This window comes from Onishia taeanensis (assembly GCF_900100755.1).
Classification (GTDB): domain Bacteria; phylum Pseudomonadota; class Gammaproteobacteria; order Pseudomonadales; family Halomonadaceae; genus Onishia; species Onishia taeanensis.
Genome location: NZ_FNCI01000003.1, coordinates 342,856 through 400,526 on the forward strand (window position 1 = coordinate 342,856; position 57,671 = coordinate 400,526).

50 protein-coding genes and 1 pseudogene (2 of these 51 only partly in view) are annotated in these 57,671 nt (G+C 59.0%); 10 read left to right on the plus strand and 41 right to left on the minus strand.

The window, feature by feature from the left end; all coding sequences use genetic code 11:
• Window positions 1-106, plus strand: partial view of a sulfate adenylyltransferase subunit CysN gene (gene cysN, locus BLR71_RS06230; protein ID WP_092524195.1) — the end only. Its footprint begins 1,799 nt before the window's first position; only the last 106 of its 1,905 coding nucleotides appear in the window; its start codon lies beyond the left edge, outside the window; its stop codon occupies window positions 104-106.
• A gap of 349 nt (window positions 107-455) precedes the next feature.
• Here the strand turns inward: cysN and BLR71_RS06235 are convergent, their stop codons facing one another.
• The 21 genes from BLR71_RS06235 to BLR71_RS06335 all read right to left on the minus strand — a co-directional run bounded on the left by BLR71_RS06235 (window position 456) and on the right by BLR71_RS06335 (window position 23,507).
• Window positions 456-1,460 (minus strand): NAD-dependent epimerase, encoded by a 1,005-nt coding sequence (locus tag BLR71_RS06235; RefSeq protein ID WP_092524197.1) that lies wholly within the window; start codon window positions 1,458-1,460, stop codon window positions 456-458.
• A 46-nt stretch (window positions 1,461-1,506) separates the two neighbouring features.
• Window positions 1,507-2,607 carry a glycosyltransferase family 4 protein gene (locus BLR71_RS06240; RefSeq protein ID WP_092524199.1) on the minus strand — a complete coding sequence of 367 codons (1,101 nt, stop codon included), beginning with the start codon at window positions 2,605-2,607 and terminating at the stop codon, window positions 1,507-1,509.
• Between the two features lie 186 nt (window positions 2,608-2,793).
• Window positions 2,794-3,888 carry a hypothetical protein gene (locus BLR71_RS06245; RefSeq protein ID WP_092524201.1) on the minus strand — a complete coding sequence of 365 codons (1,095 nt, stop codon included), beginning with the start codon at window positions 3,886-3,888 and terminating at the stop codon, window positions 2,794-2,796.
• Window positions 3,889-4,287: 399 nt separating this feature from the next.
• Complete coding sequence (locus BLR71_RS06250) at window positions 4,288-4,815, minus strand: CatB-related O-acetyltransferase (protein ID WP_139172548.1); 528 nt, start codon at window positions 4,813-4,815, stop codon at window positions 4,288-4,290.
• A 146-nt stretch (window positions 4,816-4,961) separates the two neighbouring features.
• Entirely contained in the window at window positions 4,962-5,822 is an 861-nt protein-coding gene (locus BLR71_RS06255) for a sulfotransferase family protein (RefSeq protein ID WP_175491621.1), read from the minus strand.
• Entirely contained in the window at window positions 5,822-7,009 is a 1,188-nt protein-coding gene (locus BLR71_RS06260) for a hypothetical protein (RefSeq protein WP_092524207.1), read from the minus strand. Before BLR71_RS06260 ends, BLR71_RS06255 begins: the two co-directional genes overlap by 1 nt.
• A complete protein-coding gene (locus BLR71_RS06265) occupies window positions 7,006-8,031 on the minus strand; it encodes a glycosyltransferase (RefSeq protein ID WP_092524209.1) in 1,026 nt (341 codons plus the stop codon). Before BLR71_RS06265 ends, BLR71_RS06260 begins: the two co-directional genes overlap by 4 nt.
• A complete protein-coding gene (locus BLR71_RS06270) occupies window positions 8,006-9,079 on the minus strand; it encodes a glycosyltransferase family 4 protein (protein ID WP_092524211.1) in 1,074 nt (357 codons plus the stop codon). The genes BLR71_RS06265 and BLR71_RS06270 overlap by 26 nt, the downstream gene beginning before the upstream one ends.
• Window positions 9,046-9,792 carry a hypothetical protein gene (locus tag BLR71_RS06275; protein WP_092524213.1) on the minus strand — a complete coding sequence of 249 codons (747 nt, stop codon included), beginning with the start codon at window positions 9,790-9,792 and terminating at the stop codon, window positions 9,046-9,048. Before BLR71_RS06275 ends, BLR71_RS06270 begins: the two co-directional genes overlap by 34 nt.
• A 277-nt stretch (window positions 9,793-10,069) precedes the next feature.
• On the minus strand, window positions 10,070-11,497 hold the full coding sequence (locus BLR71_RS06280) for a mannose-1-phosphate guanylyltransferase/mannose-6-phosphate isomerase (RefSeq protein ID WP_092524215.1): 1,428 nt from the start codon (window positions 11,495-11,497) through the stop codon (window positions 10,070-10,072).
• 336 nt (window positions 11,498-11,833) lie between these two features.
• Complete coding sequence (locus BLR71_RS06285) at window positions 11,834-12,613, minus strand: Wzz/FepE/Etk N-terminal domain-containing protein (protein WP_092524217.1); 780 nt, start codon at window positions 12,611-12,613, stop codon at window positions 11,834-11,836.
• A 273-nt stretch (window positions 12,614-12,886) separates the two neighbouring features.
• The gene (locus BLR71_RS06290) at window positions 12,887-13,321 is read right to left on the minus strand and encodes a low molecular weight protein-tyrosine-phosphatase (protein ID WP_092524219.1); all 435 of its coding nucleotides are present in this window, start codon (window positions 13,319-13,321) and stop codon (window positions 12,887-12,889) included.
• Window positions 13,322-13,570: 249 nt separating this feature from the next.
• Window positions 13,571-14,962, minus strand: a complete 1,392-nt coding sequence (gene sthA / locus BLR71_RS06295) for a Si-specific NAD(P)(+) transhydrogenase (RefSeq protein WP_092524221.1) — start codon at window positions 14,960-14,962, stop codon at window positions 13,571-13,573.
• A 64-nt stretch (window positions 14,963-15,026) separates the two neighbouring features.
• Window positions 15,027-15,281, minus strand: coding sequence for a (Na+)-NQR maturation NqrM (gene nqrM, locus BLR71_RS06300; protein ID WP_092524223.1), 255 nt, complete (start codon window positions 15,279-15,281; stop codon window positions 15,027-15,029).
• 361 nt (window positions 15,282-15,642) lie between these two features.
• A complete protein-coding gene (gene nqrF, locus BLR71_RS06305) occupies window positions 15,643-16,875 on the minus strand; it encodes an NADH:ubiquinone reductase (Na(+)-transporting) subunit F (RefSeq protein ID WP_092524225.1) in 1,233 nt (410 codons plus the stop codon).
• A 38-nt stretch (window positions 16,876-16,913) separates the two neighbouring features.
• Window positions 16,914-17,534 carry an NADH:ubiquinone reductase (Na(+)-transporting) subunit E gene (gene nqrE / locus BLR71_RS06310; RefSeq protein ID WP_092524227.1) on the minus strand — a complete coding sequence of 207 codons (621 nt, stop codon included), beginning with the start codon at window positions 17,532-17,534 and terminating at the stop codon, window positions 16,914-16,916.
• A complete protein-coding gene (locus BLR71_RS06315; protein WP_092524229.1) occupies window positions 17,535-18,203 on the minus strand; it encodes an NADH:ubiquinone reductase (Na(+)-transporting) subunit D in 669 nt (222 codons plus the stop codon).
• Between the two features lie 3 nt (window positions 18,204-18,206).
• Entirely contained in the window at window positions 18,207-18,986 is a 780-nt protein-coding gene (locus BLR71_RS06320) for a Na(+)-translocating NADH-quinone reductase subunit C (protein WP_092524231.1), read from the minus strand.
• The gene (locus BLR71_RS06325; RefSeq protein ID WP_092524233.1) at window positions 18,983-20,209 is read right to left on the minus strand and encodes an NADH:ubiquinone reductase (Na(+)-transporting) subunit B; all 1,227 of its coding nucleotides are present in this window, start codon (window positions 20,207-20,209) and stop codon (window positions 18,983-18,985) included. Before BLR71_RS06325 ends, BLR71_RS06320 begins: the two co-directional genes overlap by 4 nt.
• Window positions 20,209-21,561 carry a Na(+)-translocating NADH-quinone reductase subunit A gene (locus BLR71_RS06330; RefSeq protein WP_092524235.1) on the minus strand — a complete coding sequence of 451 codons (1,353 nt, stop codon included), beginning with the start codon at window positions 21,559-21,561 and terminating at the stop codon, window positions 20,209-20,211. The genes BLR71_RS06325 and BLR71_RS06330 overlap by 1 nt, the downstream gene beginning before the upstream one ends.
• Window positions 21,562-22,043: 482 nt before the next feature.
• Window positions 22,044-23,507: a glyceraldehyde-3-phosphate dehydrogenase gene (locus BLR71_RS06335; protein WP_092524237.1), complete on the minus strand. Its 1,464-nt coding sequence runs from the start codon at window positions 23,505-23,507 to the stop codon at window positions 22,044-22,046.
• A gap of 343 nt (window positions 23,508-23,850) precedes the next feature.
• On the opposite strand from BLR71_RS06335, the gene mfd reads away from it, so the two are divergent.
• Together mfd and BLR71_RS06345 are read left to right on the plus strand one after the other, a co-directional pair.
• On the plus strand, window positions 23,851-27,297 hold the full coding sequence (gene mfd, locus BLR71_RS06340) for a transcription-repair coupling factor (protein ID WP_092524459.1): 3,447 nt from the start codon (window positions 23,851-23,853) through the stop codon (window positions 27,295-27,297).
• A 40-nt stretch (window positions 27,298-27,337) separates the two neighbouring features.
• Window positions 27,338-28,477 carry a L,D-transpeptidase family protein gene (locus BLR71_RS06345; protein ID WP_245696359.1) on the plus strand — a complete coding sequence of 380 codons (1,140 nt, stop codon included), beginning with the start codon at window positions 27,338-27,340 and terminating at the stop codon, window positions 28,475-28,477.
• A 228-nt stretch (window positions 28,478-28,705) separates the two neighbouring features.
• On the opposite strand, the gene BLR71_RS06350 is transcribed toward BLR71_RS06345, so the two are convergent.
• From BLR71_RS06350 to BLR71_RS06360, 3 genes are all read right to left on the minus strand, one after another.
• Window positions 28,706-28,975 (minus strand): Lpp/OprI family alanine-zipper lipoprotein, encoded by a 270-nt coding sequence (locus tag BLR71_RS06350; RefSeq protein WP_092524239.1) that lies wholly within the window; start codon window positions 28,973-28,975, stop codon window positions 28,706-28,708.
• Window positions 28,976-29,173: 198 nt separating this feature from the next.
• Window positions 29,174-29,752 carry a L,D-transpeptidase family protein gene (locus BLR71_RS06355; protein WP_092524241.1) on the minus strand — a complete coding sequence of 193 codons (579 nt, stop codon included), beginning with the start codon at window positions 29,750-29,752 and terminating at the stop codon, window positions 29,174-29,176.
• Window positions 29,753-29,789: 37 nt separating this feature from the next.
• On the minus strand, window positions 29,790-31,505 hold the full coding sequence (locus BLR71_RS06360; RefSeq protein WP_092524243.1) for a putative bifunctional diguanylate cyclase/phosphodiesterase: 1,716 nt from the start codon (window positions 31,503-31,505) through the stop codon (window positions 29,790-29,792).
• A 211-nt stretch (window positions 31,506-31,716) separates the two neighbouring features.
• On the opposite strand from BLR71_RS06360, the gene BLR71_RS06365 reads away from it, so the two are divergent.
• Entirely contained in the window at window positions 31,717-32,217 is a 501-nt protein-coding gene (locus BLR71_RS06365; protein WP_245696360.1) for a potassium channel family protein, read from the plus strand.
• Between the two features lie 42 nt (window positions 32,218-32,259).
• Here the strand turns inward: BLR71_RS06365 and BLR71_RS06370 are convergent, their stop codons facing one another.
• The 4 genes from BLR71_RS06370 to topA form a co-directional block, all read right to left on the minus strand.
• Window positions 32,260-32,772 (minus strand): NYN domain-containing protein, encoded by a 513-nt coding sequence (locus tag BLR71_RS06370; protein WP_092524245.1) that lies wholly within the window; start codon window positions 32,770-32,772, stop codon window positions 32,260-32,262.
• Window positions 32,773-32,788: 16 nt separating this feature from the next.
• Complete coding sequence (locus BLR71_RS06375) at window positions 32,789-33,025, minus strand: hypothetical protein (RefSeq protein WP_092524247.1); 237 nt, start codon at window positions 33,023-33,025, stop codon at window positions 32,789-32,791.
• A 144-nt stretch (window positions 33,026-33,169) separates the two neighbouring features.
• Window positions 33,170-33,631, minus strand: coding sequence for a DUF6586 family protein (locus BLR71_RS06380; protein ID WP_092524249.1), 462 nt, complete (start codon window positions 33,629-33,631; stop codon window positions 33,170-33,172).
• The gene (gene topA, locus BLR71_RS06385; protein WP_092524251.1) at window positions 33,628-36,270 is read right to left on the minus strand and encodes a type I DNA topoisomerase; all 2,643 of its coding nucleotides are present in this window, start codon (window positions 36,268-36,270) and stop codon (window positions 33,628-33,630) included. Before topA ends, BLR71_RS06380 begins: the two co-directional genes overlap by 4 nt.
• 407 nt (window positions 36,271-36,677) lie before the next feature.
• On the opposite strand from topA, the gene pyk reads away from it, so the two are divergent.
• Together pyk and BLR71_RS06395 are read left to right on the plus strand one after the other, a co-directional pair.
• A complete protein-coding gene (gene pyk / locus BLR71_RS06390) occupies window positions 36,678-38,135 on the plus strand; it encodes a pyruvate kinase (protein ID WP_092524253.1) in 1,458 nt (485 codons plus the stop codon).
• A 116-nt stretch (window positions 38,136-38,251) separates the two neighbouring features.
• A complete protein-coding gene (locus BLR71_RS06395) occupies window positions 38,252-38,731 on the plus strand; it encodes a methylglyoxal synthase (protein WP_092524255.1) in 480 nt (159 codons plus the stop codon).
• Between the two features lie 98 nt (window positions 38,732-38,829).
• Here BLR71_RS06395 and BLR71_RS06400 read toward each other — a convergent pair.
• A pseudogene (locus BLR71_RS06400) lies at window positions 38,830-41,263 on the minus strand (DUF3141 domain-containing protein).
• 477 nt (window positions 41,264-41,740) lie between these two features.
• Between BLR71_RS06400 and BLR71_RS06405 the strand changes: the two are divergent.
• Window positions 41,741-42,925 carry an ammonium transporter gene (locus BLR71_RS06405; protein WP_092524257.1) on the plus strand — a complete coding sequence of 395 codons (1,185 nt, stop codon included), beginning with the start codon at window positions 41,741-41,743 and terminating at the stop codon, window positions 42,923-42,925.
• 128 nt (window positions 42,926-43,053) lie between these two features.
• Here BLR71_RS06405 and oadA read toward each other — a convergent pair whose 3' ends face one another.
• Together oadA and BLR71_RS06415 are read right to left on the minus strand one after the other, a co-directional pair.
• On the minus strand, window positions 43,054-44,886 hold the full coding sequence (gene oadA, locus BLR71_RS06410) for a sodium-extruding oxaloacetate decarboxylase subunit alpha (protein ID WP_092524259.1): 1,833 nt from the start codon (window positions 44,884-44,886) through the stop codon (window positions 43,054-43,056).
• Window positions 44,887-44,896: 10 nt separating this feature from the next.
• The gene (locus BLR71_RS06415) at window positions 44,897-46,312 is read right to left on the minus strand and encodes an acetyl-CoA carboxylase biotin carboxylase subunit (RefSeq protein ID WP_092524261.1); all 1,416 of its coding nucleotides are present in this window, start codon (window positions 46,310-46,312) and stop codon (window positions 44,897-44,899) included.
• Between the two features lie 235 nt (window positions 46,313-46,547).
• On the opposite strand from BLR71_RS06415, the gene BLR71_RS06420 reads away from it, so the two are divergent.
• A complete protein-coding gene (locus BLR71_RS06420) occupies window positions 46,548-47,543 on the plus strand; it encodes a LysR family transcriptional regulator (protein WP_092524263.1) in 996 nt (331 codons plus the stop codon).
• 101 nt (window positions 47,544-47,644) lie between these two features.
• Here the strand turns inward: BLR71_RS06420 and dcd are convergent, their stop codons facing one another.
• Both dcd and apbC read right to left on the minus strand, forming a co-directional pair.
• Entirely contained in the window at window positions 47,645-48,211 is a 567-nt protein-coding gene (gene dcd / locus BLR71_RS06425) for a dCTP deaminase (RefSeq protein WP_092524265.1), read from the minus strand.
• A 141-nt stretch (window positions 48,212-48,352) separates the two neighbouring features.
• On the minus strand, window positions 48,353-49,174 hold the full coding sequence (gene apbC / locus BLR71_RS06430; RefSeq protein ID WP_281241755.1) for an iron-sulfur cluster carrier protein ApbC: 822 nt from the start codon (window positions 49,172-49,174) through the stop codon (window positions 48,353-48,355).
• A gap of 173 nt (window positions 49,175-49,347) precedes the next feature.
• Here apbC and BLR71_RS06435 point away from each other — a divergent pair, with 173 nt between their 5' ends.
• Window positions 49,348-50,007: a phosphoribosyltransferase gene (locus tag BLR71_RS06435; RefSeq protein WP_092524269.1), complete on the plus strand. Its 660-nt coding sequence runs from the start codon at window positions 49,348-49,350 to the stop codon at window positions 50,005-50,007.
• A 294-nt stretch (window positions 50,008-50,301) separates the two neighbouring features.
• Here the strand turns inward: BLR71_RS06435 and BLR71_RS06440 are convergent, their stop codons facing one another.
• From BLR71_RS06440 to BLR71_RS06455, 4 genes are all read right to left on the minus strand, one after another.
• Complete coding sequence (locus BLR71_RS06440) at window positions 50,302-51,387, minus strand: hypothetical protein (protein WP_092524271.1); 1,086 nt, start codon at window positions 51,385-51,387, stop codon at window positions 50,302-50,304.
• 151 nt (window positions 51,388-51,538) lie between these two features.
• Entirely contained in the window at window positions 51,539-51,964 is a 426-nt protein-coding gene (arfB, locus tag BLR71_RS06445) for an alternative ribosome rescue aminoacyl-tRNA hydrolase ArfB (RefSeq protein WP_092524273.1), read from the minus strand.
• A 61-nt stretch (window positions 51,965-52,025) separates the two neighbouring features.
• Window positions 52,026-52,991 carry a magnesium/cobalt transporter CorA gene (gene corA, locus BLR71_RS06450; RefSeq protein ID WP_092524275.1) on the minus strand — a complete coding sequence of 322 codons (966 nt, stop codon included), beginning with the start codon at window positions 52,989-52,991 and terminating at the stop codon, window positions 52,026-52,028.
• 68 nt (window positions 52,992-53,059) lie between these two features.
• Window positions 53,060-53,488 (minus strand): thiol-disulfide oxidoreductase DCC family protein, encoded by a 429-nt coding sequence (locus BLR71_RS06455; RefSeq protein ID WP_092524277.1) that lies wholly within the window; start codon window positions 53,486-53,488, stop codon window positions 53,060-53,062.
• Between the two features lie 111 nt (window positions 53,489-53,599).
• On the opposite strand from BLR71_RS06455, the gene BLR71_RS06460 reads away from it, so the two are divergent.
• Window positions 53,600-54,532: a YihY/virulence factor BrkB family protein gene (locus BLR71_RS06460; protein WP_092524279.1), complete on the plus strand. Its 933-nt coding sequence runs from the start codon at window positions 53,600-53,602 to the stop codon at window positions 54,530-54,532.
• Here the strand turns inward: BLR71_RS06460 and BLR71_RS06465 are convergent.
• The 4 genes from BLR71_RS06465 to BLR71_RS06480 all read right to left on the minus strand — a co-directional run.
• Entirely contained in the window at window positions 54,498-54,956 is a 459-nt protein-coding gene (locus BLR71_RS06465) for a tellurite resistance TerB family protein (protein ID WP_092524281.1), read from the minus strand. The two genes, BLR71_RS06460 and BLR71_RS06465, sit on opposite strands and share 35 nt — an antisense overlap.
• Before the next feature lie 113 nt (window positions 54,957-55,069).
• Window positions 55,070-55,831 (minus strand): ABC transporter permease, encoded by a 762-nt coding sequence (locus tag BLR71_RS06470; RefSeq protein WP_092524283.1) that lies wholly within the window; start codon window positions 55,829-55,831, stop codon window positions 55,070-55,072.
• The gene (locus BLR71_RS06475; protein ID WP_092524285.1) at window positions 55,828-56,754 is read right to left on the minus strand and encodes an ABC transporter ATP-binding protein; all 927 of its coding nucleotides are present in this window, start codon (window positions 56,752-56,754) and stop codon (window positions 55,828-55,830) included. The genes BLR71_RS06470 and BLR71_RS06475 overlap by 4 nt, the downstream gene beginning before the upstream one ends.
• 110 nt (window positions 56,755-56,864) lie before the next feature.
• On the minus strand, window positions 56,865-57,671 hold the final stretch of the coding sequence (locus BLR71_RS06480; protein WP_092524287.1) for an ABC transporter ATP-binding protein. 1,137 nt of this gene lie beyond the right edge of the window; the window shows 807 of its 1,944 coding nt (coding positions 1,138-1,944); its start codon lies off the right edge, out of view — the gene reads right to left on this strand; it ends in the stop codon at window positions 56,865-56,867.

Consider the following 57,671-nt stretch of genomic DNA (forward strand, 5'->3'; position numbering starts at 1 on the left):
AGCGCCCGAGGCACCGGATATTCACATCAAGGCAGCTGAAATCAACACCGAAGAGGCTGCCGATGCCATTATTGAGCATCTGCGCAATCAGCTATTGATCAGCTAGACCTTCTTACTCTGCAAGCCTGCATCGCCACGGGGGTATAGAACTCCTAGGGCGATGCTGTAAAAGGATGGCCTATGGCGCCCTAGTATCGCCGTTCGTTAACTGACGGCCCCGTCCCACGGCATAGTACATCAGACCCGCATCATTGACGGCCTTCGGCGAGAAAAGTTATGACCATCGAGAACCACCGACTTGCCATGCTACGTCTAGAGTCAGCCGTAGGCAAAAATGGCGATTGCCTTCCTTTGGCTCTCTTTATCGCATCCAAAGACTGTTTTTATACTCAGTGTTGCTGTCAATACGTGGCGTTAGGCCAAGGATACGAATCCGTGAAGATAGGAGCATAAAATCAGATTCGATAGTACTCGCGGTACCAATCAACGAACCGGCGGGCCCCTTCTTCTACATCAATTTGTGGTTGGTAGCCGGTGGCTTCGTATAGTGCCTCAGTATCAGCAAAGGTACGCGGCACATCTCCCGGCTGCATCGGCATAAAGTTATATTCAGCTTTCCTTCCAGTAGCAGCCTCTACGGCATGCACAAAATCCATCAAACTTACCGGGCTACCGTGTCCAATATTATAGAGAGCATAGGGTGCGCTGCCAGAGGGCGTCACATCATGAGACGTTCCGCCATCAGCACGCTCAGGGATAACGTTCAAAATACGCACCACGCCCTCGACGATGTCGTCGATGTAAGTAAAGTCCCGTGACATATCACCATGGTTATAAACGTCAATAGGCCGCCCCTCAAAGATTGCCTTGGTAAACTTAAACATCGCCATGTCGGGCCGCCCCCAAGGGCCGTACACGGTAAAAAAACGCAAACCAGTAGTGGGCAAACTATAAAGATGTGAATAGGTGTGTGCCATCAGCTCGTTGGCTTTCTTAGTAGCCGCATAAAGGCTAATAGGGTGGTCCACATTATCGTCGGTAGAAAATGGCACCCTTTGATTCATGCCATACACTGAGCTAGAAGATGCATAAACTAAATGCTGAACTTCATGGTGACGGCATCCTTCCAGCACGTTAAGGTGCCCAACCAAGTTGGAGTCTGCGTAAGCATGGGGATTGTCCAGCGAGTAGCGTACCCCCGCCTGAGCTGCGAGGTGAATCACACGATCAAATTTTTCATCTCCAAACAATTGCGCCATGCGCTCCCGGTCAGACAAATCAAGCTCAACAAAACGCACATCTTTACAATCTGCTAGGCTGGCCAGCCGCGCATATTTAAGCTTAACATCGTAGTAATCATTAAGATTATCGATACCTACAATGTCATGACCTTGACAAGCGAGACGTTGAGCCACAGCGTGGCCTATAAAGCCGGCAATTCCGGTTATAAGGAGCTTCATAAAGGAGGACCGTTTTTTAAACCCACAGTGGAGAAGGTATTTTTAACTATTCACTGGCTATGCGCTCAGCGGATTCTACGTAGCTTTTAATCACAATATTTTCATCAAAGCGAGACTCAGCAAACGCCCTTGAAGCCGCCTTCATTTCAGAAAGACTCTCCGGAGACAGACTGATAATATGTTTCATTGCGTCAGAAAGCCCCTTAACGGACTCGGGTGGGATTAAGAATCCATTTCTTTCTCGGTCAACGATATCACGACACCCCGGGGTATCCGTAGTAATGATCACCTTGCCGGCAGCCGCAGCTTCAATGAGGCTACGCGGAATGCCCTCCGGATAATAAGATGGCAAAACGACACAATCAACTTGAGACAGTATAGCCGGCATATCTTCCACATGACCGCAAAATTCAATACCCGGTTGCTTTGCAAAGGCCTCGATTAATTGAGAATCAACTGCTCGACTAGAGTTATCACTAACGCCCGCCAACCAAAACTCAACTTGAAAACCTTCATCAAGCAAAGCTTGTGCCGCTTCCAGATACTCTATTACGCCTTTTTGCTTTATAAGACGAGCTGCCATCAAAAAGCGCAGTGGTCCACATTGTCGCGGTGTTGATTGGAAGCGAGAAAGGTCGACACCTGATCCAGGTATTAGTTCCGCTTTTTCCGGCAACACCCAACCTCGTTTAATGAAAGTGTTGTAGTCGTCGCGATTTTGAAAATAAACATGGGTTGCACGGCGATAAGAGAACCCAGCTAACAAATCGTATATCACTCCTAATGGGCCTCTGAGCTGTGAAGCCACCCCCACTCCTGAGACATTGGGAACACAGGGAATGCGTAACATCCAACAAACAAAAAGCGCATAAAGATTGGTTTTTGGATTAAAAGAATAAACAACGTCCGGATTATGAAGCCTAAAAGCGCGCCACAACGAATATAATGCCTGGAGCTCCCTTATAGGATTCTTCCCTGCTGCCTGCATAGTTATTCTTGAAACCGAGAACTCATCATCCAACAACCTGTCATCATTACCAACTGGAAAGACACACACCACATCCGAGCGATGCGAAAAACTCCGCAATGTACCTAGGCGAAAATTTTTCAAATACCAAGCACTATTGGCTAAAAAAACACATTTCATACTCTTGACCTAGAAAGCATTTAACACCAGAAAATGTGAATCAGCAGCTCGCAATTTATAAAAAAACTTTATAGCTAAAAAGAAGAACAAGCCGTCAAAACACACATAAAATATGAATATAAATATATTGCCTGAAGAAAGGCATCGCAACAAACCTTAAGAGGCACTTAAAATACATTTAACAACTTAAAATCTACGCATATAGCCACCATTCTTAAGAAGTAAGTCTCTTAAGCTATCAGGATGCTGCACCATCAGCATGAACAAGAAAAGAGGCACCTTATGGCGCAGCCCTATGCCAGGTGTAAAACTCGCCAGGCCAAAGACAATCACTGACAACGCAAAAATAAGCAGTAAGGTTTTATGCTTGCGAGCCAACCAAATTGTCGAAATCGTCATCACCGTACTAATCGCGCCAAGAACAAAGGTAATAGCATCTCCACCAGCAAGGATTGGCGCGAGGAACAACAACACTGAATAAATCAACGACTTAGGGGCATAGGGGAACCCCATGTTGAACAAAATATCGGCATAAGAGGTGTCGGCACCTTGGACAGAGACATTAGCCTTAGTTTCTACCGCTGCGAATGTCGCTTCTCGCGAGGCCAACGCTCCTGCCTTATTGACAATTGAGTAAATATCATTTAACTCAACCACTCCCAAAAAGGCAATTAGCACCAGCAAAAGGCCTAGGATTAACGCTAGTAATGGCCAACTGCGGGGGAATCGCAAAAGGTAAAGCACAAAAGGAGCATTGCCAAGATGAGCGAAAAAAGCTGAAAACAACCCCAGTGCACCAGAGATAAAATGCTTAGAGTGCAACGCCACAACTCCTATCAGGAGCAGCAGTACAAAGGTACCCTCTGCCATACCGTTACCAATCTGATAGGCTGAGTAAATAAACAAGATCGCTAGTATTGGTTTGTGCACTGATAGGACCCGAGTACGCGCGATCAGAGATAGTGCAGTGGCAACAGTATACCCATAAACCAGAGCCCACACTGGCCCGAGTACTGAGGAGAAAATGCTCCACAGCATCTCGTGTAGCTTAGTTCCACAAGGTGGCATCGATCCAGCGCAAGCGTTAATGGTCGAATGATATCGGCGAGCGTCACCCAATGGCCCGACGAAGATGTCAAGCCAACTCGCCAACGCCACAGCCACCACGGTGAGGATTGCAAGTAACTCCAGGATTCCGACGCGCAAACCAGCACTGCAACTTCGACGAAATAATTGGAGTATTGCGCCAATAGCAATAAAAAGAAAACTGAGGTTTTCCATGCAGCCTCTTAAAAAATCGATTATAACAAGAAAAAAACAAAGCAAGCAACGTTATTACTGGCTTAATCCACATACATCACCACGGCCATGACAGGGCTACTTGTTCACTTCACTCAAACAAAGACCCCATCAAACCAAAATAAAACAGGATTCTAAAAAGATAACGAAAGGCCGGCAATAGTGCATAAGAGGACAGCTATGCCAGCCAGATTACAAAAAGCTCAATTACAACCACCAAAATTTTGGAAAAAAATATTATAAGATCAATGTTTGACAAAGCAGCCAACTTAAAGCCAAAAAAAATACGACACTAAAACATCAAAGCTCTCACCTCAGCAGGTAATTTTAGTGGAGCTTTAACAACATAACACCAAAAACAGAGGAACCTTAGCCAGAAAACTACACATCAAAACTACCAAGGTCCTCTGCCGAAAAGAATTTACGATTTAAAGACAGCTCTTTCGGTGAAAAAATATACCACTGAGAAGACTCAATTTTTTCTATATCCACAGGAGAGAAGCGCAATTTAATAACACGAGCCGGATTACCCGCGACAACCGAATAGGGTTCAACACTTTTAGTCACAACGGATCCAGCACCGATAACAGCACCATTACCGACCGTCACATTTGGCAAAATAACAACCGACTTACCGATCCACACATTATGGCCAACAACAACTTTCCCCTGACGATCCAAGTCAAGGCCCGGAAATATCTTACGCTGAAAGTCAATTTGCAGTGCCGGCAGATCCATACGGTGGCTGTTAGCAATAACGAAGCAGTCCTGAGCTATAGCGCAGTAATTACCAATGCTAACTTTGCCATGACACGAGAAGTTCTTTCCAACTTTACTATAACACCCCACATCAACAAGTCCCGTGAACTTGGCTCCCTTTAGTATGGACGTTCCGGCTCCGATGCTCAACTTTCCTCGCAACTGCAAATGCCGAATGGATACGTCCGGCCCACGCTCAAAGCTTGACCCCGGGTAAAGGCTGAGTGTAAACAATACTTTCCCGTGTTTGCGCAGTGAATAAGCTAGGCCAAGCACTAACTTTGAAATCACCCTAATCAAATGTAAAGCCCCCTATACTCAGACATAAACTTGACATACATTTCATCAAACTCCGACTTCAATTCATCTGTATATCTGTCCTGCATATAGGGTATATCCACCTCGGAGATATTTTTATTATGAACATATTTCTTTATTGACCTACGCAGCTTGAATGGAATCGCAGATTTAGCAACCTGCTTCCATCCTTTATCGACTCTGATGATATCATTAATCAATGGGAACTTCGGTTTTTTGCTCACGTTGACGACCTTATGTAGCATCTCATCAAGCGGAACATCGACTTCTAGGTATTCGGCGATCCTTCCAACAACTCCCTCTGGGTCTTCGCGATAGTCTCTGTAGTCAATCATACGGACTTGTGTAGATGACTCTACTGAGTTAAGTAGCCTTTTGACTTGAGGGTCATAGTCACTCATCTCGTAATAGTCGTATAGCCACTGCTGTTTGAACCCATCCAAGTTTCGCACAGCATCTGGGAAGCTTCGCTTTTCAACTCCATTTCGGACATTAAACTTATAATGTGAAACCATTCGATCAAAAGGATGCCGAACCAAAATAAGGAAACAAGGTGCATCACATGCCGAGACGATATTCTCGAAAGCACGATGTGAATACATATAACTAACTGAGCCATCGAGCCGGTACCGTGACATCGCTTTGTGATAGAAGCTCAAATAAGTGGACTCATTAGTCCTATAACTATCAGGCACCAAGTCATCCGAAAAATAATGAGGTTCTTTCTCATGTGGCAAGAAGATATCATCGCTGCGGCTAAGCACGGAGCACAGATGTGACGTACCAGATTTCGCGAACCCAGGCACAAAAAGATTTGGCATGACCGCACGCTCATTCATCATAATCCCTCAGCACATGTACGAGAATATTTATTCTTGGCCCGGAGCATAATTGAGTTATGCGTCACGGTGCCAATTCCAAAAACTATGATCATAGATACGGGAGAAACAGCACCCGCTAATGAGAGCGCAATAAAAAGAAGCACTTTCGTGACAAGCATAATAAATAACGACAACATAATAATACGGAGTCGCCCTGCTGCATAAAGCCAGTTGCCAACCGGACCAAAAGCTGCAGATACTGCGAAAATGAAAGCCGCTCCAGCAGCTAGTAACCATGTCTCACGCGCCCAAACCACCGGATATATAAATCCTATACTGGAAAAACCGAGCATAAAAACAGCGCTGACACTTAACGTTTGTAGCTGAACTTTACGAAAAATCCTTTTATAAGCAAAACTCAGTATATTGGTGGCATAGAGCTCACGCAGGTTGTTCATAAGGATAAAGTTCGTAGCTATCCCGCAGACCGATGCGAGTTGGAGAGAAACCTTATAGGTGGCAAGCACTTCGTCACTGGCCAGCCGGTCGAGTGCAAAAACTTCGAATTGGGTCGCCAGCACCATCAACATACCTAAGAGTAAAAAACTCCAGGGAGAGGACTGCGCCGTAACTTCCGAGCGGCTGTCCAGCGCCTCAGAATTGGTCTGAGCAGCGCTGACGAAAACGAATACCACGACAGCTACTGCTATGGTCGCCCCCCCCGTAAGGCTGAAGGCCCAATTGAGTACGGTCGTACTTGGCCCTAATAATAAGAACAGGAACACAGTTAGGATCAATAGTGTGACCGGACGCAGCGAAAACTCGAGTGCGATAGCTAATCCATTGCATCGATTCGCTCGGATACGCGCGGCAAGAATCTTGAGCATAAGGTGCCCTAGTCCAAGCAGCGGCACTACGGCTAAGATCGCCGCGGGTTGACTCAACATCAACACTAGTAACGCCGAGGCGACCCAGAGAAGTGCAAACCCAGCGAGGCCGACCCCGAATCCACTCTTTCTCCCGCTCATAAGCTCGCGCAGGTGGAAATGTTCCGTATAGGGGTTCAGCGGTGCTGTCGCAAGCTGCATATAGGCGGCGAGAACGGCGTATTGCGCCGTGTACGCAGGAGGAAAACCTGCTAAAAAGGCGAGAAGCACGAGGGTGGCCGCCGGACCAGCAACCCGCCCTGCAAAAGACAGCATCATCGATAGAGCTCCGTCATCCGTGCCAAGAAAGCGTCCGGATCGAAGCTTTGCCGCAGGGCTGACGAATCGGCGGGAGCCAAAGTGCCAGCAATAAGAGCTTCGGCGATCTCGTCCGCGGCGGCGGCTGGAGCATCCGGGTCAATAAACTGCACCCCGCCACCTATCGCCGAGACCTCGCGGTACGGTGGGATCGAAGCAGCAAAAGCGGGCAGCCCCGCCGCCAACGCTTCTATAAGACTGAGTCCGAGGCCTTCCGCCGCCGAGGTGGCTAAAAAAACGTCATAGCTTTGATATAGTTCAAGAACATCCTTGTGATCGCGGCCACCGAGAAAGTGCACAGCCTCGCCCAAACACAGCGCCTCAACTTTGGCTGCCAGCAACTCGTGCTCCGCTCCTTCCCCGACAATATCCAGCGTCACATTCAATCCGTGCCTATCGCGCAGGGCAGCAATAATTTCGATCTGAGCGGCTACACGTTTCACCTTTACCAACCGGTTGACAGAGAGAAGTCGTAGCCTACGCCCAGCGCTTATCTCACCGCCACTCCTCACCGGAGGGAAAACCACAGGGTTTGGAACCACAATGCCACGCGCAATGCCATAGGAAGCTTTGCCCGCCTCAGACACGAATACTAAGTAATCGCAGGGATTCCACCCTGCGCAGAACACCCTTCGTGCGAGTGGGTTAGCGCTTTCGGCGGCCCCATGGACATGGCAGATAACTCGCCGTCTCACCATCAGAGGCCATAGCATCAGCGCTTTTACATATACATTGATGTTGTAGAGATGCAACGATGTCGCTGACCTAAGCACATTCCACGCAGCCAACGGATCTGTCGGTAGCACCACGTGTGCCCCTGCGGATTCCATCTCACGCTGAATATCCATCGAGATCGCCGCGCGCTTGCCAAGAAAAAGGATCGTGGCTGTCCCACCCGCAGCGCTCACTCCTTCGATCAGCCGAACCAGTACTCGCTCGCCACCGCCATTGACGAGCTTATTGGTGAGGAAGACTACGTTCATTGACTTCCTCCAACAGTTGCGTCGCAATTGAATCCCATGAAAATTCGGCTAGGTGCCGACGTTTGATTTCAGCACGATCAAACTCAATCGATGCTAGTTTCCCTAGCGTCTTTTCAAGTGCACTGTGATTAAAACCATGCAGGAATAATCCATTCTCGCCTTCGCGAATTCGTTCACGAAAACCAGGAATATCGCTTACGATTACTGGCGTTCCAACCGAGAGCGCCTGGTGCAATATGCCACTCTCGCTAACTTTTTCGTAGGGAAGCACCACGGCTGCAGCATGACGAATTAGGTGTGCGAGGTCAGCATCGGGCAGAAAGCCGTCGAAATGTGTCGCTGCTGCAGCGATCCGTTCGCTTGGAAAGCTGCTCTGATTGCGCCCGGCAACGACGAGCTTAATACCTATATTCTTTAGTACACTGATATTCTCTACTAGGAAGTCGATATTCTTATCGTCGCGTACGAACCCCGGAGCAATGACGTAATCTCCCAGCCCTGTCACTGCCTCGAGAATTTCACTCGAAACAGGCTCCTCGCCTGAAGGAGGAGCATATTCGCCATGAGGGATGATAGCGACGCGAGAGCGCAGGTTGCTCGGCACCAAGCGTAGCTCGGCCTCAGTATGCAGTACGATCATGTCAAACCCACGCCACAACGGCCACTTGATTGCATTGTAGGCGCGATTACGAAAATGGGTTTCGACGTTATGCGGCGTCAGCAACGTGCGTCGACCGAACATCCCGGCAATATAAAGCAAGAAAAGCGTTACTAGATTGATTCCTTGGTAATGCAGAATCGTATCTCGAGACGTAAACAATGCCCTCGTGACTGCAAACAAGGTACGCAGAGAATATCGTTCTCCGGGGACCTCCACCGCCTCGATTTCGGGAGATAGAAGTGATAGAAGTGGCTCTTGCCCTACTACAGAAAGTTTTACTCGTCGGGTTGCGGCCATTGCATTGGCGAGACGGGCGGTATATTGCTGCAACCCTCGACTATTGGAGACGCAGATTAGTCGATAGTTGATAGCATGCGTATCAGGCATTCGCGTTCCTTATCGCTAACTTCAACAGGCTGCCCGCCATAATAGACGCGGGCCTTCGCCGAATTTTTTAGACGGGATGGCACAATTTTATTTAGTCTTAAGTCGATCATTACCTGCCAAAATTTCGAGGCCAGCCGTGCCAACTTAAAGTTTCTAGGAGCCATCCTCAGATTTGACTGCACGGCACCGGAGCTCGAGGGAGTTATTCCTAGCCGAGTGAGCTCAGTAGAAAGGTCCGCTCCTCCAGTTACGTCGATCACGTGAAAATGTTCTACCACTTCCCGCCATAACTTAGTGTGTTCGTCATAATGGCTGGCTCCAACGATCTCGGGATAGCTAGCCACCGCGCCCTCTGGATCCGAAACCCGCCCCTTCGCCTTATGGTGCAGATAATGAGAAATCATTCGATCAATTGGGTCGCGCCGCGTGTGTATTACGTGCACCTCGTAGCGATCAGATATCTCCGAAAGGATCTGCCGGGCGCAATCACTGACGAAATACGTGGGCTCCACTATATAGGCCACGTTCTGTACGGATAGCTGGGCGTCAATTCTGGCGAGTTCGGCGTTAGAATCGCATCGTCGGGATAAATTGAACATCTCTTTCTGCAGCGGAACCTGGTCGAAAGGAAGAAGATCGAAGATTGTCGTCGTTCCAGTTTTTTCCGGTCCGATGAAGACGTATACAACTGGTCGGCTGTGTTTTTTATTCATCGTTCCAACATACCTTTAGACTCTTCTTTTTAACGAGTGGGGAGCTGAGCTAGGAGCCTGTGCGGATGTTATACCACCCCGAGAAAACTGATGGCCTTGGAATCAAAGTTCACCAGCATTTTCTTGGCAATTATAAAAGAACATGGCCACAAGCAATCCAAACAATACCGATGCACCACCACTTTCGCTATACTTAATTGACGAGAGCGCGCAACTTCAATGCTTAACTCCCTGCCCAACCTTTGTTGACGTGAGGGGTTGCACCGACCTTTTCTTGCTAACGGTCATGCGGGTCTTCGATGCGTACAATATCGTCTTCGCCCAAGTAACTACCGGATTGGACTTCGATGACCTCCAACGGAATAGTGCCAGGATTTTCCAGGCAGTGCTCTTGGCCAATAGGAATGAAGGTAGATTCATTCTCGGTCACGAGATAAGTGTTGTCACCATTGGTAACTCTGGCGGTGCCACTAACCACTATCCAGTGCTCAGCCCTGTGGTGGTGGAGCTGCCGTGAGAGCCGGGCACCGGGCTTAACAGTGATTCGTTTGACTTGGTACCGGTTACCGTTATCAATAACGTCAAAACAACCCCATGGGCGATGGATCTCGCGATGCTGGTGTGGCTCGGAGCGGCCGCGATTCTTTAGCTCATCGACGAGACGGCGCACCTCCTGCACGTGGTGGCGGCTGGCCACCAGTACAGCATCGGGCGTGGCGACAACAATGAGGTCTTTGACGCCGATGCAGGTAACTAGCTGCCTGCCGCTATCGATTAGCGAATCCTGCACATCATCGGCCAGTGCATCGCCTCTGATAACGTTACCGCTAGCGTCCTGCTCCCCTATCTCCCAAAGGGCGGACCACGAGCCGACATCGCTCCAGCCCGCATCCATTGGAACCACCGCCGCCTTACCTGTGCGCTCCATTACCGCATAGTCGACTGAAATATCGGGACTGTGAGTAAAAGCCTCACCGTTCAAACGAATGAAGGGGTAGATGTCGTCGGCACCAGCGCCACTCTCTGGTAATGCTTCTCGGCATGCCTGGAGTACTGAGGGCTCGTGCTGTTCCAGTTCTCGCAAATAAGCAGAGGCGCGTACGAGAAACATGCCGCTGTTCCAAAGGTAGTCGCCTTGCTCTAGGTAGCTGGTTGCAGTTGCGACGTCTGGTTTTTCCACGAACCTACGCACGGCGTAACCTTTGGACCCAAGGGGCTCGCCCTGCTGGATGTAACCATACCCGGTTTCAGGTTTCGTCGGAACAATACCAAATGTAACGAGCCACTCTTCCTGAGCCAGAACGACAGCATTTACAACGGTAGTTTGGAAGGCAGTCGTGTTAGCAATCGCATGATCGGCAGCGAGCACGAGCAGGAGTGGATCGTTGCCTTCGTGAGTGGCGTGCAGCGCCGCAAGTGCAATCGCCGGAGCCGTATTGCGACCTTCGGGTTCAAGCAAGATAGGCGCATTTTCGAGCCCGCATTGACGAAGCTGTTCAGCGGCTAAGAATCGGTGTTCTTCATTGCATATGACAAGTGGAGTTTCGTGATCAAGTCCCTCAAGCCTGCGGAGAGTTTGTTGCAGCAGGCTCTCTTTCCCCAACAGAGGCAGGAACTGCTTGGGGTGGAGTTGACGCGAGGCTGGCCAGAGCCGAGTGCCCGAGCCACCGGCCAAAATCACAGGTTGTAGGGATTTATTGCTCATATAAGAGACTTCCTGATTAGTTAGCCAACCTTTTCGGACGTGGAATTAAGACCCTATTCGCTTGGATAATTAGAGTCTAGCTCATCGCAAATACAGCGAAATTTTCCCACACAACACACGTCCAAAGATGTGTATAATATATTTACGTAGGCGCATCACCACATTCAATGCTTTAAAAACAGCCATTCTTCTCACATCAAAGAGCTGAAATATTTTTATCAATTTTCAGTTTCTGTGAGGCTATATTTCAACTAAAAAGCCCCACATCTCTGTGAGGCCCGCCCCTACGGCATTGTGTATATTGACCACCCTTGTTAAGGGTAATTAATAATGGCTTTAAGACTCCTTTTCGTTGAGACTATTGCAAACGAGCCCGGCAAATTGCATAAGAAATACGGCCATCAACGAAAGCATGATCCCTAGCACGACAGCCAGTGCCATAATCAACGTACGGCTAGTGCCCGCTTTTTCCAAGCTCTTAACGGCTGTTTGAGCGACTCGGCCATCCTGTAGCAGGGTAAGACGGTCCTGAGTCATCGCAATCTGCTCGGTATAACTGGCTATAAGGTCTGCCGCACCAGATGATGTGGATTGCTCAGCGCTGGCGAGTGAATCTTCCAGGCTTTCTAGGCGGCTCTCGAGGCTCGCACGCTGACGGTCAACCAAGGCCTGCTGGTTGCTTGCGATGTTATCCAACAGAGCACTGTGCATCTTTTCTACCAAGGCCGAGTCAGATTCTGACGCCTGTGAGATGATTTTCACTAGCTGAGTATCCTCAGGCGTGGTCAGGTCCACAGCAAAAGGCAACGATTCTAGCCCTGACTGCTGGAGGAGCTCACGCGTCACGGGAGCTACGGCGAGACTCTGTGCCTTGGCGATGACGGTGTTTGCCGACTCTAAGGCTCGTTCGGTACTCCCCTCCCCTACTGGGGCTTGTTCAGCCACTTCGTAAACAGACACATAGCTATAGGTCGGCGTCATTGTCAGTACGTAGGCGAACGCTGCAAGCACTACCACCGCGAATATAATGGCCATTGCCTTCCAGCGACGCACCAGAATAGCCGCTAAATCGACCAAGGATATTTCATCATCGTGTGCTAGGCGCTGCTCTGTCATTGATCGGTTATCCGTTGATTAGCTATTTATTCATGCGGCGAGCAGGCACGCTACCGCCCGGGGATTACCTGGGCGTGTTCCCTAACCCTATGATTCATATTGGCTTGCGCAGACCTGCCGCAGACTGCGCATTGTATGCTGATTGGCGAACAAGCTCTAGGTGACGATGGTGAGAAAAGGTAGCGGATAGGGTTGCTAATCGGCGACATATGGCAAAAACATCAATGCGTTAGGCGCACAACATCCTGACCTGGCTCTCTACTGCCATTCTTGCTAGAGCTTTTCGGCCCATGCGTTGGCTGCATACCACAGCTGCTGGTGAACGTGCTGGAAGGCTTCTTCGCTCTTGCGGTAGGGATCGGGGATCTCCGCTGCTTTGCTTTCCAGCCAGTGCCCGAACAGCATCGTCTTGCCGAGTGCCGCCGGCGACAGCTCGCCTACTGCTAGGCGCTGGCCATGGCTCATCACCAGCACCAGGTCCGTCTGCTGTAGCATGCCTTGAGTTAGCTGACGTGCCATATGGCCCGTCACGTCTAGCCCTTCGGCCTCTGCCAGGCGCCTTGCTACTGGGTCGACTCCTTGCCCGACCAGCGCTCCCAACCCTGCCGATTCGACCCGCTTGCCTGGGCATAGCTGCTTGAGCATGGCGGCGGCCACCGGGCTACGGCAGATATTGCCGCGGCATACCACCAGAACCTGCTCGATCATGACCTGAACCCTTAAGCACTATTTGGCGGAAGCACCGGCACTGCCCCGCCGAATACAACATAGACAGGGCCTCATCAGTGAAGTGTAGCGGACCCACTTGGCCGCTTTGTCAGCTTGAAGGCCGGCGAAATAATGACACATAGAGAGCAATAGCTGACTTGCGCTTTGCCCCGAGCATAACGCATCAACCCCGGCAACCTGGCCGAGGTTGATGCTTGACCTCAGTTAGTGCTCGACATCGAGTCTCGGTCAGAACAGGCGATTCAGGCCGTTCTGTGCCGCCACCCGATAGGCCTCGGCCATAGTCGGATAGTTGAAGGTGGTATTGATGAAGTACTTGAGGGTGTTGGCCTCGCCTTCCTGCTGCATGATCGCCTGGCCGATGTGCACGATCTCGGAGGCCTGGTCGCCGAAGCAGTGGATGCCAAGAATCTCGAGGCTCTCGCGGTGGAAGAGGATCTTGAGCATGCCGACGGTGTCGCCGGTGATCTGTGCCCTGGCGGTGTCCTTGAAGAAGGCCTGCGCGACTTCATAGGGCACCTTGGCGGCGGTCAGCTCGCGTTCCGTCTTGCCCACCGAGCTGATTTCAGGAATGGTATAGATCCCGGTCGGCACGTCATCGACGAAGCGGAAGTCTTCATCGAGCAGGTCGTCGCTTGCGTTGCGGCCCTGGTCGTAGGCGGCACTGGCAAGGCTCGGCCAGCCGATCACGTCGCCCACCGCATAGATGTGCGGGATGGCAGTACGGTAGTGGTTGTCGACCTGCAGCTGGCCGCGGCCGTTGGCCTCCAGGCCGATGTTCTCGAGCCCGAGCTGGTCGGTGTTACCGGTGCGGCCGTTGGCCCACAGGAAAGCATCGGCGCGCAGTTTCTTGCCAGACTTCAGATGCACGACCACGCCGGACTCGTCGCCCTCAACCCGCTCATAGTCTTCGTTGTGACGGATCAGCGCCCCGTGGTGGCGCAGATGATAGGACAGCGCGTCGCTGATCTCGTCGTCGAGGAAAGACAGCAGGCGGTCGCGGGAATCAAGCAGATCGACCTTGACGCCAAGCCCGGAGAAGATCGAGGCGTACTCGCTGCCGATAACGCCGGCCCCGAAGATGATCAGGGTGCGCGGCGTGTGAGATAGCCCGAGCACGGTGTCGGAGCAATAGATACGCGGGTGGCGAAAGTCGATATCTGCGGGGCGGTAGGGGCGCGAGCCGGTCGCGATGACGATCTTCTGGGCGTTGATTTCCTCGACACCCTCGTGGTTATCGCGCACCAGAAGTGTATGTTCGTCCTTGAAGCGAGCCACGCCGAAGAACACATCGATGCGATTACGCGCATAGAAGGTGGTACGCATTTCGACCTGCTGGTCGATGGTCACTTGGGAACGCTGCAGCACCTTGGGAAACGAGAACCACCGCGGCTCGCCAATATCGCGAAACATGCGGTTGGTGTTAAAGGCCATGATCTGCTTGACCTGATGGCGCAGCGCCTTGGAGGGAATGGTGCCCCAGTGGGTGCAGTTGCCACCCACGGACTGCTGCTTTTCAATGATTGCTACGCGCTTGCCATGCTTCGCGGCGTTGATCGCGGCGCTTTCGCCCGAGGGACCGGTACCGATCACCACCACGTCGTAATTATGAACTGCCATCGTTTCTCCTAGCGCTGTAGGTCCCGTCTATGTCTGTCTTTTTTGGCCGAATGCGGCCAGTGGCTCAGCGCCGGGTGGCGTCATAGCCAAGATCGGCGCCACGGCTTTCGTCGCTGGCACGGCGAGCGCTGGTGGCCTTCTTATTCTCTTCCTCGCAGACCTTGTCGTTGCCGCCGCAGATATCGCAGCCATCCTTGAGGCCCAGGTTATTGAGCCCGCCGCAGGAGCCGGCAATCGGCTTGCGGCCGAGGATTACGCCGATCGCCATGGCGGCCATCAACAGCAGCATGAAACCGAATACTAGAAACCAGATCGTCATGGGAGTCTCCTTGATTGCCTCTCGCCGCTTATTGGCGCGCGAGCAGGCTCGGGGGAGTGAATGGATGTCACACGTTGAAGCTCTAACACTGTGACCTCGGCTGGCGGCAAATCATTCCTGTTGTCGTCAGGCGAGGTAACAGTCGGGCAAAGGGCGATAAGTGAAAAGAAGCAGGGCCGGCCCGCTGGGCCAGCCCTGTATCGCAATGGCCTATTTCATTGGCGTGGCGTTCACCGGCAGCAACGCTTCGCGGGGGCGCTGTTAACCCCTCCTTGAGCGCTACCTAGGCCATCCATGGCCAAGGACCCTCGCTGCGCGTTGCCCCCGGTACCCATTAGCCACCGAGTTTGGCGATGAATGCTTAGCCGCCGAAATCGTCCAATGCGATGTTCTCGGGTTCGACGCCCATATCCAGCAGCATCTTGATCACCGAGGCGTTCATCATGGGCGGCCCACACATGTAGTACTCGCAGTCCTCAGGCGCCGGGTGGTCCTTGAGGTAGTTTTCATAGAGCACGTTGTGAATGAAGCCGGTCGGGCCTTCCCAGTTGTCTTCGGGCAGCGGATCCGACAGTGCCAGGTGCCACTCGAAGTTGTCGTTTTCTTCGGCCAGTTGGTCGAACTCTTCGTTGTAGAAGGTCTCGCGCCAGGAGCGCGCACCGTACCAGAACGAGATCTTGCGCTTGGAGTTCAGACGCTTGAGCTGATCGAAGATGTGGCTGCGCATCGGCGCCATGCCGGCACCACCGCCGATAAAGACCATTTCGGCATCGGTGTCCTTGGCGAAGAACTCACCGAAGGGCCCCATCACCTGCACCTTGTCGCCCGGCTTCAAGTTGAAGACGTAGGTCGACATCAGGCCCGGCGGATGGTTAGTGCCGGGGGGCGGCGTGGCGATACGGATGTTGAACTTGAGCAGGCCGTACTCTTCCGGATAGTTGGCCATCGAGTAGGCGCGGATGACCTCCTCGTCGCTCTTGTGGGAGACCTTGAACAGCTCGAACTTCTCCCAGTCGCCCCGGTACTCCTCTTCGATATCGAAGTCGGAGAACTTGATGTCATAGGGCGGCGCCACCAGCTGCACGTAACCACCAGCACGGAAGTCGACTTCCTCGCCTTCGGGAAGCTTGAGGTTGAGTTCCTTGATGAAGGTCGCGACGTTGGGGTTGGAGGTGACCTCGCACTCCCACTGCTTGACGCCGAAGACCTCTTCGGGAACTTCGATCTTCATGTCCTGCTTCACCGGCACCTGGCAGGAAAGGCGCCAGCCTTCCTTCTTTTCGCGCATGGTGAAGGCAGATTCTTCGGTCGGCAGAATCGCGCCGCCGCCTTCAGGCACACGGCACTTGCACTGGGCACAAGAGCCGCCGCCGCCACAGGCGGAAGACAGGAAGATGCCGTTGGCCGCCAGGGTCTGCAGCAGTTTGCCGCCGGCCTGGGTGCTTAGGGTGTAGTCGGGATCGCCATTGATCTCGATGGTCACGTCGCCGCTGCTGACGAGGCGGCTACGCGCGGCCAGGATGATGCCCACCAGGCCGATAACGACCACGGTGAACATGACCACGCCGAGCAAGATGACATTTGTATCAACCATGTCGGGTTCCTATTGGTGTTCGTTGCCTGAGGCGAGCCTCAGAGCTGGATACCGGAGAAGGACATGAAGCCAAGCGACATCAGACCCACGGTGATGAAGGTGATGCCCAGGCCCTGAAGCCCCGCCGGCACGTCGCTGTACTTGAGCTTCTCGCGAATCCCGGCCAATGCGGCGATGGCCAGCGCCCAGCCCATGCCGGCACCGGCGCCGTAGACGACGGATTCGCCGAAGTTGTAGTTACGCTCGACCATGAACAGCGTGCCACCCAGGATGGCGCAGTTCACGGTGATCAGCGGCAGGAAGACGCCGAGAGCGTTGTAGAGCGACGGCACGAACTTGTCGAGGAACATCTCGAGAATCTGAACCAGTGCGGCGATAACGCCGATGTAGCTCAGCAGGCCGAGGAACGACAGATCGATGTTTTCGGCACCGCTGATCCCGGTCCAGGTCAGCGCGCCTTCCTCGAGCAAGTAGGTGAGGATCAGGTTATTGACCGGCACGGTGATCGCCAGCACCACGATGACCGCGATGCCCAGGCCGATCGCCGATGACACCTTCTTGGAAACGGCCAGGAAGGTACACATGCCCAGGAAGAAGGCCAGGGCCATGTTCTCGACGAAGACGGCCGAGATAAACAGGCTGAGGTAATGTTCGAGCATTTACACGGCCTCCTTCGGTTGGGTGTTTTCCTTCATCTTGAACTCGTTTTCTTCGACCTGTTCCGGCTGGACGCTGCGCAGCACCCAGATCAGCAGGCCGATGACGAAGAACGCCGAAGGCGGCAGCAGCATCAGGCCGTTAGGTACGTACCAACCGCCGTCCTGAACGGGGGTCAGGATGGTCACGCCAAAGAGGCTGCCCGAGCCCAGCAGTTCACGGAAGAAGCCGACTATCATCAGGATCACGCCATAGCCGAGGCCATTACCGACACCGTCGAGGAACGACAGCACCGGGCCGTTCTGCATGGCGAACGCCTCGGCGCGCCCCATCACGATGCAGTTGGTGATGATCAGGCCGACGAACACCGACAGCTGCTTGGACATCTCATAGGCATAGGCCTTGAGCACCTGGTCGACAACGATGACCAGCGAGGCGATGATGGTCATCTGCACGATGATGCGGATCGATGACGGGATGTGGTTGCGGATCAGCGAGACGAACAGGTTGGAGAACGCCGTGACCGCGATCACCGCCAGCGCCATGACCAGCGACACGCTCATGCTGCTGGTCACCGCCAGCGCCGAGCAGATCCCAAGGATCTGCAGGGCGATCGGGTTATTCTTGAAGATCGGCGTGATCAGCACGCCTTTAGGGGTTGCGGCTGACATATCTTAGGCTCCTTCCGCTGAGTCACGGATCTTGGCGAGGTAGTTGCCGAAGCCGGCATCGCTTAGCCAGAACTGCACCAGGTTGGTCACGCCCTTGCTGGTAAGGGTCGCACCGGACAGGGCATCGACTTCCGTCGGGCCGCTGGCACCCCCCTTGACCAGAGCGATCTCCGGACGCCCTTCACCCACTTCACCCTCGGGGTAGATCTGCTTGCCATCCCACTGGGCTTTCCACTTGGGATTGTCCACTTCACCGCCCAGCCCCGGTGTCTCGGAGTGGGAATAGAAGGTGATCCCTTCGATGGTGTTGGCATCGCCACGCAGCGCAAGATAGCCGCGCATCAGGCCCCACAGGCCCTGGCCGCGCACCGGCAGAATGATCTGCTCGGGGTCCTGCGGGTCGCCGACCAGATACACCACCGAATAGTTTTCCTGGCGTGACAGGCCGGCGATGTCTTTCTCGCCGGACAGCGTGCGCGACTGAGCGGGGTCACGAGACGCGGAGAACTGGTCGTAGGTCTCCGGGTCGACTGCATCCGTGTACTCACCGGTACGCAGGTCGACGGCTCGCGGCGTCACTTGCTCGAACTGCTTGGTAATCGATTCGCCCGGCTGATAAAGGCCCGCCACCTGGAGGATGTTCGACTTGCGGTCGGCCTCCTGGTTGAACGCCTGCTGCGGGCGCAGTGCGACGGCGGCGGTGGATACGATCACCGAGCAGACGATGCACAGCGCGAAGGCGACGATCAGCGTCTTCTTGATGGAGTTGTTACTCGCCATCAGGCACTCTCCTCAGCCATGGCACCAGTACGCTTCTGGCGGCGCTTGATGTTGGCCTGGACAAAGAAATGGTCGATCAACGGAGCAAACAGGTTGGCGAAGAGGATGGCCAACATGATGCCCTCGGGGAAGGCCGGGTTCACGACACGGATCAGCACGGTCATTACGCCGATCAGCGCACCGAAGGCAAAGCGGCCCTTGTTGGTCATGGAGGCAGAGACCGGGTCGGTCGCCATGAACACCATGCCAAAGGCGAAGCCGCCCACTACCAGGTGCCAATACCAAGGCATGGCGAACATGGCATTGGTATCGGAACCGACGGCGTTGAACAGTGAACTGGTTGCCACCATGCCCAGGAACACACCCAGCATGATGCGCCAGGAGGCGATGCGCGTCCAAAGCAGCACGATAGCGCCAATCAGGATCGCCAGCGTAGAGGTTTCACCGATGGAGCCCGGGATGTAGCCCAGGAAGGCATCCATCCAGCTGAACTGGTCGGTGAGAGCCGACATGCCGTTCTGGAAAGTCGTGGACAGCGCCGTGGCACCGGTATAGCCATCGGCCGCGACCCAGACGCTATCGCCCGAGATCTGCGCCGGATAGGCGAAGTACAGGAAGGCACGGCCGGTCAGCGCCGGGTTGAGGAAGTTCTTGCCGGTGCCGCCGAAGATTTCCTTGCCGATCACGATACCGAAGGTGATGCCCAAGGCTACCTGCCACAGCGGAATGGTCGCCGGCAGGATCAGCGCGAACAGCACCGAGGAAACGAAGAAGCCTTCGTTGACCTCATGGCCGCGCTTGATGGCGAACAGCACTTCCCAGAAACCACCGACCACGAAGGTCACCAGGTAGATCGGCAGGAAGTAAGTGGCGCCCAGCACGAAGTTGGACCACACGCTGCTTACGTCATGGCCACCGGCCAGCAGCATCAGGATGGCTTCGCGCCAGCCGCCCATGGAGGCATAGCCATCGGCGATGGCCGTATTGGCCTGCCAGCCGGCGTTCCACATGCCGAAGAACATCGCCGGGAAGGTACACATCCAGACGGTGATCATGATGCGCTTCAGATCGACACCGTCACGGACGTGAGCCGTGGTCTTGGTGACGCTGGGCGGCGCATAGAAGATCGTGTCGACGGCTTCGAAGAGCGGATAGAACTGCTCGTACTTACCACCCTTGTGAAAGTGCGGCTCGAGATTATCGAGTGTCTGTCGGATACCCATCATCAGGCCTCTTTCTCGATGGTAGTGAGGTTGTCACGCAGGATGGGACCGTACTCGTATTTGCCCGGGCACACGTAGGTGCACAGCGCCAGGTCCTCTTCATCCAGTTCCAGACACCCCAACTGCATGGCGGTTTCGATATCGCCGACGATCAACGAACGCAGCAGTTGGGTGGGCAGGATATCCAGCGGCATGACGGTCTCGTAGTTGCCGACCGGTACCATGGCACGCTCGGAGCCATTGGTAGAGGTGTCGGGGGCATACTTCTTAATGCCGAGAACCTTCGACAGATAGATACCCATGACCGAGTGCCGATTGACGCCGGGCGACAGCCAACCCATGAAGGCGCGCTTGTTGCCCTCTTCCAACAGGCTCAACTGATTGTGGAAACGACCCACGTAGCGCAGTGCGCCCTCAGCGATGGAGCCTGAGAACACGGAGCCAGAGATCACGCGCGTATCCTCGGGTGACTCGACTTCGCCGGCCAGCAGCTCTTCGGTGCTGGCACCGATGCGGGTGCGGACCAGGCGCGGCTTGTCGGCGCGCGGCCCGCCAACGGCGATCACGCGGCTAACGTTCAGCTTACCTTCGGTGAATATCTTGCCGAAGGCGATCACGTCCTGATAGCCGATGTGCCAGACCTGTTTGTTCAGGGCCACCGGCGACAGGAAGTGAATGTGGGTGCCCACTAGACCGGCCGGATGCGGACCGCTGAAGGTCTCGACCTGCACTTGATCGACGTCGCTGCCGGGCAGCTTGGCGTCGGGTGCCTGGCACAGAAAGACCTTGCCTTCGGTCAGCGTTGACAGCACCTTGAGGCCGTTCTCGAACGCCTCGGGTGCTTCATTGATGATGACGGCGGGATCCGGGCTTAGCGGATGGGTATCGACGGCCGTGACGAAAATGCTTTCCGGTACGGCGTCGAGGGCCGGCGTGCGAGAGAACGGGCGCGTGCGCAGCGCCGTCCAGAGACCCGACTCAACGAGCTGGTCTACTACCACCTGGCGGTCGAGACTGGCGAGCTTACCGGCTTCATGGGCGGTAAACTCGACGGCCTCTTCCTCATTTTCATCAACCTTGATCACCACGGAGAGCAGCTTGCGCTTCTCGCCACGGTTGATCGCTACCACTTCACCCGCCGCCGGCGCGGTGAACCGCACGCCGTCGATCTTCTTATCGGTGAAGAGCAGCTGGCCTAGTTTGACGCTATCCCCCTCCCGGACCTCCATGGTCGGCTTCATGCCAACATAGTCGGTGCCCAGGATGGCCACGTGACGAACCGGGCGCGCATCCTCGATGCGCTGCTCGGGCGCCCCCGCGATGGGGAGATCCAGGCCTCGTTTGACTTCGATCATAGACTCGCCCAGTTATCGGCTCTGATGTGTCAGGAAAGAGGTTCGAAAGACGCATTCACCCTGGGCCACTGATTTGGGCCAAGAGTCACGGTCACGGCGTTCGAATTCTTTTCTTATCAGAAGGTTGTCAGTTCGGCCCGCGACGCACGGACCGCCCCTAAAATCTCGGTCATTATAATGACATGCGAAACGAAAGGCCACACGACCTAAGGTAGCAGGCAGACAGCCGAAAGCGACGCAGAGGCCCCACGAGAGAGGAAAGGAGGCTTTTGCGTCAGACGGTTAGGCGGTATCGCCTGGGGAAAACGAGGCAGGAAGGCTCTCGACAAAGACGGTCGGACAGGACTATCGGGCGGGGCTAACAAGCAAGCAAGACTGCCGAGCAGGAGAGGCAAGCCCCCTGCGCCAGAGCGCAAGGCTCGGGCGCAGGGGGCTTTCGCTGCTAAAGACGCGCTCGCGAAGTGCGCTCGGTCGCGAAGGAATTAGTCGCGATTCATCGGGAACGCCAGGAAGCTGACGTTGGACATGTGCTGCAGGATGCGCACCACCTGACAGCTGTAGCCGAACTCGTTGTCGTACCACACATAGACGACGGCATTCTTGCCATCGACGATGGTGGCCTTGGCATCGACGATACCGGCGTGGCGGTTGCCCACGAAATCCGACGAGACCACTTCGGTGGAATCCACGAAGTCGATCTGCTTCTGCATCGGCGAGTGAATCGCCATGCGCCGCAGGTAGTCGTTTAGCGCTTCGGCGTCGGTTTGCTGATGCAGGTTCAGGTTGAGAATCGCCATCGAGACGTTGGGCGTAGGCACGCGGATGGCGTTGCCGGTCAGCTTGCCGGACAGTTCCGGCAGCGCCTTGGCCACGGCCTTGGCGGCACCGGTCTCGGTCAACACCATGTTCAACGGCGCGCTACGGCCGCGACGGTCACCCTTGTGGTAGTTGTCGATCAGGTTCTGGTCGTTGGTGTAGGAGTGCACGGTCTCGACATGGCCATGCTCGATGCCAAACTTGTCATTGAGCGCCTTGAGCACCGGCACGATGGCGTTGGTAGTACAGGAAGCCGCAGACACGATGCGGTCTTCGCGGGCGATGTCGGTGTGGTTGATGCCATAGACCACGTTCTTGACATCGCCCTTGCCCGGCGCGGTCAGCAGCGCCTTGGACACTCCCTTGCAGGCCAGGTGCTGGCCCAGCCCTTCTTCATCACGCCACATGCCGGTGTTATCCACCACGATGGCATTGTCGATGCCGTAGGCGGTGTAATCGATCTCGCTGGGCTGGTTGGCGTAAATCACCTTGATGTAGTTGCCATTGACCACCAGGGCGCTGCCGTCGTGATCGACGCTGATGGTGCCGGAGAAAGGCCCGTGCACGGAGTCGCGACGCAGAAGGCTGGCCCGCTTCTCGAGATCCTTGGCCAGGTCGCCGCGCCCGCGCACGACGATGGCCCGCAGGCGCAGCAGGTTACCGCCGCCAGCCTTTTCGACCAGAATGCGCGCCAGGATGCGGCCGATACGCCCGAAGCCGTAGAGCACCACGTCCTTGGGTTCGCCGTTGCCCTTCACCTTGCAGTGCGCGCCGACGATTTCGGCAAGTTCGCGCTCCAGGAAGGAGGTCACATCCTCGGCGTCACTGTGCTTGTAAGCCACCGCCAGCTTGCCGATATCGACGTGGGCGGGCCCCAGGTTCAGCTCGGTCATCGCCTTGACCAGCGGGAAGGTGTCCTGCACGGAAAGCTCGGTGCCCTCGACCTTCTTGACGAAGCGATGGTCCTTGAGGATGCGAATCACCGACTGATTGATCAGCGAACGGCCAAACAGCGAGGTCACGATGTTGTACTGGCGATACAGCTTGCCCAGCAGCGGGATCATTTCCTCGGCCAGGGCTTCGTTGTCCTGCCATTCCTCAAAGACGGTCTCGAGCATCTGCTGACTCACGTAGGGCCTCTCTTGATGAGCATGGCGTCAAGGTCGAACCGCGCCTCGTCGCCGGTAGCCGTAGCGGCTTGTCGCTACTGATGGGTAGGAAGGCGATACGAAAGACGTATCGACATCAAAGTTGGAGGCATTATCCGAATCGGCGGCATTGACGGCAATTACTGGATGGTCGCAGGCGCTGTAAGCTAATTACAGAAACGGCGACTTGACTACAAACTGGAAATCGGCGGGGCAACGCTTCCCCTTCCGAAGAGGCGCCTGGCCCGCTAGAGTGGAGCGCCTAATGGCGGCGTTCCACGCGCCTTCACCCATTCCGCTTCCCGGTTGCCATCAAGACGACACCATGCCGCATTTTTCACCGCTCGACCCGCCTCGCCCACAAGGAGTGCGCGATACGCTCTATTGGCAGGCCCCGCAAGGCAGCGCCTCAACGCTTGCCCTGGCGCGGCTGGCCGATGATGCGCCCTTGATGATCATCACCGCCGACACCGCCAGCGCCCAGCGCTTGGAAGACGACCTGCGCTTCTTCGCCAAGGTGCCGGTGATGCCCTTCCCCGATTGGGAGACCCTGCCCTACGACAGCTTCTCTCCCCATCAGGACATCGTCTCGTCACGCCTTCGCACACTCAGGAGCCTGCAGCAGGCCAGCGAAGGCATCGTGATCGTGCCGATCAATACCCTGATGCAGCGCCTGCCGCCCACCGGCTACATCGCCGGCCAGGTGCTAACGCTCGAGGTCGGCATGACAATCGACCGCGAGAAGTTTCGGGACACCCTTTCCAGGGCCGGCTATCGCGCGGTAGAAACCGTCTATGAGCCTGGCGAGTATGCCCTGCGCGGCGCACTGATCGATTTATTCCCGATGGGCAGCGATGCGCCGCTGCGTCTGGATCTGTTCGACAATGAACTCGACACCCTGCGCCACTTCGACCCGGACACCCAGCGTAGCGAAGACAAGGTCGAATCCGTCGAGCTGCTGCCGGCCCACGAGTACCCGCTGACCCGCTCGGCCATTGCCTGTTTCCGCGAAGGCTTCGAGACGCTGTTCGACGTCGACCCGCGTCAGTGCCCGCTGTATAACGATGCCCTCAAGGCGATCCCCTCCCCCGGCTTGGAACAGTACCTGCCGCTGTTCTTCGAGGAGACCGCCACCCTCTTCGATCATATGGTAGAGGGCGCGCGGTTGGCCCTGCTGCCCGATGTCTTCGAGGCCGCCGAGCATCACTGGGCGTCGATCGAAAGCCGCTACGAGAATCTGGGGGTCGACCCCACGCGCCCGCTACTGCCGCCGCACAAGGCCTTCGTGCAGGTGCCCGAGGTCTTCGCCGCCATCAAGCAGTCGCCTCGCGTGCAGCTGGTCAACGCAGAACACCCGCACGCATGGCTCAGCAACACCTCGCCGGCGCCTTCGGTGGCCGTCAATGCGCGCGCCCAGCAGCCGCTGGCCGCCCTGTCGCGCTACCTGAAAGCCAATGCGCAAACGCGGCTGCTATTCGTTGCCGAGTCCCGCGGCCGTCGCGAGGCGCTGGAAGAGACCCTCGCCCCGCTAGGGCTTCAGCTGCCCCATGTCGACGGCTGGGAAGACTTCCTGGCCAGCGACCATCACCTAGCCATCACCGAAGGCGCCCTGGATGCGGGCCTCGCCATCGATGAGCCGGGGATTGCGGTCATCACCGAGACCGAGCTCTACGGCGAGGTGGTACGCCAGAGTCGTCGCCGCGAAAAGGCCACCGACGACAGCGAGCTGGCCATCCGCCATCTCTCTGAACTGCACCCGGGCTCGCCGGTGGTTCACCACGCGCATGGGGTCGGTCGCTACCTGGGCCTGGAGACGATCGAGGCCGGTGGCCAGGCCGCCGAGTTCGTGGCGCTCGAATACGCCGATGGCGCCCGCCTCTATGTGCCGGTCGACAGTCTGCACCTGATCTCACGCTACGCAGGCGCCAGCGATGAACTGGCCCCGCTGCACAAGCTGGGCTCCGATCAGTGGGAAAAGGCCAGAAAGAAAGCCGCCGAAAAGGTTCGCGACACCGCGGCGGAACTGCTCGACGTCTATGCGCGTCGTGAGGCGCGGGAAGGCTTCGCCTGCGACCTGCCGGAAGCCGAGTATGCCCGCTTTGCCGCCAGCTTCCCGTTCGAGGAAACTCCGGATCAGCGCGCCGCCATCGAGGCGGTGATCGGCGATATGACCGCCCCGCGCCCCATGGATCGGGTAGTCTGCGGCGACGTCGGCTTCGGCAAGACCGAAGTCGCCATGCGCGCCGCCTTCCTGGCCGTCAATGCGGGGCGCCAGGTGGTGGTCCTGGTGCCCACTACCCTGCTCGCCCAGCAGCACTACGATAACTTCCGCGACCGCTTCGCCGACACCGCAGTGCAGATCGAACTGATCTCTCGCTTTACCGGCGGCAAGAGCCAGGACAAGACCCTGGAGCGCATTCAGGAAGGACGCGCCGATATCGTGATCGGAACGCACAAGCTGCTGTCCAAGAGCATGAAGCTGCCTAAGATGGGCCTGCTGGTGATCGACGAGGAGCATCGCTTCGGGGTCTCCCAGAAGGAGCGCCTCAAGAGCCTGCGCGCGGAGGTCGACATCCTGACGCTCACCGCCACGCCGATCCCGAGGACACTCAATATGGCCATGAGCGGAATGCGCGATCTATCGATCATCGCCACACCGCCGGCCAAGCGCCTGTCGGTGAAGACCTTCGTCCAGCAGCGCAACGAGCCGGTGATCAAGGAAGCCATCCTGCGCGAGACCCTGCGTGGCGGTCAGGTCTATGTGCTGCACAACGAGGTCAAGACCATCGAGACCACCGCAGAACAGGTCCGCGAACTGGTGCCCGAGGCGCGGGTTGGCGTCGCCCACGGCCAGCTGCCCGAACGCAGCCTCGAGCGGGTGATGTCGGATTTCTACCACAAGCGCTTCAACGTGCTGGTGTGCTCGACGATCATCGAGACCGGTATCGACGTCCCCAGCGCCAACACCATCGTCATCGAACGGGCCGACAAGTTCGGCCTGGCGCAGCTGCATCAGCTACGCGGCCGCGTCGGGCGCAGCCATCACCAGGCCTATGCCTACCTGCTGACCCCGCCGCCGCGTAATATGACCAAGGATGCCATCAAGCGACTGGAGGCGATCAGCGAGGCAGAGGATCTTGGCGCTGGCTTTACGCTGGCCAGTCATGACATGGAGATCCGCGGTGCGGGCGAACTGCTTGGCGACGAGCAGAGCGGCCAGATCGAGACGATTGGCTACAGCCTGTACATGCAGATGCTGGACCGCGCCGTGAAGGCCATTCGCGCCGGCAAGACGCCCAATATCGAGGCGCCGCTGGACGACGGCGTGGAGATCAAGCTCAACCTGCCGGCGCTGATCCCTGATGACTACCTGCATGATGTGCAGCAGCGCCTGGTGATGTATAAACGCATCGCCAGCGCCGAAAGCGCCGCCGAGCTCAAGGAGCTTCAGGTAGAGCTGATCGATCGCTTCGGCTTGCTGCCGGCACCGCTCAAGACCCTACTGCGCCAGACGCGGTTACGTCATCGCGCAGAGCAGCTCGGCATCACCCGGCTCGAAGCCGGCGAACAACGTGGGCGGGTCGTCTTTGGCTCAGGTACCGCGGTCGACCCGATGACCCTGGTCACGCTGATCCAGAAGGATCCCGTCCACTACCGCCTCGACGGCGCCGACACCCTGCGCTTCGAGGCCGACATGGCCAATGAGGAGGCACGCTTCCAAGCGGTGGAAGGCCTGCTCGAACGACTCAACCGCAAGACTGAGGCGGCCTAGGCACTCCTGCCCGGCCGAAATCATGATGAGCAACGTAACGATGGCAAGATCACACCCCGCCGGCGCCGCCGGATCCGAGCGACCGGCCCGCTGGCGGCTGACCATGGCCGGTTTGCTACTGGCGCTACCGCTGACGCTGCTGGCGGTTGACGCCCAAGGCGCCAACGAGGCCGCTAGCAGCGACGACACCGCCAGCGAAACCGAATGGCCCCAGGGGCACTATCCGCTGCCTGAAGAAGGCGACATCGTCGGTGAGACCAGCACGGTTATCGCCAAGAAGTCGGACACCCTGCTCGACATCGGCCGGGAACATGGCATCGGTTATGAAGAAATGCGCCGCGCCAACCCGGACGTCAACGTCTGGTATCCCGGGGAAGGTACCGAGCTGGTCATCCCTTCACGCTTCATTTTGCCGCCCGGGCCCCGGGAAGACATCGTGGTGAATGTGGCCGAAATGCGCATCTACTTCTTCCCCAAGCCCAAGGACGGCGAAACGCCTCATGTGGAAACCTATCCGGTTAGCGTGGGGCGCATGGATTGGAAGACCCCGCTGGGGACCACCTCGATTACCCAGATGATCAAGAACCCGGCCTGGTATCCGCCGCAGTCGATCATCAAGGAGCATGCCGAGGACGGCCGCGGTCACCTGCCAAACGTGGTACCTCCTGGCCCTGATAACCCGCTGGGCTCGCGCAAGATGCGCCTCAATATCCCGGGCTATCTGATTCACGGCACTAACCGGCCGGACGGCATTGGCATGCGCGTCACCCATGGCTGCATTCGCATGCTGCCGGAAGACGTCGAGGCGCTATTCGACAAGGTCAACGTCGGCACCAAGGTCCGCCTGATCAATGAGCCCTTCAAGCTGGGCTGGTCCAATGGCACCCTTTACGTTCAGGCCTACCCGTACCTGGATGAAGACGATGGCACCACTGTCGAGCGCATCACCAATGCGCTGGCCCAGGTAGACGAGGCCGTGGAAGGGCTCGACTATCTTGTGGACTATGCCCGCCTGCGCGATGTGGTCGAAGTGCCCGGCGGCCTGCCGGTGGCGCTGGAGTACTCGGCACCTCCCGAGCATGAGCGTCAGCGCAAGACGCTCTACGACCGCCTGGAGCTGATTGCAGCCGAGACGAGCGTGGATGTGCAAGCGGCACAGGCTCTGCTCGAGCAGAGTTAATGCTACCGGGCAAGGCCGCCGAATGACGGCCTTGCCCCAAAGACGTATCAGACAAGACGTGAGGCCTCGCCTGGTGCGAGGCCTTTTTTATGCGTCGATACCGCGTCAGCTCCCCTCGCGTTTGGGGTGAGCGCCTGTCTGGCGCCCATAAACGACAAAGGCCCTGCCAAATGGCAGGGCCTTTGCGTAGCGAACGGAGCCGCCTAAGCGGCTCCATTCAGCAACTGCTTACTTGCGCATGTTGCGTTCGAACATGCGGTCCATAGCCTGACGGTTTTCCTGGGCCATTTGCATGGCAGCCTGGGCGTCGCGCTGGGCTTGGTTAGCAGTGTTCAGTGCACGGTTAGCAGTGCTGTTGGCCTGAGCGGCGTCCGCCTTGGCTTCCTGCGCAGTCGTACGTACTTCTTCCAGAGCACCGGTAGAGGCACAACCAGCCAGCACGGCCAGAGAGGCAGCAGCGGCGGTCAGCTTCAGGGTGTTAGTGATGGACTTCGACATGGTGTTCTCCTTGAGGGTCTTCCTTGGTTCGATCGGGCATACCTGAGGTGACCCAGGCCCCTGATCGATTCTGTTTCGATGCAGGGTTCTGCCGCGACAGGTCGACTTTGGCAAGCCAGAGCCGTTAGGTCAATCGCTATCTCATTATAGACACAACTTGTTGTCTATACAGAAGAAGAGCGACGTCCGACATGAAGATTAGCGGATCACTACGCGCGTGCCAATCGTCACCATGTCGGCAAGCTGATCAATTTGCGCATTGGTGACCGCCACACAGCCCTGAGTCCAGTTGAAACGACGATGAATCTCGGGATCCGCCTCGCCAAGACCATGGATTCCGATATAACCGCCCAGCACCGTATCCTGCGGGGGCTCACCCGTTCGGCGAAGATCGCTCATGAAGTCACCATATTCACGCGCCGACATCATACCGGCTTCCCATGCTTCACGGGCATGCGCTGCGGTGGGAAAGTCAATGCCCAGGAAAATGTGGAAATCACTGTCAAGCTTGACGCGGTTGATGTGGAACACGCCTAACGGGGTCGAGCTGTCCCCCTGGTGGCGGAGTCGCTTCACGCCGCCCCGCCCCACCGACACCGGAGCGAAGCTCTCGAGCATCTGCTCGCCGCGGTAGATGCGTAGACTCGACGTGGATTGGTCAATCAGAAGCCAAAGTTCATGCGGCCCAGGGTTTATGAATACTTGGCTCTGCGCGGCCCCCAAGGCAGTGCTGAGCGGCATCAGCATCAGGGCAAGGAGGAAAATCAATCGGGGCATAGGGTAGCTCGTGATACGGATGGCTGAAGAACCGGAATCAGAGCGTTCTACCGGATTCCACCGCCAATGACAATGCCGACCGCTGGGTGTGCATGAAATCGTCACACCAGCGCTCGTAATCGCCAATAGCCAGTGCCGGTGAATACAGAAATCCCTGAGCCTGATCGCACCCCAGCTGCACAAGAATATCGTGCTGTCCGCGCGTTTCCACGCCTTCGGCCGTCACCATCAACCCCAGGGCATGGCCCATATCGATCATGCAGCCCAAGAGCTTGCGCGCATGGGCGTCGGTCTCTAGGTCCATGACAAACACACGGTCGAGCTTGATACCGCTCAATGGCAGGTGGCGCAGATACTGGAAGGAAGAAAAGCCGGTGCCGAAGTCATCGATACTAACGCCCAGGCCTAGGTCACGGATGGCACGGAGCGCCTTGCTGCCATCCTTGATATCGGCCATCAGGGCGCTCTCGGTGATCTCAACCTCCAGCCGCCAGGCAGGCACCGCTTCCTGCGCGATCAACGCCCTCAGCATTTCGATAAAGTCGTTATCGAGCAGGTTTCGCGCCGATACATTGATGCTGACGCCGCCAGGCACCTGAGCCGCCATCTTCAGGGCCTGCTCGGCGACAAAGCGCGTGACCGGCGTGATCAAGGTGGTTTTCTCGACCTTGGGCATGAAGTGACCGGGATAGATCAGCTGCCCATCCTGCTGCCGCCAGCGAATCAGCCCCTCGCAGCCGCAGACGCTATTGTCAGCCAGAGATATCTTGGGCTGAAAGTGAAGTTCGAACTGATGGTTTTCCAGGCCGTGGCGTACCTGGGAGATCAGCCATATCGCCTGCTTGGTGCGCCTGCGATAGGCTGGCACATAGGCGCTGCAGCTACGCTGCTGGCTGGAGGCCTCGAACATGGCCACCCGTGCTTCATGGATCAGCTGCCGCGCATCCTGGGTGTCGGGCGTCGACAGCGTATAGCCGAGTATTAACTGCGCCCGCATTGGCATCTGCTGAATCACCAGGTTTTCTTCGCCCGCCACCAACACGTCGTGCGCTATCCGCTCGAGTATCTGGTGGTCGGCACTGTCGAGCAGCACCATCAACTCAGGACCGTTGAACCGATAGATACAGCTGTGGCCATCGACCACACGATCCAGGCGCTGGCTGATGGCCGACACCAGCTCATCGGACGCATCGGCACCCAACGTCTCCAGCAGTTCGACGATGTCGGTGATCCTCACCACCATCAACCCTAGAGCCTGGCCCGAGCTTTTTTGCAGCCCTTTGCTCAAGTCCTCTTCAAGGGCTAGATAATTGGGCAACCCAGAGCGCAAGTCGATGTAAGACGCTTGTAGAGAATCCCTCTTGGCCGCGTGCAGGCGCTCAAACAAACCACCCGCCACTGCACCCAACAAGGAGTAGAGCCCCAGGCGAACCAGCCAGTTCGCGGGCGTCTGAAGTTCGCCAGTGGCGACATTCAATGGCATCAACGCCATCAGCAGGCCGACTAAACAGGCACTCAACAGGGCGCCTGCGAGCCGATACCAGGCAGCGGCCAGGATCACCGGGACCAGCATTAGATACGGATACGCGTAGGCCGTGCCCCCCGTGAAATAGACAACCAGCCACCCCAAGACCATCAATACCGCCAAGACAATCAGCCGCGAAGCATGCTGTGCCGTTGCCGACAACTTGAGCCATTGCTTATGGATATTGGCTGGACGAATCGCCTGATGGGGCAGTAATGATTGAGACATTCCTTGTCGCTCTTTTGGCCCGGAACAGCCCCCACCAGGCGACGACTGGCCACCGAAGATGAAAGGGTAATACTGGGTATCGACCGTTCCTTAGCTGAACTTGAATCGCGGGACGTCGCAACGCCAGCACGGTCGAACTGGTGGTCGTGCCGAAAGCACTCAGAGTATAGGCTATGGAGGGTTAGACTATGGAGGGGATAGACTATGGAATGTGCCGAGCACCTGGCTCGAAGATGAAATGGAGCTCACCTTGCTGGATGCATTGCTTGATCCTGGACACCTAATGGTGGTGTTGGCGACCCTGCTGACCGTCGTGTTGTGCGTGCTGCTGCACTACGAAGTCTCGATGGCACTGAGTCGTCGGATGGAGCGCTCCACCCGCTCGCAGCGCCAGCGCTTCCTGACGCTGATCTTCGGCCTTCTATTGGCACACATTGCCGAGATCTGGGCGTTCGCCGCCACCATGAGCCTACTGCTGGAGATCTCCAGCACCGGTGACGTCATCGGCATCACCGCCCCGGGGTTTCTGGACTTCGTCTATCTCTCAGCGACCAATTTCACCACCCTGGGCTATGGCGACATGGTCCCCACAGGCCCCATTCGTTTCGTCATGGGCACAGAGGCGCTGACCGGCTTCGTGCTGATTACCTGGTCGGCATCACTGACCTTTCTGGAAATGCAGAAGCACTGGCGCACCAACCACCCCGATTAGCGCCCGCCAGCCCATGCCCATGGCGGCAGCCTGCTAGCCCGCTCAGTTCGCTGCCGGGGAGCCCAACAGCAGATCGCTATCGATCGCCACGAAGCGCGAGGCGGCCTGAATCAGCGCATCCGCCGTCAGGGCAGGCACGCCGTAGACATCGACACGGACGCCGTGACGCGCCCGCATGCGACTGACCAGCAGATCGAAGTCGCCGTCACCGGATACCAGCACGACATGATCGACGTCGGCGGCCGCCTCGATGGCGTCGAGCGCGATACCCACGTCCCAATCGCCCTTGGCGGAGCCATCCCGGCGCTGAATGAAGGGCTTGAGCTTCACGTCGAAGCCGATGTTGCGCAGGATGCCCTGAAACTGACGCTGCCGGGCATCGCCACGGTCAACCGCATAGGCATTGGCGATCACCACTTCGCCAAGCGCGGTGAGACGCGCCCAGAAGGCGTGATAGTCGAAGTGGCGCCCGAAGGCCTGGCGAGTGGTGTAGTAGACGTTTTGCACGTCTACAAAAACGGCGACGCGAGGCGCGTCGCCTGACGATGCGGCCATTGGCGGCCCTCATTCTTCAGTGCATCGTGGCGGGGACTTCCAGCTCTTCGCTTTCTTCCTGCCATAGTTTGCTGCGAGTGATGGCATGGTCGATCATCTCGCGCGCGACTTCGAAACGGCTCTGACGCAGCAGCTCGCCGGCTTCCTCGGAAAAGTTGATGCGCAGCAGCGGCTCGCCTTCGCCCTCGGCGTGGCGCAGCACGATCTCACCGTCGTTGAGTTCGACGATTTCCAGAACAGCGGTATCGGACATTCTGGATGGACCCTCCAGCTAATGGGGCAATAAAAAACGACCACGGCGATCATCCATGGTCGTTGTCGATGGGCCTAGATTACCATCATAGGGGCCGAGACGTCATCTGAGATTCCGTCTCACCCGCTGATGCACTGAAAGCCGCTACCACTCGACGCTGGTTTCCCGCAGCCGGCCCAACTCGGCCTTGAACTCGACGACACACCCAGAGAGCTTATCGCCTAGGGGGCGATGCCCGGCCACCGCGATAGTCATCAGGTTTGCCTGCTCGCGCTGCGCGGCACCATCCACGCCGTGCAGCGCCTCGAGGCGGCCCAGCAGCCAGGCAAGCCAGCTATCCGGTTGGGCCGCAAGCTCGGCCAACTGGGTAAGCTCGGCCACGGGCCGGGCATCGCTCACCAGCAACTCCCGCCAGTCGTGGCGGGCAAGCCGGGCATGTTCGGTCAGCTCACGCAGCGCCGAATTCAAGGCCAGCTCCAGCAGGGCAAGCGCGCCCTCCTCACTGGCCATGCGGCGCGACACGGCGTGCTCGTCGTCTCCCGCCGGCACCGCCAATAGTAGCTCGGCCTGGTAAAGAAGCTGATTGGTGCGGCCACTCGGGGTCATTTACGCTTGTCCTCGACCTGCCATTTGCCCGCATCGAAGGTGGCCTTCCAGCCGGTGGCCTTGCCGTCCTCGTCGGTCATCACGAACTGCGACTTGGTCTTGCGCGAGAAGCGAATCTGGGTCGGGCGACCGTCCGGATCCTCGCTGGGCGCCTTGAGCAGGAAGTGGTACTTCTCGGGCAGCTCCTCGGCATGGGCCTTGAGTTCACGCACCAGCGGCGGACGCGTCTCGCGATTCTTGGGAAACTGGCTGGCGGCCAGGAAGAGCCCACTGGCGCCGTCGCGCAGCACATAATGGTCCTCGACCTTTTGACAGGCCAGCTCCGGCATGGGGATTGGGTCCATCTTGGGCGGCGCCACTTCACCGCTCTTGAGCAGCTTGCGGGTGTTCTTGCAGTCGTCGTTGGTGCAGCCGAAGTACTTGCCGAATCGGCCGCTCTTGAGCTGCATCTCGGCGCCGCACTTGTCGCACTCGATGACCGGGCCTTCGTAGCCCTTGATCTTGAAGTGGCCCTGCTCGACCTCATAGCCGCCACAATCTGGGCTGTTGCCGCAGATATGCAGCTTGCGTGTCTCGTCGATCAGGTAGCTATCCATGGCCGTGCCACAGATATCGCAGCGATGCTTGGCACGCAGCGCGTCGGTTTCGGCTTCCTCGCCGGCATCGGCGGCCACGGCCTCGTCGCCCGGAATCAGGTCGATGGTGGTCTTGCAGCGCTCCTTGGGCGGCAGGTTGTAGCCCGAGCAACCCAGGAACACACCGGTCGAGGCGGTGCGAATCTGCATCTTGCGCCCGCAGGTCGGGCAGTCGATATCGGTGGGCACCGGCTGATTGGGCCGCATGCCCTCCTCGCTCTCGGCCACCTCGAGCTCCTTGCGGAACTCGGCGTAGAAGGCGTTGAGCAGCTCGCGCCAGTTGCGCTCGCCTTCGGCGACCTCATCCAGGTTGTCTTCCATGCGCGCCGTGAAGGAGAAATCCATCAGGTCCGGGAAGGACTCGCTGAGCCGCTCGGTGACGATGTCGCCGAGCTTCTCGGCGTAGAAGCGCCGGCTCTCGAGCTTGACGTAGCCGCGATCCTGAATGGTCGAGATGATGGCGGCATAAGTCGACGGGCGGCCGATGCCCCGCTTCTCCAACTCCTTGACCAGGCTAGCCTCGGTGAAACGCGCGGGCGGCTTGGTGAAGTGCTGCTGCGGGTCGAGCTTCTCGAGGTGCATCGGCGCCCCCTCGGCTAGATCGGGAAGCGACTGATCCTCTTCCTTCTTGCCGGCGGGCTTCATGACGCGGGTATAACCGTCGAACTTGAGGACTCGCCCCTTGGCCCTGAGCTCATAGCCATCGGCTTCGACCGTCAAGGTGCTCGACAGGTATTCAGCAGGCGTCATCTGACAGGCCACGAACTGGCGCCAGATCAGCTCATAGAGGCGCTCGGCGTCACGCTCCATGCCCACCAGATCGGTCGCCTTGTAGGCCACGTTGGAGGGGCGAATGGCCTCGTGGGCTTCCTGAGCCCCTTCCTTGCTCGAATAGCGATTGGGCGACTCCGGCAGGTAACGGGCGCCAAACTCCTCTTCGATATGGCCACGCACTGCCTCGATCGCATCCTTCGACAGGTTGGTCGAGTCGGTACGCATGTAGGTGATGTAGCCCGCCTCATAGAGGCGCTGCGCCATGGTCATGGTCTTCTTCACCGAGAAGCCCAGCCGACCGCTGGCGGCCTGCTGCAGCGTCGAGGTGATGAAGGGCGCATTGGGCTTGGAGCGAGTCGGCTTGTCTTCGCGACCGGTGATGGCAAGCGAGGACTTTCTGAGCGCGGCGATGCGCTCCATGGTCTCGGCTTCGCTGGTAGGACGAAATGCCTTGCCATCCTGACGCACCAGCTCGAAGCGAATGGGCTCGCCAGCGTCTTTCGCGCCAGAGGCCATGAGGTCGGCATGCACGTCCCAGAACTCTTCGGGGACGAAGGCACGAATTTCGCGCTCGCGCTCGACGATCAGGCGAACCGCCACCGACTGGACACGACCAGCGGACAGGCCGCGAGCGACCTTGCTCCATAGAAGTGGCGAGAGCATGAAGCCCACCACCCGGTCGAGGAAACGCCGCGCCTGCTGCGCCTCGACCCGCGGGATGTTGAGCTGGCCCGGGTCCTGGAAGGCTTCCTGGATGGCGTTCTTGGTGATCTCGTTGAAGACCACCCGCTTGTAGCGCCCGGCATCACCACCGATGGTTTCCTGCAGGTGCCAGGCGATGGCTTCCCCTTCGCGGTCCAAGTCGGTGGCGAGATAGACGGCATCGGCCTTTTCGGCATGCTTCTTGAGCTCGGCGACCACCTTTTCCTTGCCGGGAAGAATTTCGTAATTCGCCTCCCAGTCATGCTCGGGATCGATACCCATCCGCCGGATCAACTGATCCCAGGCCTTGCGCTTCTTGTAGACCGCCTTCTCGTCCGGAGACATCTTGCGAGTCGCCGCCGCCTGACGGGCGCGCTCCTTGGGATCGCTGGATGCCTTACCCGAGCCGCTGGTCGGCAGGTCGCGAATATGACCCACGCTCGACTTCACGATGAAATCGTTGCCGAGATACTTGTTGATCGTCTTCGCCTTGGCCGGCGACTCGACGATGACCAGTGACTTGCCCATAGTACTCCAAAGTAGTGTCAGCCTGGGCCCTAAGCCCTGAGGCAATATCCGTATGCCGACATCTATTAGCGGCTTAAAATGCGCCTACCCTACCCCAGCGCTTGGTGCGGCGCCAGTCATCAAGCTGACACACTATCTGACCCTAGACCCCGCTCCAGGGCCTCGGCAAGGTTTCAACCGCCATTATCGAGGCCATTCGAGCTGTCATCTTTTAGAGATAGACTATACAAAACCGGTTTGGACAGCCTGGCGATGCCGACCTGCCCACCAGGCTTTTCAGCCAGCCGGGAGCGTGGTGTACTATGATGTAGTAAAATCACTACATGGCAGTTTGCCACTCGTATCCAGCCCCGCTTCACGGTCGCCACTGAGCACTGTAAGCCAAGCTAACTCGTCAGGAGAGACGCATGTCGAATGCCCTTAACGGCCCCATCCGCCGCACCAAGATCGTCGCCACGCTGGGCCCTGCCAGCGACCGCGAGGGCGTGCTCGAGGAGATGATCGCTGCCGGTGTCGACGTCGTACGACTGAACTTCTCCCACGGTTCGGCCGATGATCATCGCCAGCGCCTGGGCCGTGTCCGCGAGATCGCCAACCGACTCGGCAAGAGCGTTGCCGCCCTTGGCGACCTGCAAGGCCCGAAGATCCGCATCGCCCGCTTTGCCGACGGCGCCGTCAACCTGGAAGAAGGCCAGCCCTTCGTGCTGGACGTCTCCATGGACAGCAACGCAGGCAATGCCGAGCGCGTGGGCTGCGACTACAAGTCGCTTGCCGAGGACGTGGCCGCCGGCGACATGCTGCTGCTCGACGATGGCCGCCTGGTACTCGAAGTGGAAAAAGTCAGCGCCCCCGAGGTGCACACCAAGGTGGTCGTGGGCGGCAAGCTCTCGAACAACAAGGGCATCAACAAGCAAGGAGGCGGTCTTTCTGCCGCTGCCCTGACCGACAAGGACAAGGCCGACCTCAAGACCGCCATCGATATCGGCGTAGATTATCTGGCAGTCTCCTTCCCGCGCTCTGCCGCCGATATGCTGGAGGCCCGCGAGCTGCTGGGCGAGGCCGGCAAGGAAATCGGCCTGGTCGCCAAGGTAGAGCGCGCCGAAGCCGTTGCCGATGACGAAACCCTGGACGGCATCATCCTGGCCTCCGAAGCCGTCATGGTGGCCCGTGGCGACCTGGGCGTCGAGATCGGCGATGCGCAGCTGATCGGCGTACAGAAGCGCATGATCAAGCGCGCGCGCAGCCTCAACCGCGCCGTGATCACCGCCACCCAGATGATGGAGTCGATGATCGCCGCCCCGCTGCCGACCCGCGCCGAAGTCTTCGACGTGGCCAACGCCGTGCTCGACGGCACCGATGCGGTGATGCTCTCGGCAGAAACCGCCGCCGGCGACTACCCGGTCGAGACCATCGAAGCGATGAACCGCCTGTGCCTCGGCGCAGAGCGCGAACGCAGCGCCCAGGAGTCCGGACACCGCATCCACGAAGGCTTCAGCAAGACCGACGAGACCGTGGCCCTGTCGGCAATGTATGCCGCCAACCACCTCAAGGGCGTCGCCGCTATCGCCTGCATGACCGCCACCGGCTATACCCCGCTGATCGCGTCGCGCATCCGTTCGGGGCTGCCGATCATCGGCTTTGCGCACAGCCCCATCGCCCAGCGCCGAATGGCCCTCTATCGCGGTGTGGTGTCGCTCTACTTCAATTCGGACGGTATGAGCCCCAGCGAGCTGAATACGGCGGCGATCAAGGAATTGACCGATCGCGGCATCGCCAAGAGCGGTGACTATGCCATCCTGACTCGCGGCGAACATATGAACGCTCACGGTGGCACCAACACCATGCAGATCCTGGAAGTCCAGTAACCGCCGACACTCGTCTATAGCCCCACAAGAGCGACCGGCCGGAACGGTAACTGAACGGTCAAGAGAGCGATCAAGAGAACGGCCAAGAAAGCATGGCCAACAGAGGAAAGGCACCCATGAGCGAGCAACGCCCTGGACAGCAGACGACCCGCACACTGCCGCGACGCAAGCGTATCGCCCTGATCGCCCACGACGGCAAGAAGGATGAGCTGCTCGTCTGGGCGCGGCGCTGGCAGGACACCCTGGCTGACCACCAACTGGTGGGCACAGGCACCACCGCCAAGAGGGTGTCGAAAGAGCTGGGGCTCGAGGTCGAAGGCCTGATGAGCGGCCCGCTGGGGGGCGACCAACAGATCGGCGCCCGCATCACCGAACAGGGCCTGGATTTGCTGATCTTCTTCTGGGACCCCTTCGCGCCGATGCCCCATGACCCGGACGTCAAGGCCCTGCTTCGCTTGGCGGCACTCTGGAACATCCCGGTCGCCTGCAACGCTGCCAGTGCTGACTTTCTGATTAGCTCACCCTACGTGGGTGAAGCCTTCGACATCGGCATCCCGGATGCTGGAGGCTGGGTGTCGGCCCGAGTCGATAACTAGCCGCTCGCGTATCGCAAACGCGACCGACCAGGATCGCCACCAACGTAAAGCGCCGCCCCATGGGGCGGCGCTTTTTCTTGCCGATGCTCAAGTTGCAGCTAGGGCTTCTCTGCATCCTTGGTGGTTTTCGTGCTGGCTTTCGTAGTAGTGGTTTTCGAGGTGGTTTTCGACGCTGGCTGGTCCTGAGACGTGGCGCTAGCCTGCTGTTCGGCTTTAGCAGGCGTCGCGGCCTTGGCCTGCGGATCAGCCTTTTCGTTCTCACTCTTCTGATCGAGCGCCGCGGGCTCGCTGACAGCCGGCTTGGCGGCGCCAGGGGTAGCCTTTGCCGGGGACGGTTGCGGCGGCCGCGCTCGGTCGAAGTAGGCACGTATCGTTTCAAGGCGCTGTGCCGCCCGCTCGCCGGGTGTGCCACTGGCCATCAGCACATGCTCGATATGCGCTAGATGAGCGTCGATTTGCTCATTCGTGGCGCCTTCCAACATCGTCGGCAACGCCTCCAACGCCTTACGACGATCGAGCTTGAGAATGAAGAACTGCTCACGCACGAAGGCCTTGAAGTCAGCGATCTTGAGATGCGGATGAAGCTCTTCGCGGCTTGCCCGCAAGCGCTTGAAGTTACGCTCGTCGGTGACGGGAGCGCCGCCCAGAACATAGATCATCGAGCGCATCACCGCGGCATCGGCCCCCCCCATGATCGACGCGCTCCTTAAGCTCTGCCTTGCGGCTGGCGACGAAACGCTGATGCTCGGGCTCGATGCCCGGACGCCGCCGCACCGGCTCGCCGTCCACGCCCAGCCCGACCATGGTTTGCAACCAGCGCTGACCGTAGACTTCCTGAAACACACGCTCAGTCGACTGGTCGCGCACCTGCTGATAGGCCTCCAGGGACGCCTCGACCTGATCGGACAGCGTAAATTCCATCTGCCGAAAGGGATTATCGGCACCCACCTGGTGACGATCGGCCTTGATGCGCTCAGATAGTACCGGGATCGGCACCATCAAGGGGTTGCGGTCGGAGAACAGCTTGTAGCCCAGGCGTATCGGGTGCATACGCCGAATCCAGCGCGCCGCCGACGGCGTCATCACCGCCCGCAGCCAGGGCTGGACTAGCATCTGATAGATCCCCAGGTTGATCTCGGAAACCCGCGCCACGGTCGCGAAGCGGCGCTCGTCTTCGGCATGCGGCTTGACGATGGCGTTGATGTCTTCGATGCCGCGCTTGCTGAACTCGAGCAGATAATCCCCGTCGACATGCACTGCCTCGGCGGCACCGCTCGAGGCGGTTTCCGTGACCGTGGTCTCGTAGAGCCCCGGCGGCAGCACATCGATATAGTCCATGTTGGCGGTGAACTCGGCATGCTCCTTGCGCGACACGCTGCCCGAGACGAAGATCCCCAGATGACCGGTGGTGTCATGCTGGCAATAGACGATGGTCTGGCCATTGGCAATGATATCGTCAGAATCTCCGTAAAGGTCGCTGATCCAGCCCAGCGCCTGAGGCGGAGGCGTGATGTCATCGCCCTTCGAGCAGAACACCACGATCGGCGAACGCACGTTACGAAGGTCAATACGCCGGCCATCGCGAGTGGTCAAACGTGCATTGCTCAGTCGGTTGCCGATGAAGAGGTTATCGACGATATACTGGATTTCCTCGGCCCCCAGCACCACGTGCCCACCCCACCAGCGCTCGAACTGCAGGTAGCGCTCGGCTTCGCTGTCGATGTTGGCGTACAGACGATACTGCTTGGTCCAGAGAGTGTTGGCCGGATTGAGCTTCTCGAAGTTCTGTACCAGCAGGGCGCCATCGAAGAGCCCGGCCCCCAGATCACCGGCTAGCGCCGTCGACCAACTGCCCCCGTTCATGCCGCCGGCATAGCGCATGGGCGCCTTGCCCCGCTCACCGGCCCAGTAGGAAAGCGGTGCACCGGCGATCAGGATTGGGCCAAAGCAATCGGGCTCCAGGGCGGCGGCCATCATGATCTGCCAGCCGGCCTGACAGTTGCCGACCACCATCGGCTTCTCGGTCACGTGATCATGGCGCGCGATCACTTCCCATAGAAAGGCGATCTCAGCATCCACCACGTCCTCGACCGTTTGCCCCGGCACCGGGAACGGCAAGAAACCGATGAAATAGCAGGGGTGCCCGGCGCGCAGGGCGACGCCCAGCTCGCTGTCCGGCTTGAAGCCACCGATGCCCGGGCCATGACCAGCGCGTGGGTCGACGACCACGAAGGGCCGCATATCCGGATCGATCTCGACCCCGGCCGGCGGCAGGATGCGCATCAGCTCGTAGTTCACCGGCCGCGGTAGATCGCGACCGTCCATGATCAATTCCGACTCGAACCCCAGCACATTGGGCTTGGTCTGCTCCATGTGCTCGAGATACTGGTTGCCCCGCTCACGCATGACATCCAGAAACAGCACCTGACGCTCGACGGTATCGCGCCAGTAATCCATGGCACTTCGCCCAAACCCCAGCGGATCGAAAATAGATAAAGCCGTGTTTGTCAGGGCGTTATAGGCAGCAAGCATACGGTTCTCCCGATAGTCGTTGGGATGCAGGCCGTTCAAGGCCATGCTGCGATGCAAAATAGATTAGCGCGAAAACCTGCCAGCTGTCACTGACTGCTGGCAGTTAGGCGCCAGCAACCAAGCACGCATCAGGTGCCCAGCGGCGTTGCACGCTCGCCGCCAAGGGGGCTAATGCTGTGTATGTAAAGCAATGGTGATAAGCCCTGCGCCACACGCCAATGAAATGCACCAAAAAGCCTCGCCACCTGGATCAATGCACACAAATAAAGCATCAGAAAACGGCGTAAGACTGAAAAATCATCCCAACCAATTGTTTTTATTCGCCTAAGCAAGCCGGCATAAATAGTGCATGGATCATGGCGATGCACCTAACGGGCTCACCAGCCCGTCGTGCTGGGCCATCGCCCGCCAATGCCGGCCGATTACCGCACCAAGGTGGTTCGGCCATCACCTTCCACACGCTAATTCGGGTACGCCATGACACCTTCCAGTGCCGACGTTCTCTTTCTGTTGCTGGGTGCCTGCATGGTTCTCGCCATGCACGCAGGCTTCGCCTTTCTCGAAGTGGGCACCGTTCGCAGCAAGAACCAGGTCAATGCCCTGGTCAAGATCATTACCGACTTCGCGGCCTCGACGCTCGCCTACTTCACCGTGGGCTACGCGGTGGCCTACGGGACCGGCTTCTTCGATGACGCCAGCGCGCTTGCCGTCGACAACGGCTACGAACTAGTCAAGTTCTTCTTCCTGTTGACCTTTGCCGCCGCCATTCCAGCCATCATCTCCGGCGGTATTGCCGAGCGGGCGCGTTTCTATCCGCAATTTACCGCCACGCTGCTATTGGTGGCGCTGGCCTATCCCTTTTTCGAGGGTATCGTTTGGAACGGCAACCTGGGCCTGCAGGCCTGGCTGGCCACCACCTTCGGGCATGGCTTCCATGATTTCGCCGGTTCGATGGTCGTGCATGGCTTCGGCGGCTGGGTCGCCTTGATGGCGGTGCTGCTGCTTGGCGCGCGCCGCGGCCGCTATCCGCGCAAGGGCGCCGTGGCCGCCCATCCGCCCTCCAGCATTCCCTTCCTGGCCCTCGGGGCCTGGACGCTCACGGTCGGCTGGTTCGGCTTCAATGTGATGTCCGCCCAGACCCTGGACGGCATCAGCGGCCTGGTGGCGGTCAATTCGCTGATGGCCATGGTCGGCGGCATCCTGGCGGCCATGCTGCTGGGGAAAAACGACCCGGGCTTCATCCATAATGGCCCGCTGGCCGGCCTGGTCGCGGTGTGCGCCGGCTCCGACCTGATGCATCCGCTGGGGGCGCTGGCCACCGGCGCGATCGGCGGTGGTCTCTTCGTGGTGATGTTCACCCTGACCCAGAATCGCTGGAAGATCGATGACGTGCTCGGCGTCTGGCCGCTGCATGGCGTCTGCGGGGCCTGGGGCGCCATTGCGGCGGGCATCTTCGGACAGGCCGCACTGGGCGGCATCGGCGGAGTGAGCCTGGCGGCTCAGGTGATTGGCACACTGCTGGGGGTAGGACTGGCCGTTGCCTCGGGCCTGATGATTTACGGCGGCATCAAGGCGGCGGTGGGTATACGCCTAAGCGAAGAGGATGAATTCATGGGTGCCGACCTGGCGATCCACAAGATCAGCGCCAGCCCGCGGGACTAGGCAGCGCAAACAGGCGCTCGCGGGCATCTCGGCCGCGAGCGTCTTTCGTTGCCGGCTCTCCGACACCGATTTTCCGATACCGATTCTCCTGTATCCCCGGCGCCGCTGGGCTCGCCGGGGAGTCGGTATCACTCGATCTCGATCAGCACTTCTCCCGGCGTCACGCGATCGCCCTTGGCGACGTGGATGGCCACCACGCTGCCGGCCTGGCGGGCGTGGACCTCGGTCTCCATCTTCATGGCTTCGCTGATCAGCACTGGCTGGCCGGCTTCTACGCTGTCGCCAACGGCCACCAGCACCTCGACGATATTGCCCGGCATGGCGGTGGTCACATGGCCCTTGCCGGTCGCACGAGCACGGCCGCCATTCCCCCCGGCGCCAGCGTCATAGCTGTCGCGGGCTTCGAAGACCACGGATTCCGGCATGCCATCCAGCGTCAGATAGACCTGGCGCTTGCCGCCGGCATCGCTACCTACACCGGTGATCTGCACCTCGTAGGACTCCCCGTGCACGTCGATGACGAACTCCGTCGGCGTGGCCTCGGTGACAGGCCGCTGGGCATCGCCCGCCACCGCTGCCGGCATCGGCTCGGGCACCAGGGTGCCGTCGCGACGCCCCTGGAGAAAGTCGCGCCCCAGGTCCGGGAACATGGCATAGGTCAGGACGTCTTCCTGGCTCTCGGCGAGCTCACCGATATCGGCAGCAAGGCGCATCATCTCCGGGTCCAGTTGATCGGCCGGACGCCCTTCCTCGACCTGCTGGTTGCCGATCGCCCGCTTCCTGAGCCCCTCGTCCACCGCTGCCGGGGGCTGACCATAGCCGCCCAGCAGATAGCGTTTGACCTCGTTGGTGATCGACTTGTAGCGACTGCCGGTCAGTACGTTCATCACTGCCTGAGTGCCGACGATCTGTGAGGTCGGAGTCACCAGCGGCGGATAGCCCAGATCGGCGCGCACCCGGGGAATCTCGGCGAACACCTCGCGGATTTGCGACAGGGCGTTCTGCTCTTTCAGCTGATTAGCCAGGTTCGACATCATGCCTCCGGGCACCTGGTTGATCTGAACCCCCACGTCTTCGCGGGTGAACTCGCTCTCGAAGCCGGCGTACTTCTTGCGCACCTCGCGCAGCTGGTCGCCGACTGCCTTGATGGCTTCCAGGTCGAGGCCGGTATCGAAGGACGTGTCCTTGAAGGCGGCCACCATGGCCTCGGTGGACGGATGGCTGGTGCCACCGGCAAAGGCCGAATTACAGGTATCGATATGCCGACAGCCGGCCTCAACGGCCTTGAGGTGGCACTGGGACGACAGCCCAGAGGTGGCGTGGGCATGAAGATGCACCGGCACCTCGACCGCCGCCACCAGCGCCGCGACCAGCTCCTGGGTGGCGTAGGGGGTCAGCAGACCGGCCATGTCCTTGATGGCGATAGAGTCGGCTCCCATCTCGACCAGGCGACGAGCGTCCGCGACGTAACGCTCCAGGGTGTGGACCGGGCTGACCGTATAGCAGAGCGTGCCCTGAGCATGCTTGCCACTGGCCTTGACCGCTCGCATGGCGGTTTCCAGGTTGCGCAGGTCATTGAGGGCATCGAAGACCCGAAAGATGTCGATGCCGTTATCCGCGGACTTGGCGACGAAGCTTTCCACCACGTCATCGGCATAGTGACGGTAGCCGAGCAGGTTCTGGCCCCTGAGCAGCATCTGCAAGGGGGTGTTGGGCAGCGCTTCCTTGAGCTGCACCAGCCGCTGCCAAGGGTCTTCCTTGAGAAAGCGCACGCAGGCATCGAAGGTCGCCCCACCCCAGACTTCCAGAGAGTGGAAACCGATGGCGTCAAGCGCAGGACATACCGGCAGCATGTCTTCGGTGCGCAGGCGAGTAGCGATCAAGGACTGATGGCCATCACGTAGCACCACATCGGTGATGTTGACGGCATCGGCGGCAGAGGAAGTCGTTGTCGTTGTCATGGGGTTCTCCTTAGAGGCCGGCGTGGGCGGCAATGGCGGCGGCGATCACCAGGGCCGCCTCCTCGGGGTTGCGCTTGACCGAATACTGCAAGAGCTCGGGATGGGCCGGCACGAAACCGGTATCGAAATGGCCGCGACGAAAATCCGCGTGACGCAGGATTTCCTCGTAGTAAGGCGCCGTGGTCTTGACGCCCTGCAGACGCATATCGTTGAGCGCTCGAATGCCTCGGTCGAGGGTCTCTTCCCAGCTCAACCCCCAGACCACCAGCTTGAGGCACAGCGAGTCGAAATAAGGGGGGATCTGGTAGCCGGTATAGATGGCGGTATCGGTACGCACCCCGGGACCACCCGGCGCGTAGTAGCGGGTGATCCGCCCGAATGAGGGCAGAAAATCGTTCTTGGGGTCTTCGGCATTGATACGAAACTGGATCGCGAAGCCGTGGTAATGAATGTCTTCCTGGCGAAACGACAGCTTGTGGCCGCTGGCAATACGCAGCTGCTCACGGACGATATCGACCCCGGTGATGGCTTCGGTAATGGTGTGCTCGACCTGGACCCGAGTATTCATCTCCATGAAGTAGATCTCGTTGCCCTTGACCAGGAACTCCACGGTACCGGCGTTTTCATAGCCCACGGCCTTGGCCGCGCGCACGCCCAACTCGCCGACATAGGCCCGCTGCTCAGGCGTCAACTGGGGGCTGGGGGCAATCTCGATCAGCTTCTGGTTACGCCGCTGAATGGAGCAGTCACGCTCGAAGAGATGAATCACGCTGCCGTGCTTGTCGGCGAGGATCTGCACTTCGATATGATGCGGGTCGACCACGCACTTCTCGAGGAACACATCGGCGGAGCCGAAGGCCTTGGTGGCCTCGGATACCACACGCTCCCAGGCCTGCTCGAGCTGGTCCGGGCTATCGCAGCGGCGAATGCCTCGCCCGCCGCCGCCGGAGGTCGCCTTGAGCATGACCGGATAGCCGATGCGACCGGCCTCCTCGAGGGCAGCGGCACAGTCGGCCAGGTTACCTTCTGAGCCAGGGGTCACCGGCACGCCGGCATCGCGCATGGCGCTGCGAGCGGCGGTCTTGTCGCCCATGCGGGCGATGACCTCGGCACTCGGTCCGACAAAGGCGATACCGGCTTGCTCGCAAATGTGAGCAAAGTCAGCGTTCTCGGAAAGAAATCCATAGCCGGGATGGATGGCATCGCAGCCGGTTTCGCGGGCAAGATCGACCAGGCGCCTGGGGTCAAGGTAGCCCTCGAGGGGATCATCGCCGACCTGGTAAGCCTCGTCGGCCCGCTTGACATGCAGGGCAAAGCGGTCGGGCTCGGTGTAAATCGCCACCGAGCGAATGCCCAGTTCGGCACAGGCCCGCTCGATGCGCACGGCGATCTCGCCGCGGTTAGCAATCAATAGTTTCTGGAACACGAGTCGAACCTCCAGGGTTACGGGTTGCGTCCTGAGCGAGCCTGCGAAACACTCGAGAGTCCCCGGAAGGTCGACATTTGCCCCTTGCCGTTGCTCTTCCAGCGGCTCACGGGTATCCCACTACCCTCGCGCAGCACGCTTTTCACGCTACCGGGTGTCGAACCAATAGAAAAATTGATATTTTTTTGCCAACCTATAAGCTATACCTTATAGCTAGACCTTTGCGGGAATGCCGATGACTCGACCCAGTCTGCTCAATCGCCTGACATTTCGTCAGTTGCAGGTCTTTCAGGCCGTGCATCGCCAGCAGTCTTACTCCCGGGCCGCCGAGCAGCTAGGCCTCACCCAACCCGCGGTGAGCGCCCAGATCCGACAGCTCGAGCAGGCGCTGGAGCAACCGCTGTTCAAGTATGCCGGCAAGACCCTGCACGTTCTGCCAGCCGCCGATGCGCTGGCCGCCTCCGTGACCTCGATCTTCGGCCAGGTGTCGAGCCTCCAGATGGAGCTCTCCGAGATCGCCGGCACCATTCGCGGCGAGCTCAACCTGGCGGCGGTATCCACCGCCCAGTACGTGGTCCCTCATATTCTGGCCCGGTTCCGCGCCCGCTATCCGGAAGTCACCATTCGCCTGCGGGTCTGCAACCGCAGCCAGGCTCTCGAGCGCCTGGCCGAACGGCGTGACGACCTGGTGATCATGGGCATGGTGCCCCAGGATGCTCAACTGGCCTTCATGCCGATACTGGACAACGAGATGATCCCGGTCGTCTGGCCGGGCCATCCGCTGCTGACGGCCGACAAGCCGAGCCTCGAGGATTTTGCGCGCCACTACGTGCTGATGCGCGAACCGGGCTCCGGGACCAGGACCGCCTTCGAAGAGTTTGCCGCCAGGGAGCGGGTGTCGCTGCCGCATACCATCGAGCTTGGCACCAACGAGGCGATCAAACAGGGCATCATGGCGCATCTGGGCGTTGCGGTATTGCCGCGACTGGCCGTGCAGTTGGAAATCGCCTCTGGCCTGCTGGCGTCGCCCAAGCTGCCCGGCTTCCCGCTCAAGCGCTCCTGGTGCACCGTCTACCCCAAGGACCGGCCGCCCTCACCGGTAACCGAACTCTTCCTGCGCTGCGTGCGGGAGCTGCTTCCCGAGCTCAACCGTCACTTCAGTGGACCGCTCGAACCCATGCCGGGCCACGGCGTGGTCTGCCTGCCGGCGGTGGATAGCCAGCAGCTCTAACCTGCCGATGGCAGAGACCAAAAAGCCGGGCTGCAAGAGCCCGGCTTTGCTTTGCCACCATCCCACCCGTGGCCTTGTCTTAAGTACGCATCAAATACGCATCAGGTACGCGGCAGGGTAACGCCACGCTGCCCCATGTACTTGCCGCCACGGTCCTTGTAAGAGGTCTCGCAGACCTCATCGGACTCCAGGAACAGCATCTGCGCCACACCCTCGTTGGCATAGATCTTGGCGGGCAAATTGGTGGTGTTGGAGAACTCGAGCGTCACGTGCCCTTCCCATTCCGGCTCCAGGGGGGTGACGTTGACGATAATGCCGCAGCGGGCATAGGTCGACTTGCCAAGGCAAATGGTCAGCACATTGCGCGGAATGCGGAAGTACTCGACGGTGCGGGCCAGGGCAAAGGAGTTGGGCGGGATCACACAGACATCGCCTTTGACGTCAACGAAGCTCTTCTCATCGAAGGCTTTGGGGTCGACGACCGCCGAATGAATGTTGGTGAAGACCTTGAACTCGTCGGAGCAGCGAACGTCATAGCCGTAGCTTGACGTGCCGTAGGAGATCACCCGCTGCTCGTTGACGTAACGCACCTGATCCTCCATGAACGGTTCGATCATGGCGTCACTGGCGGCCATGCGACGGATCCAGTTATCGGACTTGATGCTCATCGGGGATTCCTTGAGGTACGTCTAAGATAAAGGCAAAAAACAGGGCCGCTATCATAACGGCCCTGACGGCGTTCCAAAAGACTTGGCTGCAGCAAGCCCTGATGGCCAGGTTGCTCGATGGCATTCCTGGCCTGCGGGAGCCTAGTCGCCGAAGGAAATGTTCGGCCCTTCGGCTTGCTGGGCGGTAACGCCCTCGACCACGGCCCGCGCCACCTTGCGGAAGGTTTGCGCCACCTCACCCCCGGGCTCGGCCACCACGGTAGGCTTGCCGCCATCCGCCTGCTCGCGAATGCCGAGGCTCAACGGCAGTTGGCCCAGCAGGGTCGTCTCGTACTGCGAGGCAATGCGCTCGCCGCCGCCGGTGCCGAAAATCGGCTCCTGATGGCCACACTGCGAGCAGACATGCAGGCTCATGTTTTCGACGATGCCCAGCACCGGCACATTGACCTTGCGGAACATCTCGATGCCCTTGCGCGCGTCCAGCAGCGCGATGTCCTGCGGCGTAGTAACGATCACCGCTCCATCGACCTCGACCTTCTGGGCCAGCGTCAGCTGGATGTCACCGGTACCCGGCGGCATGTCGATGAACAGATAGTCGAGATCGTCCCAGGCAGTCTGGTTGAGCATCTGCTGGAAGGCACCGGCCACCATCGGGCCGCGCCATACCATCGGCTCGGTGATATCGACCAGAAAGGCCATCGACATCGCCTGGATGCCGTGCGCTTGAAGCGGGGCGAACTGATTGTCGCCCACCTGATGCGGGCGCACGCCCTCACCGATGCCGAGCATCTGCGCCTGGCTGGGACCATAGATATCGGCATCCAACAGGCCGACGCGATAGCCCTCGGCCGCCATGGCCAAGGCCAGGTTGGCGGTCACAGTGGACTTGCCAACGCCACCCTTGCCCGACGCCACGGCGACGATATGCTTTACACCCTCCATTACGACCTTCTCCTGTGTCATTGACCGTCGGCATCGCATGCCGCCATGAGTCGAGTATAACCCGCGTGCCCCGGCCAATCCCAAGCGGACTAGTCAACTTTTCGCGCCGATGGGCATCGCGTTGCGTGGCCGGGGCGCTGGTCGTGCCAAGTTTCTAGCCTACGCTGATAGAGACCCTTCAGGAGGGTGCCGCCATGTACTTTCGAGACCGCCAGGATGCCGGGCGCCAGCTTGCCGCCGCGCTGAAAGATGACCTCAGGCCCCCAGCACCTCTGGTGCTGGGACTGCCCCGCGGCGGCGTGCCGGTAGCGTTCGAGATCGCCCAGACGCTGGGCGGCGAGCTAGATGTACTGGTAGTACGCAAGCTGGGCGTACCCTGGCATCCGGAGCTCGCCATGGGCGCCATTGCCAGCAACGGCATCTGCATCCTCAATCACGATCTAATAGCGCGCCTCGGCATCCGCCAGGAGCGGCTCAACGCCATCATTGCCGACGAGACCCGCGAGCTGAAACGACGCGAGCTGGCCTACCGGGGTCACCGGCCGCCACTTCGCATCACCGGACGCAGCGTGATCGTCGTCGATGACGGCTTGGCCACCGGGGCGACCATGCAGGCTGCCGTAGAGGCCCTGAGGAAAGAGGTACCTGCTGAGCTGGTGGTGGCGGTGCCGGTGGCGGCCGCCGACAGCCTAGCCGAGATCGCCAGACTCGCCGACCGGGTCGTCTGCCTGCACACGCCGCGCGACTTTATGGCCGTGGGCCAGTGGTACCAGACCTTCGGGCAGACCAGTGATGAAGAGGTGATTGCACTACTGGCAAGGCAGACATCGCCCCCTGCCGCCAGAGACGGCTAGCCACCTCCCCTATTCCGCATACCCTGCGAGCTAGAGCGCGACAAGCCTCCACCGTCAGCCGCTACGACTCGAGCCGGGTACCACGGCATCTGGCAACACTGCGCAAGCCCATAGAGCCGTTCCATGGCAGGGAATCACCCTAGCTTAAATACGCCCCCTAGATACGATCCCTGGATACGACACGGCCCCCTCGAGCAGGGGGCCGTGTGCCTTGCGGTGATCGCTTGACGCAAATGGCGTGATCCACACTGGGTGCTTAAGACAGCGGGGCGTCAACTGCACTGGTGCCCAGGCTTATTTCTCTGCTTCAGGCTGCTGCTGAATTTCCGTCTGGTTGCTCTTCGCATCCGCTTCGTTTGACTGACCCTCATCCTGCTTCGCAGCGCTGTCTTCACCCTCAGCGGAGGATGTGGTTTCCTGCGCCGCAGCCGCGTTTGAGGCAGCGTCGGTTTCGGCGCTAGTGTTGCTGCTCCCAGCATCGCTGCTCTCAGCGCCACCCTCAGAGGCTCCCTTTGGCTCAGAGGAGTCCGCTGACGCAGAGGGATCAGAAGAGGCAGAGGAATCCACGGAAATCTGGCTTAGCTCATCGCGCCACTCGGCGAGCTGCGCCTCGAGACGATTCAACTGATTGCGACGCGCATCGGCCTGATCGCTCAGATTCGCGATCTCCGTTTGCAGGCTATCACGCTGCTGCTGAGTCGCCTCGAGCTCATTGAGCGCCTGGGTCAGGTTTTCATCGACATGGGAATAGGACTGCTCGGCGGCCGCGATCTTGCCTTCGAGCGCAGCGGATTGCTCTTCGCGATTGGTAATTTCTTGCTCGAGTGCATCGCGACGCTCTTGCAGTGACGCGATATTGCTTTCGAGCTCGGCCTGCCGCCCTTCGGCATCGGCAATGGCACTGCGGTTCTCTTCCAGCGTCGCCTGTGCCTCGTCACGGTCCTTGACGGCCTGTTCCACCTGATCGGAAAGGGTCTCGACCTCGGCCTGACGCGAGGCAATGGTGGCGTCCAGCTCATCGAGCTTCGACTGGCGTTCTTCGAGGGTCGATGCCATGGCATCATGACGGGACTGCGCTTCCTTGACGCTTTCTTCGAGGTTCGCCAAACGCGTCTTGGCGGCCTCTACCTGGCTGTTCAGATCAGAAAGCTCGGCCTGTGCTGCTTCGATGGAATCGTAGGTTTCGCCGAAGGAGGCGACACGGTCGCTGAGTGCCTGCCGCTCGTTCTCGAGTTCCGCCACCTGAGCCTCGAGCTGCTCACGCTCGCTGCTGGCGCTGGAGCTAGCGTAGAAGGCATAGAGCACCACCAGTACCAGCACCACGACCAGCGCCTTGACCCGGTTGTCTTTCAGTAGTTCGCCTACCGACTGATCCGCCATCTTATCGTCTCCTGTCAGCCCCACTGATTATCGATCAGCGTGGCAATTGAAAGATCGCCGTCCCGAACGCTTAGGTGTACACAAGAACTACCTGCGCCCGGGCCGAGCCTACAAGATAGGGGATACCAGCGTTGACTGCCATGCGGCAGGGTCAGTCGATGGCCTGGCGACTCACCTTGCCACGCAAGGCCTTGTGCTTACCGCGCTGCTTTTTTTGTTCGAGACGGCGCTTCTTGGCACCCTTGCTGGGGCGCGTGGGCACACGTTTCTTGGGAGCGTAAAGCGCGCTTTTGATCAGTGACTTGAGTCGCGCCAGCGCTTCCTGGCGATTGCGTTCCTGGGTGCGGTGCTCCTGGGCCTTGATGATCACCACGCCGTCGCGGCTGATACGCTTGTCCCGCAGCGCCAGGAGCTGCTCCTTGACGCCTTCCGGCAAGCGAGAGGCACGGATATCGAAACGCAGATGAATCGCCGAGGCGACCTTGTTGACGTTCTGCCCGCCGGCGCCCTGGGCGCGAACCGCCTGAAGCTCCAGTTCATCGTCGGTGATCACGATCTGTCGCGATACTTCCAGCATTAACCTGAATCCTTATAGCCGGCGTGATTGGCCGGCGTTGATATAGTCCTGTTCTTGCATTCTATAGCCAACCTGCCCGACGAAACCGCCAATGCAGCAACCCGCAGGCAAGCCCCATGATCGACAGGGCGATCGGATAGCCGAATCGCCAATCCAGCTCTGGCATATGCACGAAGTTCATGCCCCAGATACCGGCCAGAATGGTCGCCACAGCGAATATCGCCGCCCAGGCGGCAAGCCGCTTGTGCACCTCGCTTTCATCGATGGCCACCATCGACAGGTTGACCTGAATCGCCGTGATGATGGTCTCGCGAATGGTGTCGACCCCGACCTCGATGCGGTGCAGATGATCATACACGTCGCGGAAGTATTCGCGGGTGTTGAGGCACAGTGCCGGCACGCGACCGCCGATGAGATGAGCCGTGGCCTCGGCTAGGGGGGTTACGGCATGCTTCAACAGCATGGTGCGACGCTTGAGCTGGTAGAGACGCTCGAGGCTCATGCGCGCCGTTCCCCGCGTGAATATCTGATCCTCGATATTTTCGAGTTCATTTTCCAGCGACTCGACCACCGGGAAGTAGCGATCCACCACCGCATCGAGCAGCGCGTAGAGCACGAAGGCAGGCCCCTGCTGCAGCAGATGGGGCTCCCGTTCACAGCGCTCTCGCACACCAAGAAAGCCCTGGGTGGCATGCTGTCGAACCGACAGCACGAAACGCTCGCCGAGAAACACTGCCACCTCCCCCTCATCGAATTCACCATCGACCAGGGTAATCGGGCGCATGATGCAAAACAGTGCCTTGCCATACTCCTCAATCTTGGGGCGCTGCTGGCCGTGCAGGGCGTCTTCGACGGCCAACTCATGCAGGTCGAATATCTCTTCAAAGCGCCGAAACTCCTCCGGTTCCGGATCATGCAAGGCGACCCATACGAAGCAGTCCGGGTGCTGCATGGCCTCGGCGATATCATCGGTATGGATATCCCGCTGGCGATGCCCGTTTTCATAGACGACGCAATTGACGATCATCGGCTAGCTCCTGGCTGGATAGTAGGTATATCGATCCCTAGATACTCATCAAGGCGATGATCGCACGCTTAGCCATCATCTTCCCCGCCCTGACAGGGGCTCGAGACGCGTGACGGGCGACGCAGTGGCGGCCTCCGCAGCAGCCACAGCGCGAGACGCCGCAAGCCACGCAGCAGCGGATACCAGCTTCGGGCACGCCAGCGGCCGCTAAATAGATGATGGTTCAGGCGATTGAAGATACCCACCGGGCTGCTCAGCATGGCCAGCACGCGCAGCGCCTCGGCGCCGTGATACCACTGACGCTCCAGGCGCAGCACCATGCCCTGATCGAGATCGAAGCCCAGGGCCCGCACTTCGTTGACCACTGGGTCATCGCCACGGGCATCGACCAGACGCAGCTCGCCCACGGTGTCTTGCAGCCGCATCCAACGCACATAGCGGGTGCAAAAGGGGCATTGGCCATCGTAGACCAGCAGGTTCTGGGGTTCGGCTGCCATGTTTTGTCCTCCTGACATGGCTGGCAGGGCCTCTTGGATGGCCGCCAGCGTGTCGCTGCGCTTATGATGGCATTGATCGCTCTACTCGCCGACCTCACAAGGACGTTGTGCATGCCGAGTCACCTTGCCGCCCTGCCCCGCCTGATTGCTCGCTTGGCGCATTTCGCCTGGCGTGTGCTGGCGGCTTTCTTTCGTAACCGGGGCATCTTGCTGGCCGGCAGCGTTGGCTACAATGTCCTGCTGTCGATCGTGCCACTCTTTGCGCTGCTCTGCGTGCTGCTGACCCACGTCGCCGACGAGCAGCACCTGCTCGAGGTGCTGTCGATCCAGGCGCGACACCTGACACCGGCCCATGCCAGCGTCCTGCTCGATGCGGTGCAGGCACTGCTGGAATCGCGGGATGCCATTGGGCTGTTCGGTATCCCGGTGCTGCTGATTTTCAGCTCCTTCGCCTTTCGCATGCTGGAAGACTGCATGGCGATCATCTTCCATCATCCCGACTACCAGGAGAAACGCAGCGTTTGGGTCTCCGTGTTGCTGCCCTATGCCTTTATCCTGGTGCTGGGCACCGGGCTTCTGGCCCTCACCCTGCTGGTCTCGATGATCGGCGCCCTCAACAACGCCATGCTGGCCATCTTTGGCGTCAACTTGCCGCTGGCGAGCCTCTCTGAGCCGGCCCTCAACCTGATCAGCTTCTTGGGCCTGTTTGCGATGTTCAGCGCCATCTACAAGGTGCTGCCGGTGGTGCATATTGCACTGCGCAGGGCGCTGGTCGGTGGCTTCGTGGCGGCGCTGCTCTGGGAGGGAGTCCGGCAGCTGCTGGTGGTTTATTTCGCCAACCTTTCGCTGGTCAATGCGGTGTATGGCTCCTTTGCCACCATTATCGTCGTGCTGCTAAGCCTCGAGGTCGGCGCCATTATCCTGCTGCTCGGTGGGCAAGTGATCGCCGAGCTCGAGCGCAACGACCGTGCCGACCTGCCGTGGTATCAGGACCCGCCCAATGACGCCATCATGCGGAACCGTCGAGGGTCTCCTGCACGCTGAGCTTGGCGCGAATGAAATCGCTGTGTCTGACGTACAACAGATCGGCCAGGCGCCGAATGCGATGCTCCTCCAGCGGGCTCAGCTCTCCATCGGCATAGGCCAGCTGCCACATCAGACGGATCAACTCCGCCCGCTGTGCATAGCTATAGCTATCCTTGATCAGGCTTACGAACTGATAGTGGTCGACGGCATGCTCGACTTCCTGACGCGCTATCGTCATCAACTCGTCCACCGCCGCCTCGTCGATAGAGAATTGACGCAGCAGCATGCTGCGCAAGGCATCGAGTTCGCGTTGATCATTGTGGTAATCAGCACGTATCACTTCGCACAGCAGTGCGGCAGTCGCAAGCTCCAGGGTTGGCCCTTCCTCTTCATCTGAGGTAACCAGGGTGCGTTGAAAGAATTGCTGAATGGCCTCGAGCATGGGCTAGTGTCTCCTGGGATTGATACGAGGGCTTCATCGCGCCCTCAACGACTGCGACCGACAGCAAGGAGGAGAAGTTCAGCAGCCGCGTTCAGCTGCCGGCCTGGAGCCCTCTAGGGCTTGAGCCGGTAACCACTGCGAAATATCCAGCTGACTACCGCAAGGCTAACGGCCAGAAAGGCCACCACCACCGCGAGGCTCGCCGCCAGGCTGACATCGCCAACGCCATAGAAGCTCCAGCGAAAGCCGCTGACCAGATAAACGACCGGATTGAGCAGCGTTACGCCTTGCCAGAATGGCGGCAGCATGTCGATGGAATAAAAGGTTCCGCCGAGAAACGTCAGCGGTGTAATCACCAAAAGCGGCACCAGTTGCAACCGGTCGAATCCTTCGGCCCAAATGCCGATGATGAAACCGAGCAGGCTGAAGGTAAACGCCGTCAGCACCAGAAACAGCAGCATCCAGAACGGATGGGCGATCTGGAGAGGGACGAAGAGCCCCGCCGTGCCCAGAATGATCAGCCCCAGAAGAATCGACTTGCTGGCGGCGGCCCCCACATAGCCCATCACGATCTCCATATAGGACACCGGCGCCGACAGCAGCTCGTAAATGCTGCCTGAGAAGCGCGGAAAGAAAATCCCGAAGGAGGCATTCGACACGCTCTGGGTAAGCAGCATCAGCATGATCAGCCCCGGCACGATGAAGGCGCCGTAGCTGATGCCCGCCACTTCGGTGATCCTGGAGCCGATCGCCGAGCCAAACACCACGAAGTAAAGGGAGGTCGAGAGCACCGGCGAGACGATGCTCTGCAGCAGCGTGCGCCGGGTGCGGGCCATTTCGGAGCGGTAAATGGCCGCCATGCCGCGAAGATTCATGGGTTCTCCCTTACCAGATTGACGAAGATATCCTCCAGCGAGCTTTGCTCGGTATGCAGGTCCTTGAACTGAATGCCGGCCTTTCTGAGCTCCTCGAGCATGCCGGTGATGCCGGTATGCTCCTGCTGAGTGTCATAGCGATAGACCAGCGCTTGGCCGTCGTCGGAGAGCGTCAGCGGATAATCAGACAGCGCATTGGGCAGCGATACCAGCGGCTCGAGCAGCTCCAGGGTCAACTGCTTGCGTCCAAGGCTCTGCATCAGCGTCTGCTTGTTTTCGACCAGGATGATCTCACCGCGCTGGATCACGCCGATGCGATCCGCCATTTCCTCGGCTTCCTCGATGTAGTGGGTGGTGAGGATGATGGTCACCCCGCTCTCGCGCAGGCCCCGTACCACCTCCCACATCTCGCGCCGCAGCTCGACATCGACGCCGGCGGTGGGCTCGTCGAGGAACAGGATCGTCGGCTCATGGGACAGTGCCTTAGCGATCAGCACGCGCCGCTTCATGCCACCAGACAGGGTGATCAAGCGATTGTTGCGCTTCTCCCACAGCGCCAGCGAGCGCAGCACACGCTCGATATGAGCGGGATCGGGCGCCTTGCCAAAGAGCCCACGACTGAAACTCACCGAGTTCCACACCGTCTCGAAGGCCTCGTTGGTCAGTTCCTGTGGGACCAGGCCGATCCTCGCGCGGGCCGCCCGATAGTCGCGGATATTGTCATGGCCATCGACCAGCACTACCCCCGAGGTGGGGTTGACCAGGCCGCAGATAACGCTGATCAGCGTGGTCTTGCCGGCACCATTGGGCCCCAGCAGGGCAAATATCTCTCCGGCCTTTACTTCAAGATTGATACCGGTCAGCGCCTGAAACCCTGAGGCATAGGTCTTGGAAAGGTCCGTGACGCTGATCGCCGGCGGCATGGCGGCATCCTGCTCTGAAGGTACGAAAGACGAAGTGGGTCGAAGTGAAGTCAATGGATGCTAGTCTCCGTGGCGACTGGTTGTTTCCATGATCAGGGCCCTGCCTATCCTCAGTCACGCCCCGTCGAGAGCTCTGCGGCCGTGGCATCATCAGTCCTCGCGGGCGCGTCATCCGCGGGACTATCGAACCCCAGAAAGCCGCCCGACTGGCGCCGCCAGAGACCGGCATAGGTGCCGCCACGGGCGAGCAGTTCCTGATGAGTGCCCGACTCGACAATGCGCCCCTGCTCCATGACCACCAGCCGATCGAGCATGGCGATGGTCGAGAGTCGGTGGGCGATGGCGATCACCGTCTTGCCCTCCATCAGCGCATAGAGCTGCTCTTGGATCGCCGCTTCGACCTCCGAGTCGAGCGCCGAGGTGGCCTCGTCGAGCACCAGAATCGGCGCATCCTTGAGCAGCACCCGGGCAATGGCGATGCGCTGACGCTGGCCGCCGGACAGCTTGACGCCACGCTCGCCGACATGGGCATCGTAGCCGGTGCGGCCCTGAGGATCTGAGGCTTGCCGAATGAAAGTATCCGCATGGGCGCGCCTGGCCGCATCGATGACCTCCTCCTCGCTGGCATCCGGACGGCCGTAGCGAATGTTGTCGCGAATCGAGCGATGCAATAGCGACGTATCCTGGGTCACCATGCCAATCTGGCGACGCAGCGAAGCCTGGGTCACCTCGGCGATATTCTGGCCATCTATCAGGATGCGCCCTGCCTCGATATCGAAGAAGCGCAGTAGCAGATTGACCAGGGTCGACTTGCCCGCACCGGAGGCGCCCACCAGCCCCACTCGCTCGCCCGGACGCAGCGTCAGCGACAGCTCATCGAAGACGGCGGCTTGCCGGGCATCGCTCTGCGTCGCATC

Coding starts and splice junctions, on each gene's coding strand:
- BLR71_RS06375 (WP_092524247.1), bottom strand. CDS start 33,025: ATGTCCGATACCGCTGTTCTGGAAATCGTCGAACTCAACGACGGTGAG.
- nqrF (WP_092524225.1), bottom strand. CDS start 16,875: ATGGTTGATACAAATGTCATCTTGCTCGGCGTGGTCATGTTCACCGTG.
- oadA (WP_092524259.1), bottom strand. CDS start 44,886: ATGACAACGACAACGACTTCCTCTGCCGCCGATGCCGTCAACATCACC.
- BLR71_RS06370 (WP_092524245.1), bottom strand. CDS start 32,772: ATGGCCGCATCGTCAGGCGACGCGCCTCGCGTCGCCGTTTTTGTAGAC.
- BLR71_RS06290 (WP_092524219.1), bottom strand. CDS start 13,321: ATGATCGAGCAGGTTCTGGTGGTATGCCGCGGCAATATCTGCCGTAGC.
- BLR71_RS06255 (WP_175491621.1), bottom strand. CDS start 5,822: ATGAATGAGCGTGCGGTCATGCCAAATCTTTTTGTGCCTGGGTTCGCG.
- BLR71_RS06280 (WP_092524215.1), bottom strand. CDS start 11,497: ATGAGCAATAAATCCCTACAACCTGTGATTTTGGCCGGTGGCTCGGGC.
- BLR71_RS06465 (WP_092524281.1), bottom strand. CDS start 54,956: ATGCTCGAGGCCATTCAGCAATTCTTTCAACGCACCCTGGTTACCTCA.
- sthA (WP_092524221.1), bottom strand. CDS start 14,962: ATGGCAGTTCATAATTACGACGTGGTGGTGATCGGTACCGGTCCCTCG.
- BLR71_RS06275 (WP_092524213.1), bottom strand. CDS start 9,792: ATGAATAAAAAACACAGCCGACCAGTTGTATACGTCTTCATCGGACCG.
- BLR71_RS06265 (WP_092524209.1), bottom strand. CDS start 8,031: ATGAACGTAGTCTTCCTCACCAATAAGCTCGTCAATGGCGGTGGCGAG.
- BLR71_RS06345 (WP_245696359.1), top strand. CDS start 27,338: ATGGCAAGATCACACCCCGCCGGCGCCGCCGGATCCGAGCGACCGGCC.
- BLR71_RS06240 (WP_092524199.1), bottom strand. CDS start 2,607: ATGAAATGTGTTTTTTTAGCCAATAGTGCTTGGTATTTGAAAAATTTT.
- BLR71_RS06330 (WP_092524235.1), bottom strand. CDS start 21,561: ATGATCGAAGTCAAACGAGGCCTGGATCTCCCCATCGCGGGGGCGCCC.
- apbC (WP_281241755.1), bottom strand. CDS start 49,174: ATGACACAGGAGAAGGTCGTAATGGAGGGTGTAAAGCATATCGTCGCC.
- BLR71_RS06470 (WP_092524283.1), bottom strand. CDS start 55,831: ATGAATCTTCGCGGCATGGCGGCCATTTACCGCTCCGAAATGGCCCGC.
- BLR71_RS06460 (WP_092524279.1), top strand. CDS start 53,600: ATGCCGAGTCACCTTGCCGCCCTGCCCCGCCTGATTGCTCGCTTGGCG.
- BLR71_RS06395 (WP_092524255.1), top strand. CDS start 38,252: ATGAGCGAGCAACGCCCTGGACAGCAGACGACCCGCACACTGCCGCGA.
- nqrE (WP_092524227.1), bottom strand. CDS start 17,534: ATGCTCGAACATTACCTCAGCCTGTTTATCTCGGCCGTCTTCGTCGAG.
- BLR71_RS06285 (WP_092524217.1), bottom strand. CDS start 12,613: ATGACAGAGCAGCGCCTAGCACACGATGATGAAATATCCTTGGTCGAT.
- corA (WP_092524275.1), bottom strand. CDS start 52,991: ATGATCGTCAATTGCGTCGTCTATGAAAACGGGCATCGCCAGCGGGAT.
- BLR71_RS06235 (WP_092524197.1), bottom strand. CDS start 1,460: ATGAAGCTCCTTATAACCGGAATTGCCGGCTTTATAGGCCACGCTGTG.
- topA (WP_092524251.1), bottom strand. CDS start 36,270: ATGGGCAAGTCACTGGTCATCGTCGAGTCGCCGGCCAAGGCGAAGACG.
- arfB (WP_092524273.1), bottom strand. CDS start 51,964: ATGCTGGAAGTATCGCGACAGATCGTGATCACCGACGATGAACTGGAG.
- BLR71_RS06455 (WP_092524277.1), bottom strand. CDS start 53,488: ATGGCAGCCGAACCCCAGAACCTGCTGGTCTACGATGGCCAATGCCCC.
- BLR71_RS06475 (WP_092524285.1), bottom strand. CDS start 56,754: ATGCCGCCGGCGATCAGCGTCACGGACCTTTCCAAGACCTATGCCTCA.
- mfd (WP_092524459.1), top strand. CDS start 23,851: ATGCCGCATTTTTCACCGCTCGACCCGCCTCGCCCACAAGGAGTGCGC.
- BLR71_RS06315 (WP_092524229.1), bottom strand. CDS start 18,203: ATGTCAGCCGCAACCCCTAAAGGCGTGCTGATCACGCCGATCTTCAAG.
- BLR71_RS06440 (WP_092524271.1), bottom strand. CDS start 51,387: ATGGCGGATCAGTCGGTAGGCGAACTACTGAAAGACAACCGGGTCAAG.
- BLR71_RS06360 (WP_092524243.1), bottom strand. CDS start 31,505: ATGTCTCAATCATTACTGCCCCATCAGGCGATTCGTCCAGCCAATATC.
- nqrM (WP_092524223.1), bottom strand. CDS start 15,281: ATGACGATCTGGTTTCTAGTATTCGGTTTCATGCTGCTGTTGATGGCC.
- BLR71_RS06245 (WP_092524201.1), bottom strand. CDS start 3,888: ATGGAAAACCTCAGTTTTCTTTTTATTGCTATTGGCGCAATACTCCAA.
- BLR71_RS06325 (WP_092524233.1), bottom strand. CDS start 20,209: ATGATGGGTATCCGACAGACACTCGATAATCTCGAGCCGCACTTTCAC.
- pyk (WP_092524253.1), top strand. CDS start 36,678: ATGTCGAATGCCCTTAACGGCCCCATCCGCCGCACCAAGATCGTCGCC.
- BLR71_RS06380 (WP_092524249.1), bottom strand. CDS start 33,631: ATGACCCCGAGTGGCCGCACCAATCAGCTTCTTTACCAGGCCGAGCTA.
- BLR71_RS06350 (WP_092524239.1), bottom strand. CDS start 28,975: ATGTCGAAGTCCATCACTAACACCCTGAAGCTGACCGCCGCTGCTGCC.
- BLR71_RS06355 (WP_092524241.1), bottom strand. CDS start 29,752: ATGCCCCGATTGATTTTCCTCCTTGCCCTGATGCTGATGCCGCTCAGC.
- BLR71_RS06420 (WP_092524263.1), top strand. CDS start 46,548: ATGACTCGACCCAGTCTGCTCAATCGCCTGACATTTCGTCAGTTGCAG.
- BLR71_RS06270 (WP_092524211.1), bottom strand. CDS start 9,079: ATGCCTGATACGCATGCTATCAACTATCGACTAATCTGCGTCTCCAAT.
- dcd (WP_092524265.1), bottom strand. CDS start 48,211: ATGAGCATCAAGTCCGATAACTGGATCCGTCGCATGGCCGCCAGTGAC.
- BLR71_RS06260 (WP_092524207.1), bottom strand. CDS start 7,009: ATGATGCTGTCTTTTGCAGGGCGGGTTGCTGGTCCGGCGGCCACCCTC.
- BLR71_RS06405 (WP_092524257.1), top strand. CDS start 41,741: ATGACACCTTCCAGTGCCGACGTTCTCTTTCTGTTGCTGGGTGCCTGC.
- BLR71_RS06435 (WP_092524269.1), top strand. CDS start 49,348: ATGTACTTTCGAGACCGCCAGGATGCCGGGCGCCAGCTTGCCGCCGCG.